The sequence below is a fragment of the Pseudomonas sp. LBUM1672 genome (genome assembly GCF_059695655.1).
In genome coordinates, this window is record NZ_CP166781.1 from 1,256,965 (window position 1) to 1,313,221 (window position 56,257).

Genomic DNA, 56,257 nt, shown 5'->3' on the forward strand with positions numbered 1-56,257 from the left:
GGGTAACTGGCGACCACATGGGCATGCTGGCCACTGTGATGAACGCCTTGGCGATGCGCGATGCGCTGGAACGTGCCAATATCTCGGCCATCGTGATGTCGGCCATTTCCATGGTGGGCGTGACCGATCATTACGATCGCCGCAAAGCCATGCGTCACCTGAACGCCAAGGAAGTGGTGATTTTCGCGGCCGGTACCGGTAATCCGTTCTTCACTACGGATTCGGCAGCCTGCTTGCGAGCGATCGAAATCGATGCCGATGTCGTGCTCAAGGCGACCAAGGTCGATGGCGTCTACACCGCTGACCCATTCAAAGACCCGCATGCCGAGAAGTTCGATCATCTGACTTACGATGAAGTGCTGGATCGCAAGCTGGGCGTGATGGATCTGACGGCCATTTGCCTTTGCCGCGACCACAAGATGCCGTTGCGTGTCTTTAACATGAACAAGCCCGGCGCCCTGCTGAACATCGTGCATGGCGGCGCTGAAGGGACCCTGATCGAGGAAGGCCAACAATGATCAATGAAATCAAGAAAGACGCTCAAGAGCGCATGAAGAAATCCGTGGAATCGCTGCTGCACAACTTCGGCCGTATTCGTACCGGCCAGGCGCACCCAAGCATTCTTGAAGGTGTGATGGTGCCGTATTACGGTTCCGACACCCCGATCAAGCAAGTGGCGAACATCACCGTCAAAGACGCCCGTACCCTGCAAGTTGTTGCCTTTGAGCGCAACATGCTCGGTGCCGTCGACAAAGCCATTGGTAGCGCGGGTCTGAACCTCAACCCGACCAACCTGGGTGAGTTGCTGCTGATCTCCATGCCGGCCCTGACTGAAGAAACCCGCAAGGGCTTCACCAAGCAGGCTCGCGATGTCGCTGAAGATGCCCGTGTTGCCGTGCGCAACATCCGTCGCGATGCCAACAGCTCGCTGAAGGATCTGGTCAAGGAAAAAGAAATCAGCGAAGACGAAGAGCGTCGCGCCACTGGCGAGATCGACGATTTGACCAAGAAGTACGTGGCTGAAATCGACTCGCATCTGGCACAGAAAGAAAAAGACCTGATGGCCGTATAAGGGTCGCGTTTTCATGGAAAAGACTAAGCAGACTGTGCCGTCCGCGGTGCCGCGCCATGTCGCGATCATCATGGATGGTAATAATCGCTGGGCGAAAAAGCGCTTTATGCCGGGTGTTGCCGGGCATAAAGCGGGCGTGGATGCGGTTCGCGCAGTGATTGAAGTGTGCGCCGAGGCCGGGGTCGAGGTATTGACCCTGTTCGCCTTCTCCAGTGAGAACTGGCAGCGCCCGGCCGATGAGGTCAGTGCCTTGATGGATCTGTTCTTCAAGGCGTTGCGTCGTGAGGCCAAGCGCCTCAATGACAACAACATCAGTCTGCGCATCATCGGTGATCGTTCGCGCTTTCATCCCGAGCTTCAGGTCGCCATGCGTGAAGCCGAGGCGATGACCGCCGGTGCCAACCGCTTTGTCTTGCAGATCGCCGCCAACTACGGCGGTCAGTGGGACATCGCGCAAGCCGCGCAGCGTCTGGCGCGTGAAGTTCAGGCCGGGCATCTGCGTCCGGAGGACATCACGCCGGAGCTGTTGCAGACCTGTCTGGCCACCGGTGACCTGCCGTTGCCGGACTTGTGTATCCGCACCGGTGGCGAACACCGCATCAGCAACTTCCTGCTCTGGCAACTGGCTTATGCCGAGTTGTACTTCTCCGACCTGTTCTGGCCGGACTTCAAACACGACGCCATGCGTAACGCGCTGGCCGATTTCGCTTCTCGCCAGCGTCGCTTCGGTAAAACGAGCGAGCAGGTCGAGGCTGGAGCCCGGGTTTAATGCTCAAACAACGAATCATCACCGCGCTGATCCTGCTGCCGATCGCTTTGTGCGGGTTTTTCCTGCTTGAAGGCACGGGCTTTGCGCTGTTCATCGGGCTGGTCGTGACCCTCGGCGCATGGGAGTGGGCTCGCCTGGCAGGCTTCAATGCCCAGCCGATGCGCGTTGCCTACGCGGTTGTGGTCGCATTGATGCTGTTTGTCATGCACATCCTGCCGGGGCTCGCGCCCTGGGTGTTGGGGGCTTCGGTGCTCTGGTGGGGCGTGGCGACCTATCTGGTGCTGACCTACCCGAGTTCCAGCGAACACTGGTCCAGCGCCGCCTGCAAGCTGGTGATCGGTTTGCTGATCCTGCTGCCGGCCTGGCAAGGTCTGGTCCAGATCAAGCAGCAACCCTTGGGTAACTGGCTGATCATGGCGGTGATGGTGCTGGTCTGGGGGGCCGATATTGGCGCGTACTTTTCCGGTCGTGCATTCGGCAAGCGCAAGCTGGCGCCAATGGTCAGTCCTGGCAAGAGCTGGGAAGGCGTGTACGGCGGCTTGCTGCTGAGCCTGGTGATTACGGCGATCGTTGGCTTTGTGCGCGACTGGAGTTTCGTGCAGATGCTGATGGGCCTGATCGGTGCGGCAGTGATCGTATTCATCTCGGTCGTGGGTGACCTCACTGAGAGCATGTTCAAGCGTCAATCCGGGATCAAGGACAGCAGTAATCTGCTGCCGGGGCACGGCGGTGTGCTGGATCGCATCGACAGCCTGACGGCCGCGATCCCCGTATTTGCCGTGCTGTTGTGGATGGCCGCACCGTGAGCCGCCCACAGCAGATTACCGTTCTGGGGGCGACCGGCTCGATCGGTCTGAGCACCCTGGACGTAATCGCTCGTCATCCCGAGCGCTATCAGGTGTTCGCGTTGAGTGGTTTCACGCGCCTGAGTGAGTTGCTGGCCTTGTGCGTGCGTCATACGCCACGGTTTGCCGTCGTGCCGGAGGTGGGCGCTGCCCGGACCTTGCAGGACGACTTGCGTGCTGCAGGCCTGTCGACCCGCGTATTGGTGGGGGAAGAGGGCCTGTGTCAGGTGGCTTCCGACCCTGAGGTCGATGCGGTCATGGCGGCCATCGTTGGTGCGGCGGGCTTGCGTCCGACCCTGGCGGCGGTCGAGGCGGGCAAGAAGATCCTGCTGGCCAACAAAGAAGCGTTGGTCATGTCGGGTGCGCTGTTCATGCAGGCGGTGCGCAAAAGCGGTTCGGTGCTGCTGCCGATCGACAGCGAACACAATGCGATTTTTCAGTGCATGCCACAGGATTTCGCTCGCGGGCTTGGCGCGGTCGGTGTGCGTCGGATTCTGCTGACAGCCTCTGGCGGTCCGTTCCGACAGACGCCGATGGCCGAGTTGGTGCATGTTTCCCCTGAGCAAGCGTGCGCGCATCCGAACTGGTCCATGGGTCGCAAGATTTCGGTCGATTCGGCCAGCATGATGAACAAAGGCCTCGAGTTGATTGAAGCCTGCTGGTTGTTCGACGCCAAGCCGTCCCAGGTCGAAGTGGTGATTCACCCGCAGAGCGTGATTCATTCGCTGGTCGACTATATCGATGGCTCGGTGCTCGCACAGTTAGGCAATCCGGACATGCGCACGCCGATCGCCAACGCCCTGGCCTGGCCGGAGCGTATCGATTCGGGTGTAGCGCCGCTGGATCTGTTTGCCATCGCGCGCCTGGACTTCCAGGCGCCCGATGAAGAACGCTTCCCTTGCCTGCGCCTTGCGCGTCAGGCCGCCGAAGCCGGCAATAGTGCACCGGCCATGCTCAATGCGGCGAATGAAGTGGCTGTCGCGGCGTTTCTCGACGAGCGGGTTCGCTACCCGGAAATCGCGAGTATCATCGAGGAAGTGCTAAACCTCGAGCCAGTCGTTGCGGTGGATGATCTCGAGGCGGTGTTTACGGCCGACGCGAAAGCGCGAGAACTGGCCGGGCAATGGTTGAGCCGTCACGGGCGGTAAGTGCTGCAATACGTTGGCCCATGCGGCACTGGATAGGATTGCGGAGAAAGTAGATGAGCGCGCTCTATATGATTGTCGGCACCCTGGTTGCATTGGGCGTGCTGGTCACCTTCCACGAATTCGGCCATTTCTGGGTCGCACGTCGCTGTGGGGTCAAAGTGCTGCGTTTCTCCGTGGGCTTCGGCATGCCGCTGCTGCGCTGGCACGACAAGAAAGGCACGGAGTTCGTAGTGGCCGCCATTCCGTTGGGCGGCTACGTGAAGATGCTCGACGAGCGCGAAGGCGAAGTGCCGGTTGATCAGGTCGATCAATCCTTCAATCGCAAATCTGTCCGTCAGCGTATTGCCATCGTGGCGGCTGGGCCGATCGCCAACTTTCTATTGGCCATGGTGTTTTTCTGGGTGTTGGCCATGCTCGGCAGCGAGCAGGTGCGCCCGGTCATCGGCGCGGTCGAATCCGGCAGCATTGCCGCCAAGGCCGGTCTGAGCGCAGGGCAGGAAATTATTGCCATCGATGGCGAGCCGACATCCGGCTGGGGCGCGGTGAATTTGCAGCTGGTCCGTCGTCTTGGCGAGAGCGGTTCTCTTCAGTTGTTGGTGCGTGAGCAGGGCTCCTCGGCGGATTCGCCTCGTGAGCTGATGCTGGATAAATGGCTCAAGGGCGCTGACGAGCCGGATCCGATTCGTTCGTTGGGTATTCGTCCATGGCGTCCGGCATTACCGCCGGTGTTGGCTGAACTTGATTCGAAAGGCCCGGCCCAGGCTGCCGGCCTGAAGACCGGTGATCGGCTGTTGGCGCTTGATGGCAAGTCACTTGATGACTGGCAGCAGGTGGTCGACACCGTTCGTATGCATCCAGATACCAAAATCATGCTGCGTGTTGAGCGCGATGGTGCTCAAATCGACGTCCCTGTGACCTTGGCTGCTCGCGGCGGGAGCAAGGCACCCACCGGTTATCTGGGCGCAGGGGTGAAAGCGGTCGATTGGCCGCCAGAGATGATTCGCGAAGTCAGTTATGGTCCTGTGGCCGCAATTGGCGAGGGTGCTCGACGCACCTGGACCATGAGCGTACTGACGCTCGATTCGCTCAAGAAAATGTTGTTCGGCGAGCTCTCGGTAAAAAACTTGAGTGGACCGATAACCATTGCTAAAGTGGCGGGCGCTTCTGCCCAGTCGGGTGTCGCTGATTTCCTGAATTTCCTTGCTTATCTGAGTATTAGCCTGGGGGTTCTGAATTTGTTGCCCATTCCTGTACTGGATGGGGGGCATTTGTTGTTTTATCTGATCGAGTGGGCGCGTGGTCGTCCCTTGTCAGATCGGGTGCAGGGTTGGGGGATACAGATCGGTATCAGTTTGGTGGTCGGGGTGATGTTGCTTGCTCTGGTCAATGATTTGGGCCGTCTGTAACACTTCGCTGAATTGCGAATCTGCCGCATTTTGCGGCAGTTTGTTTATTGCCAGTTGGAATAAGAAAGGACTTCATGAAACGTCTGCTGCTAACTGCGGTTCTCACCGTATTGATGATCGCCGAAGTTCACGCCGAGTCCTTCACTATCTCTGATATTCGCGTCAATGGCCTCCAGCGGGTCTCCGCGGGTAGCGTCTTTGGTGCTTTGCCGTTAAACGTCGGTGAACAGGCGGATGATCGTCGCCTGGTGGAATCCACTCGTGCGCTGTTCAAAACCGGGTTCTTTCAAGATATCCAGCTGGGCCGCGATGGCAACGTCCTTGTCATTACGGTAGTCGAGCGTCCGTCGGTCGCCAGTATCGAGATCGAAGGTAACAAGGCGATCTCTACTGAAGACCTGATGAAGGGCCTCAAACAATCCGGTCTGGCCGAAGGCGAGATCTTCCAGCGTGCCACCCTCGAAGGTGTCCGTAACGAACTGCAGCGTCAATATGTCGCCCAGGGTCGCTACTCGGCTACCGTTGACACCGAAGTGGTGCCGCAGCCGCGTAACCGTGTCGGCCTGAAGGTCAACATCAACGAAGGTACCGTTGCGGCTATCCAGCACATCAACGTGGTGGGTAACACGGTCTTCCCTGAGGAAGACCTGATCGACCTGTTTGAATTGAAGACCACCAACTGGTTGTCGTTCTTCAAGAACGATGACAAGTACGCTCGTGAAAAACTGTCCGGTGACCTGGAGCGTCTGCGCTCCTACTACCTGGACCGTGGCTATATCAACATGGATATCGCTTCGACCCAGGTGTCCATTACCCCGGACAAGAAACACGTCTACATCACCGTCAACGTCAACGAAGGCGAGAAATACACCGTTCGTGACGTCAAGCTGAGCGGCGACCTGAAGGTTCCTGAAGACCAGGTCAAGTCCCTGCTGCTGGTTCAGAAAGGTCAGGTGTTCTCGCGCAAGCTGATGACCACCACGTCCGAACTGATTACCCGTCGCCTGGGTAACGAGGGCTACACCTTCGCCAACGTCAACGGCGTGCCTCAGCCGAACGATGAAGATCACACCGTCGATATCACGTTCGCCGTCGATCCGGGCAAACGTGCTTACGTCAACCGCATCAACTTCCGTGGCAACACCAAGTCCGAAGACGAAGTGCTGCGCCGCGAAATGCGTCAGATGGAAGGCGGTTGGGCTTCGACCTACCTGATCGATCAATCCAAGACCCGTCTTGAGCGTTTGGGCTTCTTTAAAGAAGTGAACGTTGAAACCCCTGCTGTACCGGGTGTCGATGACCAGGTTGACGTGAACTACAGCGTTGAAGAACAGGCTTCCGGTTCGATCACTGCCAGCGTCGGCTTCGCCCAGAGCGCCGGTCTGATCCTCGGTGGTTCGATCACTCAGAACAACTTCCTGGGTACCGGTAACAAGGTCAGCGTCGGTTTGACCCGCAGTGAATACCAGAGCCGCTATAACTTCGGTTATGTCGACCCGTACTGGACTGCTGATGGCGTGAGCCTGGGTTACAACGCGTTCTATCGCACCACCGACTATAAAGACCTTGATGTCGACGTAGCCAGCTATGCCGTAGACAGCCTGGGTGCTGGCGTTAACGTCGGTTACCCGATCAGTGAGACTTCGCGTCTGACCTTTGGCTTGAGCGCGCAACAGGACAAGATCAAGACCGGTCAGTACACCGTTGACGAGATTTTCGACTTCGTTAACCGTGAAGGCGACAGCTACCTGAACTTCAAGGCGTCGGCCGGGTGGTCCGAGTCGACTTTGAACAAAGGTGTGCTGGCGACCCGTGGCCATTCCCAGAGTCTGACTCTGGAAACCACGACGCCGGGTAGCGACCTGTCGTTCTTTAAACTGGATTACCGTGGTCAGCTGTTCCAGCCAATCACCGAAAACTACACCGTTCGTCTTCACACCGAACTGGGCTACGGCGACGGCTACGGTTCCACCGATGGCTTGCCGTTCTATGAAAACTACTATGCTGGTGGTTTCAACTCGGTTCGTGGCTTCAAGGACAGTACCCTGGGGCCGCGCAGTACACCTAGCCGTGGTCAGGCTGAAACGGGTAACGCCGGTACACTCGCCGACCCGGACCAGGATCCGCTGCCGTTCGGTGGTAACGTTCTGATCCAGGGTGGTGTCGAGTTGCTGTTCCCGCTGCCATTCGTCAAGGATCAGCGTTCACTGCGTACTTCGGTATTCTGGGACGTGGGTAACGTATTCGATTCCAAGTGCGACAAAACGACGAACGCCAATGTCGGTTCGAGCTCTCAAACAGAGTGCAACGACATCAGCTTGAGCAACGTTGCGAGCTCTGTCGGTGTGGGTGTGACCTGGGTCACCGCACTGGGTCCCCTGAGCTTCGCGTTGGCCATGCCGATCAAGAAGCCGGATGACGCTGAGACTCAAGTGTTCCAATTCTCTCTCGGCCAGACGTTCTAAGCGTCTGCCTCAAAATAACGACAATGGATTTTGTAGGAGTACATCGTGCGTAAGTTGACTCAATTGGTTCTCCTGGCGACCGTACTGGTAGCAGGACCGGCTTTTGCCGACATGAAAATCGCCGTTCTGAACTATCAGATGGCCCTGCTGGAATCCGACGCGGCCAAGAAATACGCTGTGGATGCCGAGAAGAAGTTTGGTCCGCAACTGTCCAAGCTCAAGACGCTGGAAAGCAGCGCCAAAGGTATCCAGGACCGTCTGATGGCCGGCGGCGACAAGATGCAGCAAGGCGAGCGTGAACGTCTTGAGCTCGAGTTCAAGCAAAAGGCCCGCGACTTCCAGTTCCAATCCAAGGAACTGAACGAAGCCAAAGCCGTTGCCGACCGTGAAATGCTGAAGCAGCTCAAGCCGAAACTGGACAGCGCTGTGGAAGAAGTCATCAAGAAAGGTGCTTTTGACCTGGTCTTCGAGCGTGGCGCAGTGATTGATGTCAAACCTCAGTACGACATCACTCGCCAGGTTATCGAGCGCATGAATCAGCTGAAGTAATCCATGACAGCGACTATAAAGCTCGGCCAGTTGGCCGAGTTCCTCGGCGCCACACTACGTGGCGACCCGGAGAAAGAAATTACTGGGCTAGCCACTTTGCAAGAGGCTGGCCCAGCTCAGTTGAGCTTTCTCGCAAACCCCCAATACCGTAAATACCTGGTGGACTGCCGGGCCGCAGCCCTGTTGCTGAAGGCTGCAGACGCTGAAGGTTTTGCCGGCGATGCCTTGGTGGTGCCTGATCCGTACCTGGCCTACGCACGTATTTCCCATCTGTTCGATCCCAAGCCCAAGGCGCCTGCCGGTATTCACCCGACAGCGGTAGTGGCTGTGGACGCAGTGGTTGACCCGGCGGCGAGCATCGGTGCCTTTGCGGTGATCGAAAGCGGCGCGCGTATCGCTGCCGGTGTCACCGTGGGGGCGCATTGCTTCATCGGGGCTCGGTGCGAAATCGGCGAGGGCGGCTGGCTGGCCCCTCGGGTCACGCTGTACCACGACGTGCGCATCGGAAAACGGGTCGTGATTCAGTCCGGTGCCGTACTTGGCGGCGAAGGCTTCGGTTTTGCCAACGAGAAAGGTGTCTGGCAGAAAATTGCCCAGATCGGTGGTGTATTGGTCGGTGATGATGTGGAGATTGGCGTGAATACCGCTATCGACCGCGGCGCGCTGGCCGATACCGTATTGGGTAACGGCGTGAAGCTCGACAATCAGATTCAGATCGCCCACAACGTGCAGGTCGGCGATCACACCGCCATGGCCGCGTGCGTGGGAATCTCCGGCAGCACCAAAATCGGCAAGCATTGCATGCTCGCCGGTGGCGTAGGGCTGGTGGGGCATATCGAAATCTGCGACAACGTATTTATCACCGGGATGACCATGGTGACCCACTCGATTACCGAAAAGGGTTCCTATTCTTCCGGTACGGCGATGCAACCAGCAGCCGAATGGCGCAAAAGCGCGGCCCGTATCCGTCAGCTCGATGACATCGCGCGACGTTTGCGACAGCTGGAAAAGCGTGTAGGGGACGTGACCCCTGACGGTAATGCTTCATCAGATGGCTGATACCATTTCCATATCAAGTGTGCACAGCCGCTAGACTGCCTCCTTGATTTGCTAGAGGGGTGCGCGTCAGTCGCGCGCTCCCAATCTTTACATAGGCTTCCCCCCGAAATGATGGACATCAACGAGATTCGCGAATACCTGCCTCACCGTTACCCGTTCCTGCTGGTGGACCGGGTCGTGGATCTGGATGTGGAAGGCAAGCGCATTCGCGCCTACAAGAATGTCAGCATCAACGAACCGTTCTTCAATGGTCACTTCCCTGCGCATCCAATCATGCCGGGCGTACTGATCATCGAAGCGATGGCTCAGGCTGCCGGTATCCTTGGCTTCAAAATGCTCGACGTGAAGCCTGCCGACGGCACGCTCTACTACTTCGTCGGCTCCGACAAGCTGCGTTTCCGCCAGCCCGTCACTCCAGGCGACCAATTGATCCTCGAAGCCCGCTTCATCAGCTGCAAGCGTCAGATCTGGAAGTTCGAGTGCCAGGCTTCGGTCGATGGCAAGCCAGTTTGCTCCGCTGAAATCATCTGCGCGGAACGCAAACTATGAGTTTGATTGACCCTCGCGCAATCATCGATCCGACGGCCGTTCTGGCCGAAGGTGTCGAGGTCGGCCCATGGTCGATCGTCGGCGCAGGTGTGGAAATCGGCGAGGGGACAGTGATCGGGCCGCATGTGATTCTCAAGGGCCCGACCCGAATCGGTAAGCACAACCGCATCTACCAGTTTTCTTCGGTAGGTGAGGACACGCCCGATCTGAAATACAAAGGCGAAGAAACCCGTCTGGTCATCGGTGACCACAACATCATCCGTGAAGGCGTGACGATTCACCGCGGGACCATTCAGGACCGCTCGGAAACGACTCTGGGTGATCACAACCTGATCATGGCCTATGCCCACATCGGCCACGACAGCGTGATCGGCAATCATTGCATCCTGGTCAACAACACCGCGTTGGCTGGCCACGTGCATGTGGAAGACTGGGCGATCCTGTCCGGTTTTACCCTGGTCCACCAGTATTGCCACATCGGTGCCCACAGCTTTTCCGGCATGGGGACCGCCATTGGCAAGGACGTTCCAGCGTACGTCACGGTGTTCGGCAACCCCGCCGAAGCCCGCAGCATGAACTTCGAAGGCATGCGCCGTCGTGGTTTCAGCGAAGACGCGATCCACGCCCTGCGTCGTGCCTACAAGGTGGTTTACCGCCAGGGCCTGACGGTTGAGCAGGCGCTCGCCGAATTGGCCGAGCCCTCGGACCAGTTCCCGGAAGTCGCGGTGTTCCGTGATTCCATCCAGTCTTCGACCCGCGGCATCACACGTTAATCATGGCTAATCTGCGTATTGCGCTGGTGGCGGGTGAGGCTTCCGGTGACATTCTGGGTGCGGGCCTCATGCGCGCACTCAAGGCTCAGCATCCGGCGGTGGAGTTCATCGGTGTCGGTGGCCCGTTGATGCAGGCCGAAGGCCTGACTTCTTATTTTCCGATGGAACGTCTTTCGGTCATGGGCCTGGTGGAAGTGCTGGGTCGATTGCGCGAGCTGATGGCGCGTCGTAAAAAGCTGATCGCCGACCTGATCGCCGAAAAGCCGGACGCGTTCATCGGCATCGATGCTCCGGACTTCAACCTCAATATCGAACTCAAGCTGCGTCAGGCCGGTATCAAGACCGTGCATTACGTCAGCCCGTCGGTGTGGGCGTGGCGGCAGAAGCGGGTATTGAAGATTCGCGAAGGCTGCGACCTGATGCTGACGCTGTTTCCGTTCGAAGCGAAGTTCTATGAAGAGAAGGGCGTGCCGGTGCGGTTTGTCGGGCATTCCCTGGCGGATGCGATCCCGCTTGAAGCCGATCGCGCCGCCGCGCGGGCCGAACTCGGCTTGCCCGAAGGGCCGCTGGTTGCGTTGATGCCGGGCAGTCGTGGCGGCGAAGTCGGCCGTCTCGGTGCGTTGTTCCTCGATACCGCCCAACGCCTGCGGGCCTTGCGCCCAGGTGTGCGGTTCGTCATGCCTTGCGCCAGTCCGGAACGCCGCGTGCAGCTTGAAGAGTTGTTGGCTGGTCGCGATCTGCCGCTGACCCTGCTCGATGGCAAATCCCACCTGGCCCTTGCAGCCTGCGACGCCGTGTTGATTGCCTCCGGCACGGCGACCCTTGAGGCGCTGTTGTACAAGCGGCCGATGGTGGTCGCTTATCGCCTGGCGCCGCTGACGTTCTGGATTCTCAAACGCATGGTGAAAAGCCCTTACATCTCCCTGCCAAACTTGTTGGCCCAGCGCCTTTTGGTGCCCGAGTTGCTGCAGGACGATGCGACGGTCGAAGCCCTGGCCCAGACCTTGTCACCGTTGATCGAGGGCGGCGCCGAACAGACCCGCGGCTTCGATGAAATCCACCGGACCTTGCGTCTGGATGCCTCCAACCAGGCGGCGGATGCCGTGCTGAAACTGATCGGCCAAGTACAATGAGTAAGACAAGCATGCAGATGGGGCTGGATTTCACCTTGGTCGCTGAAGTGGAAGATTTGGTTGCCGGTGTCGACGAAGTCGGTCGCGGCCCGCTCTGCGGTGCCGTGGTCACGGCTGCGGTGATTCTCGATCCGAATCGGCCGATCCTCGGCCTGAACGACTCGAAGAAGCTCACTGAAGCCCGCCGCGAAAAACTCTACGACGAAATCTGCGAAAAAGCCCTGAGCTGGTGCATTGCCCGGGCCGAAGTCGAAGAGATCGACGAGCTGAACATCCTGCATGCCACCATGCTGGCCATGCAGCGCGCCATCGAAGGCCTGCACATTCAGCCGAAACTGGCGATGATCGACGGTAACCGCTGCCCGAAACTGTCCATGCGCGCCGAAGCGGTGGTGCAGGGCGACGGCAAGGTGCCGGCCATTGCTGCCGCATCGATTCTGGCCAAAGTCAGCCGCGATCGTGAAATGGCTGCTTTCGAATTGATTTACCCGGGTTACGGAATCGGCGGCCACAAAGGCTACCCGACACCCGTTCATCTGGAAGCCCTGGCCCGCCTGGGGCCGACCCCGATTCACCGCCGCTCATTTGCCCCGGTTCGCCTGGCTTACGAGGCGCGGGAAAACCTGATCGAGAGTTAGTCGCGAGGCTGATGTTTTTGCCAAGGCCCGGTACAATCCGGGCCTTGTTGTCTTCACGTTTCTAGTTTCTAGACAGGATCACTATGCCGGCTTCATTCGTTCATCTACGCCTGCACACTGAATATTCCCTGGTCGACGGTCTGGTGCGGATCAAACCGCTGGTCAAGACCCTGGTCGGCATGAACATGCCTGCCGTTGCGGTCACCGACCAGAACAACATGTGTTCTCTGGTCAAATTCTATAAAGCGGCCATGGGCGCAGGCATCAAGCCGATCTGCGGCGCCGACCTGTGGCTGTCGAACAAGGATCCGGACAACGCCCTGAGCCGGATCAGCCTGCTGGCGATGAACGCTGTCGGCTATCGCAACCTCACCGAACTGATTTCCCGCGGCTTCATCGACGGCCAGCGCAATGGCTCGGTCATCATTGAGCGCGAGTGGGTGGCCGAGGCCAGCGAAGGCCTGATCATGCTGTCGGCGGCGAAAGAAGGCGAGATTGGTCTGGCCATGCTCAGTGGCAATCCGGCGGAAGCGGAAAACCTCGCCCGCGAATGGATGGCCGTGTTCCCGGATCGTTTCTATCTGGAAATCCAGCGTACCAACCGCCCCAACGACGAAGAACAGTTGCACGGCGCCGTAGCCCTGGCCGAAAAAATCGGTGCGCCGCTGGTCGCGACCAACGACGTGCGCTTCATCAAGCAGGAAGACTTCGCCGCTCACGAAACCCGCGTCTGCATCGGTGAGGGCCGTGCCCTCGACGATCCGCGGCGTTCGAAGAATTACAGCGATCAGCAATACCTCAAAAGCGCCGAGGAAATGGCCGAGCTGTTCAGCGACATTCCCGAGGCGCTGGCGAACACCGTCGAGATCGCCAAGCGCTGCAACATCGAAGTGAAGCTGGGCACTCACTTCCTGCCCAACTTCCCGATCCCTGATGGCATGACCATCGACGAGTATTTCCGCAAGGTCTCGTTCGACGGTCTGGAAGAGCGCCTCAGCGTTCTGCTGCCCAAAGACACCACCGAAGATTACGAATCCAAGCGTCAGGTCTACGTCGACCGGCTGAATTTCGAGCTGGATATCATCATCCAGATGGGTTTCCCGGGTTATTTCCTGATCGTTATGGACTTTATCCAGTGGGCCAAGAGCAACGGCGTGCCGGTGGGGCCTGGCCGGGGATCGGGTGCCGGGTCGCTGGTGGCCTATGTACAGAAGATCACCGACCTCGATCCGCTGGAATATGACCTGCTGTTCGAACGTTTCCTTAACCCGGAACGGGTATCCATGCCCGACTTCGACGTCGACTTCTGCATGGACGGCCGTGACCGCGTGATCGATTACGTGGCGGAAAAATACGGTCGCAACGCGGTGAGCCAGATCATTACCTTCGGTTCCATGGCCGCCAAGGCTGTGGTCCGTGACGTGGCGCGAGTACAGGGCAAGTCCTACGGTCTGGCGGATCGTCTGTCGAAGATGATTCCGTTCGAAGTCGGCATGACCCTGGAAAAAGCTTACGAGCAGGAAGAAATCCTCCGCGACTTCATCAAGGTCGATGAGGAAGCCGCGGAAATCTGGGAAATGGCGCGCAAGCTTGAAGGCGTTGTGCGTAACGTCGGCAAGCACGCCGGGGGTGTGGTAATCGCCCCGACCAAGCTGACTGACTTCTCGCCAATCTATTGCGATGAGGCCGGCGACGGTCTGGTGACCCAGTTCGACAAAGACGACGTTGAAGCTGCCGGCCTGGTGAAGTTCGACTTCCTCGGTCTGCGGACCCTGACGGTCATCGACTGGGCACTGAAAACCATCAACCGCGACCGCGCCAAGGTCGATGAGCCGCCGCTGGATATCGCGTTCATCCCTCTGGATGACAAGCCGACGTACCAACTGCTGCAAAAGGCTGAAACCACCGCGGTGTTCCAGCTTGAGTCGCGCGGCATGAAAGAGCTGATCAAAAAGCTCAAGCCCGACTGCCTGGAAGACTTGATCGCACTGGTGGCCCTGTTCCGTCCGGGCCCTTTGCAATCGGGCATGGTGGACGACTTCATCAACCGTAAGCACGGCCGCGCCGAACTGGCGTACCCGCACTCGGACTACCAGTACGAAGGCCTCAAGCCCGTATTGGCACCGACTTACGGCATCATCCTGTATCAAGAACAGGTGATGCAGATTGCCCAGGTCATGGCCGGTTACACCCTCGGCGGTGCGGACATGCTGCGTCGGGCCATGGGTAAGAAAAAGCCTGAGGAAATGGCCAAGCAGCGCGGCGGTTTCATTGACGGTTGCAAGACCAACAATATCGACGCTGACCTTGCCGGTAACATTTTCGACCTGGTGGAAAAGTTCGCCGGTTACGGTTTCAACAAATCCCACTCCGCCGCGTATGGCCTGGTGTCGTACCAGACCGCGTGGCTGAAAACGCACTACCCGGCGCCGTTCATGGCCGCAGTACTGTCGGCGGATATGCACAACACCGACAAGGTCGTGACCTTGATCGAAGAAATTCGCACCATGAAGCTGCGTCTCGACGCGCCGGATGTGAATACTTCGGAGTTCAAATTCACGGTGAATGACGAAGGCCGGATTATTTACGGCCTCGGCGCGATCAAGGGTGTCGGCGAAGGGCCGGTGGAAGCGATCACCGAGGCGCGTCAGGACGGCCCGTTCAAGGACCTGTTCGATTTCTGCGCCCGTGTCGACCTCAAGCGAATCAACAAACGCACCCTGGACGGTTTGATCCGCAGCGGTGCTCTGGATCGTCTCGGGCCTTACTTCCATGACGAGCAGAAAGCCTATCAGGCCAATATCGACCGCAACCGCGCGGTCCTGCTGAACGCCATGGAAGGGGCGATCAAGGCCGCCGAACAAACCCTGCGTACCAAAGACAGCGGCCACGTCGACCTGTTTGGCGGTCTGTTCGTCGAAGAAGACGCCGATGTCTACGCCAATAACCGCAAGGCCAAGGAACTGACCCTCAAGGAACGCCTGAAAGGGGAGAAAGACACCCTGGGCCTGTACCTGACCGGTCACCCGATTGACGAATACGAAGGCGAGATCCGCCGCTTTGCCCGCCAGCGCATCATCGACCTGAAACCGGCTCGCGATACGCAGACCGTCGCGGGCATGATCATCGCCTTGCGGGTGATGAAGAACAAAAAGGGCGACAAGATGGGTTTCATCACCCTCGATGACCGCTCCGGTCGGATCGAGGCTTCGCTGTTTGCCGAGGCGTTCCATTCCGCGCAGTCGCTGTTGCAGACCGACGCGATGGTGGTGGTCGAAGGTGAAGTCAGCAACGACGACTTCTCCGGCGGCCTGCGGCTGCGGGTCAAGCGGGTGATGAGCATGGAAGATGCGCGCACCAACCTCGCCGAAAGCCTGCGCCTGAAACTGCAGACCAAGGATTTGAAGGGCGATCAGCTACGCTGGCTGGGTGAGTTGTTCAAGCGTCACCGCGGCGCGTGCCCGATCACCATGGAGTACACGAGCCCCGATGCAAAGGCCTTGCTGCAGTTTGGCGAGACCTGGCGAATCGATCCGGCGGATGCGTTGATTCAAGCCTTGCGTGACCAGTTCGGGCGAGACAACGTCTTCCTCCAATACCGTTGACGGTCAGGTTCCGCCGAAGGCCCTGATCTCGACCTGAATTTTTAATCTCGACCTGAACGCGCCTGTCCCTTAAGGTAGGGCGCGAATAGACAACCGGCCGGCCCAAGCTCTCTTGGACGTCGACCCAAGACGGACGCCTATGAACCCGAATTTTCTAGATTTCGAACAGCCGATCGCCGACCTGCAAGCCAAGATCGAAGAGTTGCGCTTGGTCGGTAACGACAATTCGCTGAATATCGGCGATGAGATCTCCCGCCTGCAGGACAAAAGCAGCACGCTGACCGAAGACATCTTCGGCAAGTTGACCAGCTGGCAGATCGCACGTCTCGCGCGTCACCCGAAACGTCCGTATACCCTGGACTACATCGAACACATCTTCACCGAGTTCGACGAGCTGCACGGCGACCGTCACTTCTCCGACGACGCTGCGATTGTCGGTGGCATTGCCCGTCTGGACGATCAGCCGGTGATGATCATCGGTCACCAGAAAGGCCGTGAAGTGCGCGAGAAGGTTCGCCGCAACTTCGGCATGCCGCGTCCGGAAGGCTACCGCAAGGCGTGCCGCCTGATGGAAATGGCCGAACGTTTCAAAATGCCGATCCTGACCTTCATCGACACCCCGGGCGCTTACCCTGGTATCGACGCTGAAGAGCGCAACCAGAGCGAAGCGATTGCCTGGAACCTGCGTGTCATGGCCCGCCTGAAAACTCCAATCATCGCCACCGTGATCGGTGAAGGTGGTTCCGGTGGTGCTCTGGCGATCGGCGTTTGCGATCAACTGAACATGCTGCAGTACTCGACTTACGCGGTGATCTCGCCGGAAGGTTGCGCTTCGATCCTGTGGAAAACCGCCGAGAAAGCACCGGACGCCGCAGAAGCCATGGGCATCACCGCCGAGCGCCTGAAAGGCCTGGGCATCGTCGACAAGGTGATCGGCGAGCCATTGGGTGGCGCACATCGCGATCCGGCGGCGGCTGCTGCTTCGATCCGTGCCGAGCTGAGCTCGCAACTGGCGATGCTGAAGAAGTTCGATAACGAAGCGCTGCTGGCCCGTCGTTACGAGCGTCTGATGAGCTACGGTCTCTGATCTGACCTCGGCTTGAATGTGGGAGCGGGCTTGCTCGCGAAGGCGGTGTGTCAGTCAACGATGATGTTGAATGTGATGGCCTCTTCGCGAGCAAGCCCGCTCCCACATTTGTTTTGTGTGGAGTGATCGATATGAGTCGGCCCATGATTGATCTACCGGCCAGGCTGCTCCTGAACCTGAAACCGTGGCGCAACGCTAAGGCCTGGCGCATCGCCTTCAGTGGCGGTCTCGACTCCACCGTCCTGCTGCACCTCCTCGTCCATCTCGCAAAAACCGAATCCCTGCCCGCGATCAGCGCCATTCATGTCCATCACGGCCTGCAGGCTGCGGCTGATGCGTGGCCACAACATTGTCAGTCGGTCTGTGACGCGTTGGGTGTGCCGCTACAGGTGGTTCGCGTTCAGGTTCAGCCCGGCGCCAGCCTTGAACGTGCCGCCCGGGATGCGCGCTATGGCGCCTTCGTTGAAGCCACTCAGGCCAATGAACTGCTGCTGACCGCGCAACACCGCGACGATCAGGCGGAAACCCTGCTGTTCCGGCTGTTGCGCGGGGCAGGGGTGAGAGGGTTGTCGGGCATGCCTCGCGAGCGGGTCCTAGGTCGCGGGCATCTTCTACGTCCGTTGCTCGATGTCACGCGCGCCGAACTAGAGGCTTACGCGGCCGAGCACCAGTTGAGCTGGATCGAGGACCCTTCGAACCAGGACCGTCAGTTCTCGCGCAACTACCTGCGCCATCAAGTGTTCCCGGTCCTGACCGAGCGCTGGCCGCAAGCCATGGCGACCATGGCCCGCAGCGCCGCGCATCTGAGCGAAGCGCAGGGGTTGCTCGATGAACTGGCACAAATCGATCTGGCCAGCGCCAGCACCGTCAGTGAGTTCGATTGGCTGGGTGTGCCGTCTCTGGAGCTGGCGCCGCTGGCAAAACTCTCTGCCGCGCGCCAGCGCAACGCACTGAGTCACTGGCTGACAGCACTGACACGGCTCCCGGACAGTGACCATTGGTCGGGTTGGGACGATTTGCGCGATGCCACTGCAGATGCACGTCCAGTCTGGCGGCTGGCCGATGGCGAATTGCATCGGGCGGGGGGGCGTATCTGGTGGCTCTCCGGTGCATGGCTGCGCAATCCGCCACACGCCGGCGCATGGGCTGATCCCTCGATAGCGCTGGTGTTACCGGAAAATGGCGTACTGACGTTCACTGGCCAAATCCCCGATGGCCCGCTGCAGATCCGCTATCGTGAGGGGGGAGAGGTCATGACTCTGCCTGATCGCGGCCACCGGGATCTCAAGCGTTTGCTCAACGAACGCGGTGTTCCAGGCTTCGTCCGTGGCAGATTGCCGCTGCTCTACCGAGACACGCAATTGCTGGCGGTGGCCAGCCTGCGGGGTCTCGATGGCTGTGAGCCGCAGGGCTGGCATTTGCATTGGGACCCACTGAGCGAAGATCAAGGTTTGAGCTGAAAGGGGCTTTCCGGTAGACTACGCTCCCTTCTTGATACAACTTCTGTGGATTCGCCTGAATTACAGAAGTTGCCGATTACCAAGCAGTCTTTGCTGGGCGATTCCAAAAAATGTGTAGCGAGCAACGTACCGGTGTTTCATCTGCCGGTCTGTCCCAACGCGGCGGTTTTTTTGAAAGGTGCACTGTGATTAATGCAGGTGATCGGGGGCTTCGGCCTTCCTTCGCTTTCCCCGGCGGCTCGGACCGCTTTAACGCAGACTTCTAGGGTTTTTCATGACGCGCTACATATTCGTCACGGGCGGTGTTGTTTCTTCATTGGGGAAAGGCATTGCCTCGGCTTCATTGGCGGCCATCCTGGAGGCGCGGGGACTTAAGGTCACCATGCTGAAGCTGGACCCGTACATCAACGTTGACCCGGGCACCATGAGCCCGTTCCAGCACGGTGAAGTGTTCGTCACCCACGACGGCGCCGAGACCGATCTGGACCTGGGCCACTACGAGCGGTTCATCCGCACGACCATGACCCAGAACAACAACTTCACCACCGGCCGTGTCTACGAACACGTCCTGCGCAAAGAGCGCCGTGGTGACTACCTGGGTGCAACCATCCAGGTGATCCCGCACATCACCGACGAAATCAAGCGCCGCATCATCAAGGGCGCCGGCGATGCCGACGTGGCCATGGTCGAGATCGGTGGCACCGTGGGTGACATCGAGTCGCAACCGTTCCTCGAAGCCATCCGTCAATTGCGTTTCGAAGTCGGCGCCAAGCGCGCGATGCTGATGCACCTGACACTGGTGCCGTACATCGCCACGGCCGGCGAAACCAAAACCAAGCCAACCCAGCATTCGGTCAAGGAACTGCGTTCCATCGGCCTGCAGCCAGACGTGCTGGTGTGCCGCTCTGATCACCCGATCGACATCTCGTCGCGTCGCAAGATCGCGCAATTCACCAACGTTGAAGAACGTGCGGTGATCGCGCTGGAAGACGCCGACACCATCTACAAGATCCCGGGCATCCTGCACTCCCAGGGCCTGGACGATTTCGTTGTCGAGCGCTTCGGCCTGCAATGCGGCAGCGCTGATCTGTCCGAATGGGAAGCCGTGGTTGACGCCAAGCTGAACCCGGAACACGAAGTCACCATCGCGATGGTCGGCAAGTACATGGAACTGCTGGACGCCTATAAGTCGCTGATCGAAGCGATGAGTCACGCCGGCATCAGCAACCGCACCAAGGTCAACCTGCGCTACATCGATTCCGAAGACATCGAAAACCAGGGCACTGCGCTGCTGGAAGGTGTCGACGCGATCCTCGTACCGGGCGGCTTCGGTCTGCGTGGCGTGGAAGGCAAGATCACCGCGGTTCAATACGCTCGCGAAAACAAGGTTCCGTACCTCGGCATCTGCCTGGGCATGCAAGTGGCCGTGATCGAGTTCGCTCGTAACGTGCTGGGCTGGAAAGACGCCAACTCCACCGAGTTCGATCGCGCCAGCGGTCACCCGGTCGTGGGTCTGATCACCGAGTGGGAAGATGCCACCGGCGCTGTCGAAACCCGTACCGAAGCGTCCGACCTGGGCGGCACTATGCGCCTCGGCGCTCAGGATTGCCTGCTTGAGCCGGGTTCCCTGGTGCACGATTGCTACGCCAAGGACGTGATCGTCGAGCGTCACCGTCATCGCTACGAAGTGAACAACAACCTGCTGCCGCAAATCATGGAAGCCGGCTTGAAAATCTCCGGTCGTTCCGGTGATGGCGCGCTGGTCGAAGTGGTTGAAGCCCCGGATCATCCATGGTTCGTCGCTTGCCAGTTCCATCCTGAGTTCACCTCGACACCGCGCGACGGTCACCCGTTGTTCAGCGGTTTCGTCAAAGCAGCTTTGGTTCAACACCAGAAGAAGGCGTAATTCCAATGGCGCAGAAGATCATCCGTGTAGGCGATATCGAGATTGCCAACGACAAGCCAATGGTGCTTTTCGGTGGCATGAACGTGCTGGAAAGCCGCGACATGGCGATGCAGGTCTGCGAAGAGTACGTAAAGGTTACCGAGAAACTCGGTATCCCTTACGTGTTCAAGGCCAGCTTCGACAAGGCCAACCGTTCCTCCGTGACCTCCTACCGTGGCCCCGGCCTGGAAGAGGGCATGCGGATTTTCCAGGACATCAAGCAAGCCTTCGGCGTGCCGATCATCACCGACGTCCACGAGCCTGAGCAGGCCGCGGTCGTCGCTGAAGTCTGCGACATCATCCAGTTGCCGGCCTTCCTGTCGCGCCAGACCGACCTCGTGGTCGCGATGGCCAAGACCGGCGCAGTGATCAACATCAAGAAAGCCCAGTTCCTCGCGCCTCAGGAAATGAAACACATCCTGAACAAGTGCGTGGAAGCGGGTAACGATCAGTTGATCCTCTGCGAACGCGGTTCGAGCTTCGGCTACAACAACCTGGTCGTCGACATGCTCGGCTTCGGCATCATGAAGCAGTTCGAATACCCGGTGTTCTTCGACGTGACCCACGCGCTGCAAATGCCCGGTGGTCGCTCCGATTCCGCCGGCGGCCGTCGCGCTCAGGTCCTCGATCTGGCCAAGGCCGGCATGAGCCAGTCGCTGGCCGGTCTGTTCCTCGAGGCCCATCCGGACCCGGACAACGCCAAATGCGACGGCCCTTGTGCCTTGCGCCTGGACAAACTGGAGCCATTCCTGGCCCAGCTCAAAGCCCTGGACGAACTGGTGAAGAGTTTTCCGACGGTAGAGACCGCGTAAACCTCATTTCTCCGGTAAAGTACCGCACGATTTGTTGCTCAGGCCCTCGGGCCTGAGCCTTATCGTCCGCAAGTCTGCCCGCTGCACACCACTTGCCGACGGTAAAAGATTTCCTCTAGCTGCGTCGTTTTCGTCAACTTTGGAGTGTTTACAACAATGGCAAAAATCGTCGACATCAAAGGTCGTGAAGTTCTCGACTCCCGTGGCAATCCCACCGTGGAAGCGGACGTGCTTCTCGATAACGGCATCATCGGCAGCGCTTGCGCGCCGTCCGGTGCTTCCACTGGCTCGCGTGAAGCGCTCGAGCTGCGTGATGGCGACAAGAGCCGTTACCTGGGCAAAGGCGTGCTTAAAGCCGTCGCCAACATCAACGGTCCGATCCGCGACCTGTTGAAAGGCGCAGACCCAAGCGACCAGAAAGCGCTGGATCACGCGATGATCAAGCTCGACGGTACTGAAAACAAAGGTTCCCTGGGCGCCAACGCGATCCTCGCCGTTTCCCTGGCCGCGGCCAAGGCAGCAGCACAGGATCAGGACCTGCCGCTGTACGCGCACATCGCCAACCTGAACGGCACCCCGGGTGTTTACTCGATGCCGGTTCCGATGATGAACATCATCAACGGTGGCGAGCACGCCGATAACAACGTCGACATCCAGGAATTCATGGTTCAGCCGGTTGGCGCCAAGTCTTTCTCGGAAGGCCTGCGCATGGGCACCGAGATTTTCCATCACCTCAAAGCCGTTCTGAAGGCCCGTGGCCTGAGCACTGCAGTGGGCGACGAAGGTGGTTTCGCACCGAACCTGGCTTCCAACGAAGACGCTTTGAAAGTGATCTCCGAAGCCGTGGCCAACGCCGGTTACAAACTGGGCACCGACGTGACCCTGGCACTGGACTGCGCGGCCAGCGAATTCTACGAAGACGGTAAATACAACCTGTCCGGCGAAGGCCAGGTGTTCACCGCTGAAGGTTTCGCTGATTACCTGAAAGGCCTGACCGAGCGTTATCCGATCATCTCGATCGAAGACGGCCTGGACGAGTCCGACTGGGCTGGCTGGAAAATCCTCACCGACAAGATCGGCGAGAAAGTCCAACTGGTCGGCGACGACCTGTTCGTGACCAACACCAAGATCCTGAAAGAAGGCATCGACAAAAAGATCGCCAACTCGATCCTGATCAAGTTCAACCAGATCGGCACCCTGACCGAAACCCTGGAAGCCATCCAGATGGCCAAGGCCGCTGGTTACACCGCTGTGATCTCGCACCGCTCCGGCGAAACCGAAGATTCGACCATTGCCGACCTGGCCGTGGGCACCTCGGCTGGCCAGATCAAGACCGGTTCCCTGTGCCGTTCGGACCGCGTATCCAAGTACAACCAACTGCTGCGTATCGAAGAGCAGTTGAATGGCAAAGCCAAGTACAACGGTCGCAGCGAATTCCGCGGCTGATTGCTACAGCGTAAAAAAGACACCGGATTGTGTCGGAAAAATCGCTACAGCGACGTTTTTGCCACTAATCTGATGCCTTAAGAGCACAAGCCTGGGTCTTCCAGGCTTCGTGCTATCAGAAGCTTCATAGTTTTGGCATGGCTGTCTTTTTCCACTGGATACCTGATATTCGATGCGCAGTCCCAATTGGTTGTTCCTCGTCTTGCTCTTGCTGCTGGCTGGCCTGCAATACCGCCTGTGGGTGGGTAATGGCAGTCTGGCGCAAGTGGCCGAGCTGACTCAGCAGATCGCGGATCAACACGCTGAGAACGAAGGATTGCTGGAGCGCAATCGGGTCATGGACGCTGAAGTCAGCGAGTTGAAAAAAGGCATGGAGACCGTTGAAGAGCGGGCTCGCCATGAGTTGGGTATGGTCAAGGACGGTGAAACCCTTTACCAGTTGGCCCAATGATCCAGTCGTTACCGGCCTTCTGGGCCGTGATTCCTGCCGCGGGCGTCGGTGCCCGTATGGCCGCGGACCGTCCCAAGCAATACCTGCAACTGGGCGGGCGCACTATTCTCGAACACAGCCTCGGCTGTTTCCTTGATCATCCTGCCCTGAAGGGGTTGGTGGTCAGTCTTGCTGTTGATGATCCTTATTGGCCAAACCTGGCGTGTGCTGCCGATCCGCGTATTCAGCGGGTTGACGGTGGCGACGAGCGTTCCGGTTCGGTGCTCAATGCCTTGCTGCATTTGCATGCGCAGGGTGCGGACGATGAAGATTGGGTGCTGGTGCACGATGCTGCGCGGCCCAACCTGAGCCGTGATGATCTGGACAAGCTGCTAAGCGAATTGGCGGATGATCCTGTCGGCGGACTGCTGGCAGTGCCGGCACGCGATACCTTGAAACGGGTCGACAAGCACGGTCGCGTGGTTGAAACCGTGGATCGCAGCGTGATCTGGCAGGCGTATACGCCGCAGATGTTTCGCCTTGGCGCGTTGCACCGGGCATTGGCGGACAGTCTGGTGGCGGATGCGTTGGTGACGGATGAAGCTTCGGCCATGGAGTGGGCGGGTCTGGCTCCTCGTTTGATCGAAGGTCGATCCGACAATCTCAAAGTCACACGCCCTGAAGACCTCGAATGGCTGCGACAGCGTTGGGCTAACCGCCACTGATTCGTTGGTGTTTGTCAGATTGCTTTCGCGAGCAAGCCCGCTCCCACACTTCACTGCATTCCTTCTGAAGGAACTTGGTTAAATGTGGGAGCGGGCTTGCTCGCGAAAGCGGTTGCTCAGACAACAAGTCCGGCACTGAAATGAACATTTAGCTCCGGTACTCCGGCCTTTGCGCCAAACCTTCCTTCAAATAATCCACCAGCTTGCGCACCTTCGGCGACAGATGCCGCTGCTGTGGATAAAGCGCCCAAACCGCCGTATTCGGCGGCTGATGCGCTTCCAGCAGTGAAATCAAAGCACCGCTGTTCAAATGTTCCAGCACGTAGTAATCCGGCAGCTGGCACAACCCAACCCCCTGCAGCGCCGCATCCAATACTGCTTGCCCACTGTTGCAGCGCCAGTTTCCCTGCACCCGTTGCGAAAATTCCCGCCCGTTCTGCTCCAGTTGCCACATGTCCGAACTGCCGATCAGGCAATTGTGCCGGCTGAGCTCCGACAAACTGTGTGGGCGGCCATACCGTTCCAGGTAGGACGGCGATGCGCACAGGTACATGCGCCGCGGTGCCAGGCGTGTGGCGACCAGTCGTGAATCCTGAAGACGACCGAGGCGGATCGCCAGGTCCAGCCCTTCGTGCACCAGATCGAGAGGGCGGTTGCTCAGTTCAATGTCGACGCGCAGTTGCGGATAGAGCGCCATGAAGCGCGTCACCAGTGGCACGATGAAGCGTTCGCCGTACGCCACCGCGCAGGTCATGCGCAGCATGCCCTTGGGTTCGCTGGTCAGGTCGCCGACTGCGCGCAAGGCTTCTTCGCGACCGTCCTGCAAACGCTGGCAATGCTGCAAAAAGGTTTGCCCGGCTTCGGTCAGCGTGACCCGACGGGTGCTTCGGTACAGCAGCCGCGTCTGAAGGCGTTCTTCGAGGCGTGCGATTTGTCGACTGACGTGAGAGGACGAAACCCCAAGCCGTTCCGCAGCCGCGGTGAACTGGCTGCACTCGGCCACGGCGACGAACTCGTCAATCCCTTCCCAGCGGTTTTCGGACATCAAGGATTATCCCTGTATGGCAATAATGTTTTGCTTTTGTCCGGATTATTCCTCGTAAGGCGCTGTATTACACTGCCTGTCTCGTTTTTATTCACTGGAGAATCCACATGATCAAGTCGCGCGCTGCCGTTGCCTTCGAGGCCAAGAAACCCCTCGAGATCGTCGAAGTCGATGTCGCCATGCCCAAGGCCGGTGAAGTTCTGTTGCGTGTGGTGGCCTCCGGTGTTTGTCATACCGATGCCTACACTCTGTCGGGCGCTGACCCGGAAGGCATCTTTCCGTCGATCCTCGGTCACGAAGGTGGCGCCGTGGTTGAAGCGATCGGCGAGGGCGTGACTTCCGTCGCCGTCGGCGATCATGTGATCCCGCTGTACACCCCGGAATGCCGCCAGTGCAAATTCTGCCTGTCGGGCAAAACCAACCTGTGCCAGGCGATTCGTGCCACGCAAGGCAAGGGCCTGATGCCAGATGGCACCTCGCGTTTTTCCTACAAAGGCCAGCCGATTTTCCACTACATGGGCACCTCGACGTTCTCCGAGTACACCGTGTTGCCGGAAATCTCGGTCGCCAAGATTGCGAAAGAAGCGCCGCTGGAAAAAGTCTGCCTGCTGGGCTGCGGTGTCACCACCGGCATCGGTGCGGTGCTCAATACCGCCAAGGTAAAACCGGGTGACACCGTGGCCATTTTCGGTCTCGGCGGCATCGGTCTGTCAGCTGTGATCGGCGCGGTCAAAGCCAAGGCAGGGCGGATCATTGCCATCGACATCAACCCGGCCAAATTCGAAATCGCCAAGCAACTCGGTGCAACCGACTGCGTGAACCCGAAAGACTTCGACCGTCCGATCCAGGAAGTTATCGTCGACATGACTGACGGCGGCGTCGACTTTTCCTTCGAGTGCATCGGCAATGTGCAATTGATGCGCGCCGCACTTGAGTGTTGCCACAAGGGTTGGGGGGAGTCGGTGATCATCGGCGTGGCCGGTGCCGGCCAGGAAATCTCTACCCGTCCATTCCAACTGGTCACCGGTCGCGTCTGGCGCGGTTCGGCGTTCGGTGGCGTGCGCGGTCGTACCGAGTTGCCAAGCTACGTCGAGATGGCCGAGACCGGCGAAATCCCGCTGGATACGTTCATCACCCACACCATGGGGCTGGAAGACATCAACAAGGCTTTCGACCTGATGCACGAAGGCAAAAGCATCCGTAGCGTCATCCATTTCTGAGGTCGGTCATGAGCCTGGAAAATATCTCCTGCCAGAAAAGCTTTGGCGGCTGGCACAAACGCTACAAGCACCGCTCCGATGTGCTCGGCTGCGACATGGTGTTCGCCGTGTACCTGCCGCCGCAAGCGGAGCAGGGCGGCAAGTTGCCGGTGCTGTATTGGTTGTCCGGCCTGACCTGCACCGACGAGAATTTCATGCACAAGGCCGGCGCGATGCGTATGGCCGCCGAGCTGGGGTTGATCATCGTCGCGCCGGACACCAGCCCTCGCGGCCCTGATGTGCCCGGCGACCCGGACGGTGCCTGGGACTTCGGTCTCGGCGCCGGGTTTTATCTGAATGCCACGCAGGAACCTTGGTCGCGGCACTATCGGATGCATGACTATGTCGTGCAGGAATTGCCGGCATTGGTCGAAGCCCATTTCCCCGCTTCGGACAAACGCGGCATCAGCGGTCACTCCATGGGTGGCCACGGTGCGCTGGTCTGCGCCTTGCGCAATCCGGGGCGATATCAATCGGTGTCGGCGTTCTCGCCGATCAACAATCCGATGGATTGCCCTTGGGGTCAGAAGGCCTTTTCCCGTTACCTGGGCGAAGACCGCTCGAAATGGCGTGAATGGGATGCTTGCGCGTTGATCGCCGAGGCCGACGAGAAGTTGCCACTGCTGGTCGATCAAGGTGATCGCGATGATTTCCTGGCCACCCAGCTCAAGCCTGAAGCCTTGCAACAGGCTGCCAAACTGGCCGGTCATCCGCTGACGTTGCGCCTGCAACCGGGCTACGACCACAGCTATTTCTTCATCGCCAGTTTCATCGACGACCACTTGCAACATCATGGGCGCGCCCTAGGCGCCTAATGCAGGTAGAATCACGCCCTGACAAAAATCGGGGCGTTTTTTTATGCGTATTGGCCACGGCTATGATGTGCACCGTTTCGCTGAAGGCGATTTCATTACTCTGGGCGGCGTGCGTATCGCACACGGCTTCGGGCTGCTCGCTCATTCCGACGGTGACGTCCTGCTGCACGCCTTGAGCGATGCCTTGCTCGGCGCTGCTGCGCTGGGTGATATCGGCAAGCACTTCCCGGACACCGACCCGACATACAAGGGCGCCGACAGCCGCGTGCTGTTGCGTCACGTCGTCGCACTGATCCACGCCAAGGGCTGGAAGGTCGGCAACGTCGATAACACCATCGTCGCCCAAGCGCCGAAAATGGCCCCGCATATCGAATCGATGCGCGCGCTGATTGCTGCGGATCTTCAAGTTGAGTTGGATCAAGTGAACGTGAAAGCTACCACCACCGAAAAGCTCGGCTTTGTCGGTCGCGAAGAAGGCATTGCCGTGCATTCCGTTGCCTTGTTGCTGCGCGCATGAACGAAGCGCAATTGCTCGGCCCGCGTGCCTACGGCGATGCCCTCGGCACGGCGGTTCTGAAAGCCACGGCGGAAGATTTCCAGGTCGATGAAGTGCTCAACATCCCCCTTAGCGGTGATGGCGAGCACCTGTGGATCTGGGTGGAAAAGCGCGGCCTGAATACTGAAGAAGCCGCACGGCGGATTGCCAAGGCCGCGGGTGTGCCATTGCGCACCGTCAGTTATGCGGGCCTCAAGGATCGCCAGGCGTTGACTCGCCAATGGTTCAGCGTGCAACTGCCGGGCAAGGCGGATCCTGATTTGTCGGCGGCGGAAAACGACACGCTGAAGATCCTCAAGACCGGTCGGCACAAGCGCAAACTGCAGCGCGGTGCCCACTCGGCAAATGGCTTCACCTTGCGCCTGACGCAATTCGCTGGCGACAAAGCTGCGATAGACGAGCGTCTACAACTGATCGCCAAGCATGGTATTCCCAATTATTTCGGCGCACAGCGTTTCGGCTTTGACGGCGGGAACGTGGTCGACGCCCGAGGTTGGGCCGCGCGCAAGGCATTGCCGGAGCAGCGCAACGTGCGTTCGCGGCTGCTCTCCACCGCCCGCAGTTTTCTGTTCAACCAAGTCCTGGCGGCACGTGTGGCGGATGGCACCTGGCAGCAAGCGCAGGTCGGCGATCTACTGGCCTTCACCGACAGCCGCAGCTTTTTCCCGGCAGGTGAAGCCGAATGCAGCGACCCCCGCCTGGCGATTCTCGACCTGCACCCGACCGGTCCTCAGTGGGGCGAAGGTGACTCGCCGGCGACCGGCGCTGTCCATGTACTGGAGCAGGCAATCGCCGCTCGCGAAGCGGATCTGCGCGATTGGTTGATTAACGCCGGAATGAGCCACGAACGTCGCATCCTGCGACTGCCCATTGGTGGGTTGACGTGGCATTATCCCGAGCCTGACATTCTGCAACTGGAATTCGTCCTCCCGGCCGGATGCTTTGCCACCGTATTGGTGCGCGAGCTTGTTGATCTGGTGCCGGTGGGGCAGACGGACAGCCCATGCGTATTCTGATTTCTAACGACGATGGGGTAACCGCACCCGGTCTCGCCGCGCTTTATGCTGCGCTGGCGGATTACACCGAGTGCGTGGTTATCGCCCCGGACCAGGACAAAAGCGGCGCCAGCAGTTCGCTGACGCTCGACCGTCCGTTGCACCCGCAAACTTTGGCCAACGGCTTTATCAGCCTGAACGGCACACCCACCGATTGCGTGCACCTGGGCCTTAACGGCTTGCTGGAGTGCCAACCGGACATGGTGGTTTCCGGCATCAACCTGGGCGCCAACCTGGGGGACGACGTGTTGTATTCCGGCACTGTCGCGGCAGCACTTGAGGGTCGTTTCCTCGAGCGTCCTTCGTTCGCCTTTTCGTTGGTCTCACGGCAAGTGGAGAACCTTCCCACAGCCGCTTACTTTGCGCGCAAACTGGTCGAGGCCCACGCCGACCTCGACTTGCCACCGCGCACGGTATTGAACGTGAACATTCCCAATCTGCCGCTGGATCACATCCGCGGTATTCAGCTGACCCGCCTCGGGCACCGCGCACGTGCGGCGGCGCCGATGAAAGTGGTCGACCCGCGTGGCAAATCCGGATACTGGATTGCCGCCGCCGGGGATGCCGAAGACGGCGGCCCGGGCACCGATTTCCATGCGGTGATGCAGGGCTATGTGTCGATTACCCCGCTGCAACTGGATCGCACCTTCAATGATGCCTTCAGAAGTCTCGATGGCTGGTTGGAGGGGTTGCGCTAATGGCTCGTGAACAAGACGATATTCTGCGCCGCGGCATCGGGATGACTTCGCAACGAACCCGCGAGCGCCTGATTCAACGCCTGTATGAGGAAGGGGTTTCCAACGCCAAGGTGCTGGAAGTCATCCGCCGTACACCGCGCCACCTGTTCGTCGACGAAGCGCTGGCTCATCGCGCCTACGAAGACACGGCGCTGCCGATTGGACACAACCAGACCATCTCCCAGCCTTATATGGTGGCGCGCATGAGCGAGTTGCTGCTGGAAGCAGGTCCCTTGGACAAGGTGATGGAAATCGGCACCGGCTCGGGCTACCAGACGGCGGTACTGTCGCAACTGGTTGAACGGGTGTTCTCCGTGGAGCGCATCAAGGTTTTGCAGGACCGGGCCAAGGAACGCCTGGTGGAGCTGAACCTGCGCAATGTGGTTTTCCGTTGGGGCGATGGCTGGGAAGGGTGGCCGGCACTGGCGCCATACAACGGCATTATCGTGACGGCAGTGGCCACTGATGTCCCTCAGGCGCTGCTCGATCAGTTGGCGCCAGGCGGACGATTGGTGATTCCTGTCGGCTCCGGTGAGGTGCAGCAACTGATGCTGATCATCCGCGAAGAACACGGTTTTTCACGTCGTGTTCTGGGGTCGGTGCGCTTCGTGCCGCTACTCAATGGGCCGCTGGCCTGAGCATTTGTTCAGGCGCGCTGAATTCTCTTCGATTGCCCGGGTCTTACAGCGGCATCGATGAGTTAAACGGGATTCATCGGCGGGCAGCAAACGTGTGCGCGAAGCGATTTCGCTTCATTAAAGGTAAAGCCTGTTTGGCCCGTTATACTTGCGACATTTCGTGCCGGAACACGGCAATCCACATTTTCAGCCACCACAAAGGGAGCGGCGGGTGAGTCTCACAGTCATTGCGCAGCGTATGGGTACAAAGAGCTTTCAGCGCCTGGTGACTGGCCTCGTTTTGAGCACCTTGCTGGTTGGTTGCTCCAGTTCCAAAACGAGCGATGTGCGTGTCGTCGATCGCAATAAAGGCGTCGCCCAGCGTCCGGCGGTGACCACGGGTCAGTACGTCGTTCGACCAAAAGATACGTTGTTCTCGATCGCTTTTCGCTACGGCTGGGACTACAAAGCCCTCGCCGCACGGAACAATATTCCTACGCCGTACACGATCCATCCGGGTCAGACAATTCGCTTCGATGGTCGCTCCGGTTCAACCCCGGCACCGATGGCCAGCGCTACCGATTCAGCGCCTTCGTCATCGCTGAAAACCACGGTAATCCGACGCCAACCGAATGGCGCAACTACCAGCACAGCAGTGGTTGCACCGTCCGTCGCCAACAAGCCGACCCCTGCTCCGATGCCTCCAGCCGGTCCGGCCCCGACCGGCTGGGGATGGCCATCTAATGGCATTCTGATAGGAAAGTTCTCCTCAAACGGTAGTTTGAATAAAGGAATTGATATCGCCGGGGATTTGGGACAGCCTGTTTTAGCTGCGTCTGATGGGACGGTGGTATACGCCGGGAGTGGCTTAAGGGGCTACGGCGAATTAGTCATCATCAAACACAGCGACACCTACGTCAGTGCCTACGGACATAACCGCAGGCTGTTGGTTCGGGAGGGGCAGCAGGTCAAGGTCGGACAGACAATTGCCGAAATGGGGTCAACGGGTACAGACCGGGTGAAGCTGCATTTTGAGATTCGCCGACAAGGTAAACCTGTAGATCCGCTGCAGTTCCTGCCACGTCGTTGATTTGTTACCAGCCTGTTCCGTCACGTAGAGGGAACAGGCTCCAGCGTTGCCAGGGATAAAGGCGCCGCTTGAGCTTGAGGTCGAACTCACCAAAGGACTATAACAATGGCTCTCAGTAAAGAAGTGCCGGAGTTTGACATCGACGATGAGGTTCTCCTTATGGAGACCGGCATCGGTATGGATTCGATGTCGAATGATGAAGGGGCTGCTCCACCTTCCGTTCGTGCCAAATCCAAACACTCCGCTACGTTGAAGCAACACAAGTATATCGATTACACGCGGGCACTCGATGCCACGCAGTTGTACCTCAATGAAATCGGCTTTTCCCCATTGCTCTCCCCGGAAGAAGAAGTTCATTTTGCGCGCTTGTCGCAAAGTGGCGATCCGGCCGGGCGCAAGCGCATGATTGAAAGCAACCTGCGGCTGGTGGTGAAAATCGCCCGACGTTATGTCAATCGTGGCCTGTCGCTGCTGGACCTGATCGAAGAGGGTAACCTCGGGCTGATCCGGGCAGTGGAGAAATTCGACCCTGAACGCGGCTTCCGCTTTTCGACTTACGCTACCTGGTGGATTCGTCAGACCATCGAGCGCGCAATCATGAATCAGACCCGGACCATCCGGTTGCCGATCCATGTGGTCAAAGAGCTCAACGTGTACCTGCGGGCTGCACGAGAGCTGACTCAAAAGCTCGATCACGAACCCTCACCTGAAGAAATCGCCAACCTGCTGGAAAAACCAGTGGCAGAGGTCAAGCGCATGCTCGGCTTGAACGAGCGGGTTTCTTCGGTCGACGTCTCGCTGGGTCCGGATTCGGATAAAACCCTGCTGGACACCCTTACGGATGACCGACCAACCGATCCATGTGAGCTGTTGCAGGATGACGACCTGTCCCAGAGCATCGATCAATGGCTTTCGGAGCTGACCGACAAGCAACGCGAAGTGGTGGTACGCCGCTTCGGCTTGCGCGGCCACGAGAGCAGCACGCTTGAAGATGTGGGCCTGGAAATTGGCCTGACCCGGGAGCGGGTCAGACAGATTCAGGTGGAAGGCCTGAAACGTCTTCGGGAGATTCTCGAGAAGAACGGCCTGTCGAGCGAGTCGCTGTTTCAGTAAGCGACGAGCTTGAGTGGCATTAGAAAACCCCGACTGGTTCGGGGTTTTTTATTATCTGGGAAATGAATGTCGATTGGCTCAGGTTTGTAGTCTCGCGCTGTAAGTCTTTGCTTACTCTTTCGTAAGTGTTCGTTATTTTTACAGTGTGGCAGTCCTCTTTCTTCTCCCTTTGCTAACTGTATATTTTTGATTTATATGATTATTTTTTAATATTTAAAGCGTGTGACAGGCAGTTTCGGCGATTTTGGGCGATTGCTCTCGGTGGGGAATTCTCTAGTATCTGAACTGTGTCAACGGACAGACACGCCCTTCAAGGATGAGGGGAAAGGACATCGCAGGGAGTGATTCATCAGGACGATGAAAAGGAACACAGGGAATAGGGAAAAAATGTGGGCGGGTCAAACCGCCCCTTTTTTTTGCCTGCAGAAAAGCAAAAAGGCCCGCTAAGGGCCTTTTCGAGAACGCGGGGATAATCAGCGTTCGAGGTGTTCGAGCTTGCCTTTGACGCCATCCCAAGTAGCAGAATCGGGCAATGGATCTTTGCGCTCAGTGATGTTTGGCCAGATTTCGGCCAGCTCAACGTTCAACTGAATGAAGTTTTCCATACCAGCCGGTACTTCATCTTCAGAGAAGATGGCCACGGCAGGGCATTCTGGTTCGCACAGTGCGCAGTCGATGCACTCATCCGGGTGAATCACCAGGAAATTCGGGCCTTCGTAAAAGCAGTCCACCGGACAGACTTCTACGCAGTCGGTGTACTTGCACTTGATGCAGTTGTCGGTGACGACGAAGGTCATTCTAATTTTCTCCTCAGGCGGCGGCAGCGGAGCCCCTTCACGTTGGGGTCGCCAGGTTTGGGAGCGATAGTCTGCAGGCCAGGCTATTAGCCCGCAGCATCCCAAACCGCGCGAGATTCTAACAGCTTGCAGGCAAGTGCGTTAGATCCGTGTCTTTAGTGTATAGAGCATTTCTAATGCACGACGCGGTGTCATGTCGTCCAGGTCCAGTTTGGCCAGTTCATCCAGCACCGGATGCGGCAGGCTGGCGAACATGTCGCTCTGCTGCGGCGCGGCCGGTTTGCCTTTAGCCGGTTTAGGCACTTCATGGGGCAGGGCGGTCGCTTCCAGTCGACCCAGGTGTTCGCGAGCACGCACGATCACTTCGCTCGGCACGCCGGCCAACTGTGCAACCGCCAAGCCGTAGCTCTGGCTGGCAGGTCCGGGCAGCACGTGGTGCAGGAACACGATGCGCTCGTTGTGCTCGGTGGCATTGAGGTGAACGTTGGCCACCAGCGGTTGCGCTTCCGGTAGCACCGTCAGCTCAAAATAGTGGGTGGCAAACAGCGTATACGCCCGCAGATGGGCCAGGCGTTCGGCGGCGGCCCAGGCCAGGGACAGGCCATCGAAGGTGCTGGTGCCGCGACCGACTTCGTCCATCAGCACCAGGCTGCGTTCGGTGGCGTTGTGCAGAATGTTCGCGGTTTCGCTCATTTCGACCATGAAGGTCGAGCGCCCGCCCGCCAAGTCATCGCTGGAACCGATCCGGGTGAAGATCCGGTCAACCAGCGACAATTCGCAACTGGCCGCCGGCACGAAACTGCCGATGTGCGCCAACAGTACGATCAATGCGGTCTGACGCATGTAGGTGGATTTACCGCCCATGTTCGGACCGGTGATCACCAGCATGCGCGTGTTGTCGTCGAGGCTCAGGTCGTTGGCCACAAACGGCGTGGTCAGCACTTGCTCGACCACCGGGTGGCGACCCTGGGTGATGCGCATGCATGGCTCGTCGACGAAGCGCGGGCAGTTCAGGTCGAGGTTCAGGGCGCGCTCGGCAAGGTTGCTCAGCACGTCCAGTTCAGCCAGGGCCGCGGCGGTATCTTGCAGCGGCGGCAATTGGGCGATCAGGTCTTCGAGCAACGCTTCGTACAGCATCTTCTCGCGGGCAAGGGCACGGCTCTTGGCCGACAGCGCCTTGTCCTCGAACGCTTTCAGTTCCGGCGTGATGAAACGCTCGGCACCTTTAAGCGTCTGGCGACGGATGTAGTCGGCCGGTGCCGACTCTGCCTGCTTGCTCGGCAACTCGATGAAGTAGCCGTGAATGCGGTTGTAACCGACCTTCAGGTGCGACAGACCGGTGCGCGCCTTCTCCCGTGCTTCCAGATCGATCAGGAACTGCCCGGCGTTTTCGCTCAGCGATTGAAGGTCGTCGAGTTCGCTGTCGTAGCCTGTCTTCAACACGCCGCCGTCACGGATCACCGCTGGCGGGTTGTCGATGATGGCTTTCTCCAGCAGCGCCGCGAGTTCCGGGTAGGTGCTGGTGGTCTTCGCCAGTTGAATGATGTGCGGCGCTTCAAGCTCAGTCATCGCCACTTGCAACTCAGGCAGTGCACCGAGGGCATCGCGCAGACGAGCGAGGTCGCGAGGACGGGCATTACGCAAACCGATTCGCGCCAGGATCCGCTCGATGTCACCGATTTCCTTGAGCTGCGGTTGCAGCTTTTCGAAACGGTAGCCGTCGAGCAGGCACGTGATCGAGGTCTGGCGTGCCAGCAAAACCTTCAGATCGCGCAACGGCCGGTTCAACCAGCGGGTCAGCAGACGACTACCCATCGCCGTCTGGCAACGATCGACCACCGATTGCAGCGTGTTGTCACGCCCACCGGCCAGGTTGGTGTCCAGTTCCAGGTTGCGACGGCTCGCGCCATCCAGCACCACGGTGTCGTCCAGGCGTTCATGCCGCAGGCTGCGCAAGTGCGGCAGGGCGGTGCGCTGGGTTTCCTTGGCGTAGCTGAGCAGGCAACCGGCGGCACCGATGGCCAGGGTCAGGTTCTCGCAGCCGAAACCTTTGAGGTCCTGTGTGGAGAACTGCTGGCAAAGGCTTTTCAGTGCCGAGTCGCGTTCGAAATCCCACGGCGCACGGCGACGAACCCCACGGCGTTTCTCTGCCGGCAAGTCCTTCGGCCAGTCATCCGGAATCATCAGCTCCACCGGATTGACCCGCTCCAGTTCCGCCAGCAGGTTCTCCCAGCCTTTGATTTCCAGCACGGTGAAGTTGCCGCTGGTGATGTCCAGCACGGCCAGACCAAACAGACGTTCGTCACCCAGCACCGCCGCGATCAGATTGTCCCGACGCTCATCCAGCAGCGCTTCATCGCTGACCGTACCCGGCGTGATGATCCGCACCACCTGACGATCTACCGGCCCTTTGCTGGTAGCCGGATCGCCGACCTGCTCACAAATCACCACCGACTCGCCGAGCTTGACCAGTTTCGCCAGGTAACCTTCCGCTGCGTGGTAAGGAATCCCACACATCGGAATCGCCTGACCAGCCGACTGCCCGCGGGCGGTCAGGGTGATGTCCAGCAACTTGGCGGCCTTCTTCGCGTCTTCATAGAAGATCTCGTAGAAGTCGCCCATGCGATAGAACATCAGCTGGTCGGGGTGCTGGTTCTTCAGGCGCCAGTATTGCTGCATCATTGGCGTGTGCGAGGACAGATCGGACAGTGCTTTATTCATCGGGTATCAGGCAAATTCGTTGAAAGGTGTAGGGCAAAGGAGGGGCATCGGCCCGGCTTTTCCGCGATGGGCGCAAGGTTAACATGAGCGCTCTGCCCGACGCAGGCATGAAAGCCTCGCGGCATCTGTTCTGCTGTTTATGCACGAATTATGCAAATCAGCATTTGCCTCCCGAAAAAAGATCAAGCACTATGCCAGTTATGCAAAAACGCAATGTTTCTTCCGTCTTAAGAGCGCTGCTCGATCAGCACGGGATCTCCCCCACGGAGCTTCACCGTCGCACCGGCGTGCCTCAATCCACTCTCTCGCGGATCCTCAGCGGGAAGATCGTCGATCCTTCGGATAAACACATCTCGAAGATCGCCGAGTACTTCGCCGTGAGCACCGATCAGTTGCGGGGGCGCGCGGATGTCGCTGCCATCGCCAATACCGGGCGCGATCAATTGCATTCCGAACTCAAGGACATAAGTCTGTGGGACGACGATACACCCGTCGATGATGACGAGGTGTCGGTTCCCTTTCTTCGCGAGGTTGAATTGGCTGCTGGATCAGGAAGATTCGTCATCGAAGAGAGCGAGCGCTCTAGCCTGCGCTTCGGCAAGCGCAGTTTGCGCCATAACGGTGTGCAGTTCGATCAGGCCAAATGCGTGACGGTGCGCGGCAACAGTATGTTGCCGGTGCTGCGCGATGGCGCCACCGTTGGCGTGAATGCGGGCAAGTGCGGGATTGGCGACATCGTTGATGGCGACCTGTATGCGATCAACCACAATGGCCAATTGCGGGTGAAACAGCTTTATCGCTTGCCTACAGGTATTCGCCTGCGCAGCTTCAATCGTGATGAGCACCCGGACGAGGACTACACCTTCCAGGAAGTCCAGGAAGAGCAAATCGTCATCCTGGGTCACGTCTTCTGGTGGGGCATGTACGCCCGTTAACCTCACCGCTCTGCATTAAAACCCGCCTCCGAGCGGGTTTTTTTTCGCCTGCCACAAACCGTCAGCGCCTTTGTCTGCGGGGCTTTCATGCGCCAGTGCATTCATAGCGCATAAATAAATGCATTTGTGCATTGACTGCATATGCATCCATGCATATTCTTTGTCTCAAGCCGCTCAACAAAGCGGTTCGAAACGAAGCTCTTTAGTTCCACCACAAAGGCAGCGATGAACCGGCCTCAACGGTTCAGAGGGTTGGCAACTGACCCGGGTGTGCAGCGTAAAGCACCAGAAGCAGTTATCCGGCGGGCAGGGACCGCGGTCGGAAAAACAATCTGAATGGACTCGTACCGCGCCAGTAGCGCCGAAAAGTCAGCAGGATCGCATTACTGAAAAGCCCGGAACGCTCCGGGCTTTTTGGAATGCCTACCTTCAACACCCCAAGAGACACCGTTTGAAAGAACCACACATCACTCATCAATCACCCCGGGAGGCGTGACATGACAAACGAGCAACAAGCGTTGCTGGACATGCCGATCTGGCTGGTCATCGTGCTCGCCCTGGTGGGCGGGGTGTCCGGCGAAATGTGGCGTGCCGACAAGGACGGTGCCCGCGGCTGGTCACTGCTGCGACGTCTGGCCTTGCGTTCCGGGGCCTGCGTGATCTGCGGGGTCTCGGCCATCATGCTGCTGTACGCCGCCGGCGTGTCGATCTGGGCCGCTTGCGCGTTTGGCTGCCTGACGGCGATGGCCGGGGCGGACGTCGCGATCGGTCTTTACGAACGCTGGGCGGCGAAGCGGATTGGCGTTTGCGAAGTGCCACCGCGCGACACAAGCCAGGATCACTGAAACCCAAGACCAATGGATTGGCGAACAGCGATGCCGACCGGCATCCGACCTGCAAGGACGCGGGTTTCCAATGGCCAGTACCTTTAAATCAAACCCGCCCTCAGCGGGTTTTTTAATGCCCGGTGAAAATCCATGAAGATCACTCCACTGGTTTCGCAACTGCGTGATCACTGCCCAACCCTCGCCAATCGCGTGGCCGCCGGCATCGACCTCACCACACTGCAAGCCAACAACCCACTGCAAACCCCTTGCGCCTACGTCGTACCGATCGCCGATGTTGCGAGCAAAAGCGTGGCACAAAACCTGAACCTGCAACCGATCCGCGACCGCTTCGAAGTGACCCTGGTGCTCGACACCACGGACGCTACAAAAGCGCTGGATCTGATGCACGACCTGCGGGCCGAACTGTGGCGCGCGCTGGTGGGTTTCAAGCCCGGCAGCGACTACGACGCCATCGCCTACGACGGCGGCGAACTGGTTTCCATCGACAGCAACCGTGCGCTGTATCGCCTGCGCTTTTTTACCGAGTTCCAGCTCGGCCGCAATCTGCCTGGTCAGCCTGCGGAAAGCTGGCACGAACGTGAACTGGACGGCTTGTCGTCCTTTACCGGGGTCACCGTACGGGTCGATGCAATCGATCCGGCGGACCCCAATCTGAAACGCCCGGGGCCCGACGGGCGCCTGGAACTGACTTTCTCTGGAGACGTAACCCCATGAGCAAACGCATCACCGTGCTGCCGGCCCCTGGCCGTGCCGTGCCCGACCCGGAAGCGGGCGATCTGTTGCCCCTCGAGGGCCGTGAAGTGCCGGACAACGCCTGGTGGCGTCGACGTCTGGCCGATGGCGATATCACTACCAAAGCCGTGAAAGCGGCAAAACCACAGGGAGCCCAATAATGGCGATCGGATTCAGCAACATCCCCGCGGACATTCGTGTTCCGCTGTTCTATGCCGAGATGGATAACTCGGCGGCCAATAGCGCATCGTCGGCCATGCGCCGTCTGATCGTCGCCCAGGTCAACGACAACATTGCGCCGTCCGACGTCGGCAAACTGGTGCTGGTGTCCAGCGTGGCACTGGCCAAAAGCATCGGCGGCCAAGGCTCCATGCTGGCCTCTATGTATGAGACGTTTCGCAAGACCGATCCGGTCGGCGAGATCTGGTGCCTGCCGCTGCACAACACTGTAGGCAGCATTGCCAACGGTGTGCTGACCCTGACTGGCGCGGCCACCCAAAGCGGTGTGCTCAACCTTTATGTGGGCGGTGTTCGCGTTCAAGCTGCCATCGTCAACGGCGCGACGGCGACTCAAGCGGCAGCGACGCTGGCGCTGAAAATCAACGCCGCTGCCGATCTGCCGGTCACCGCCGCTGCGGCTGAAGGCGTCGTGACCCTGATTGCCAAATGGACCGGCGACAGTGGCAACGACATCAGTCTGCAATTCAATCGCCTGGGCAAGAGCAATGGCGAAGAAACGCCGACCGGCTTGACCACGGTAATCACCTCCATGACCGGAGGCGCCGGTGTCCCGGATCAGGTTGGCGCCGTGGCAGCGCTGGGCGATGAGCCGTTCGAGTTCATCTGCATGCCGTGGTCGGACCTGTCGACCCTCAACACCTGGCAAGCCGTCATGGATGACAGCACCGGTCGTTGGTCCTGGGCCAAGCAATTGTTCGGTCACGTCTACAGCGCCAAGCGCGGCACCATCGGAACACTGGTTGCCGCTGGCCAGGCGCGTAACGATCAGCACATGACCATTCAGGCGCTGGAACCGGGCGTACCGCAACCGTTCTGGGTTCAGGCCGCTGCACTGGCTGCACGCACGTCGGTGTTCATCTCCGCCGATGCCAGTCGTCCGACTCAAAGCGGTAGTCTGCCAGGTCTCGATCCGGCTTCGGCGAGCGAACGTTTTACCCTGACCGAGCGTCAGTCGCTGCTGAACTACGGCATCGCCACCGCCTACTACGAAGGCGGCTACGTGCGCATTCAGCGTTCGATCACCACCTACCAGAAAAACGCCTACGGCCAGGCCGACAATTCCTACCTGGACAGCGAAACCATGCACCAGTCGGCGTTCATCGTGCGTCGCCTGCAAAGCGTGATCACCAGCAAGTACGGTCGCCACAAACTGGCGTCCGACGGCACCCGTTTCGGCGCCGGCCAGCCGATCGTGACCCCGAGCACTATTCGCGGTGAGCTGATCGCCCAGTACGCCAAGCTCGAACTGGAAGGCCACGTCGAAAACGCCGAGCTGTTCGCCCAGCACCTGATCGTCGAGCGCGATGTGCAGGACCCGAGCCGGGTCAACGTGTTGTTCCCGCCGGACTACATCAACGGCCTGCGCGTGTTCGCGCTGCTCAACCAATTCCGTCTGCAGTACGACGACGCAGCGTGATCGTCGCCGCTCTCTGACTGTAATGACTGTGTGAATTCAGCCCACCGCGCGTGGGCTTTTTATTTGAAGGGGGAAACACCATGGGTCAACTGATTGCGGGCACCTGCTACGTCAAAGTGGACGGCGCTCAACTGACTATCAACGGCGGCTGCGAAGCGCCACTGATGGCGGTGAAACGGGAAACCGTCGTACCCGGCTTCTACAAGGAAACCGACATCGCGCCGTCGTTCAAAGTCACGGCGCTGCACACTGCGGACTTCCCGCTCAAGCAACTGGTGGCCGGTTCCGACATGACCGTCACCTGCGAATTCAGCAACGGAAAAGTCTACGTGCTGGCCGGCGCCTACCTGGTTGAAGAGCCGGCCTCCAAGGGCGATGACGCCACCATCGAACTGAAATTCGAAGGCATCAAGGGGACTTGGCAATGAGTGGCGCCGTGAAGCTTCAGGTTGCGATCGAAGCTCACGGCGAGCCCTTGACCGAACTCAACCTGCGCCGTCCAACGGTGCAGGAAGTTCGAGCGATCAAGGCGCTGCCGTACAAGATCGACAAGAGCGAAGAGGTCAGTCTCGACATGGACGTCGCGGCCAAATACATCGCGATCTGCGCCGGCATCCCGCCGTCATCGGTCAACCAGTTGGACCTGGCTGACCTCAATGCGCTGAGCTGGGCCGTCGCGAGTTTTTTCATGAGTGCGGCGTCGGCGCCATCACCGACCTGATCGCAGTCGCCTATGACCTGGCCTGGTTCTGGAAGGTTGACCCCGAACAGATGATGGCCAGGCCACTGGATGTGCTTCGCGAATCGCTGGAGCACGCGCAACGGATCAATGCGATGCAGCAGGTGCAGTGATGGCGGATAAAGATGAGAAAGAAACGAAGTCGGTGCTCCTGACGGGCATCGATGAACTGTCACCCAAGCTCAAAAGCCTTCGTACAAAGGTTGAGGGCTTCAGACAAAATCTCGAACAGGCCGGCCTCGGCAAGCTCGATATCAGCGGTCTGTTCAAGGGCGGTAGTGTGATCACGCCGTTCGTGGAGGCCATCAAGGCGTCTGACGCGTTCAAGGGCAAATTGACTGAGGTCGGCGAGTCAGCCGAAGGCATTGATTTGCCGAAAGCGCCGGCAAGCGCGACGCAATCCATGAATGTGTTCAGTCGGTCGATGGAGCAGGTATCGGTCGCCGCCAACAGCGCTTTGCAGCCTGCTGTCGTTACTGTTACGGCAGGTCTGCAACCGTTGTTGAGCGGATTCGGCAGCCTGCTTGCAGATAGCCCGAAGCTGGTCGAGGGACTGGCGGCGAGCGCCATCGCGTTTTCGGCGATGCAAACCGCTGTGACTGGCGCGGCCCAGGTGTTCGATCTGATGAACATGGTGCTCAAGACCAATCCGGTCATGCTGATTGCCACGGGCATCGCTTTGGCAGCCGGTTTGATCATCGCCAACTGGAAGCCGATTTCGACGTTCTTCGCTGGCCTCTGGCAGAAGATTTCGCCGGTGGTGATACCCATGGTCGAGTTCTTCAAGACGATGTTCGCCTTCACGCCAATTGGGCAAATCATCAGCCATTGGAGGCCGATTACTACAGTCTTCGCGGCGATCTGGGAGGTCATCAAGGCCACGGTGTCGATTCTGTTCGTGGCATTGGAAAGGGCTTTCAGATGGAGCCCGATCGGGTTGGTGATTGCTAACTGGACACCCATCAGTGAGGTGCTTGTCGCGGTCTTTGGACGGATAAAGGAAGTCGTGGCTTCAGGGTTCGCCTTCGTTGAGGCGTGGTTCGCCTGGACACCGCAGGGCATGATCCTGAATAACTGGGGGCCAATTGCCGGGATGTTTGCAGCCATCTGGGACTTGCTGGTGGCGCTGGTCGTGCCTGTGAAAGAGGTGCTACGCGGCGTGTTCGACTACTTGCCGCTGGAGGCGATTGCCGAAATCTGGGGCAAGGTTCCTGAGTTCTTTGCCGGAGTTGTGGAAAACATTCGCAATGTGATGCTGATTTTGTCTGCCATTTTCAGCAGCCAGTTCGGTTGGTCGCCTCTGGACGAATTTACCCGGCAATGGGACCCGCTGACGAAAGGGATCAGCGAGTGGGTAGACAAGATTCAAGCCATCATGGCACCGGTCAAGGAAATGCTTGGCGGCAGCTTCGGTGGTTTTATCACCAAGGTCACCGGCAAGATCGAAGGCCTGACCGAAGCGCAAAACAAAACCAACGCTGAAGGCAAGGGCGAGCTGGCACCCGCGTTTTTTGGCGCCGATTCCAAGACGCCGCCCGGGGGCCTGTCGGTGCCCGGCAATCAGGCGCAGCACGCTTCGATACAACCCGGGTCCCTGACTCAGAACTCCAGCGCCCTGATCCAGCAAACCGCGACCAACAACCGCACGCAACTCGAAGGTGGCCTGACCGTACGCTTCGAAAATGCGCCGGCCGGCCTGCGCACCGATCAACCACAAACCAATCAACCGGCGCTGGCGCTCACTTCGCGCATCGGCTACCGCTCACTTTCCCTTGGAGGTTCCAATGAGCTGGCGTGACCGTTTGATGCCGGCGTCCTTTCGAGGTGTCGGATTCTGGGTTGACCAGGCGAAATCCCCGGTCGGCCAAAAAGGCCAGCTGCACGAGTATCCGCAGCGAGACCTGCCGTACTTCGAAGGCCTTGGCCAACAGGCGAAGGTCCACGATCTGACGGCGTTCATCGTCGGCCCCGATTGCCTGGAACAGCGTGACAAGTTGCTCAAGGCGCTGGAGCAGGGCAGTGGCGAACTGGTCCATCCGTGGCTTGGACGTCTTCAGGTCAAGGTCGGCGAATGCGACATGACTCATACCCGCCAGGACGGTGGGTTGGTGACGTTTGCCTTGAAGTTCTACCCGGATGTGCCGGTGCCGTTTCCGATCGCGGCGGTCAGTACGCAGAAACTGTTGCTGGCGTCCGCGGACACTTTCCTGGGCTCGGCGGTGGCGCGCTTCGAAGATGCCATGAGCCTGATACAGGCGGCGCGGATCGGCATTGCCGACCTGCGCAACAGCATCAAGGACATTTACGGGGTGATCCAGCAACAGCTGCAACCGTTGATCGACCAATACCGCCAGATCAGTGACCTGGTCAAAGCCGTGAAGGAATTGCCCAAGGAAGTGGCGGCGGAGTTCAAGGCTTTGCTCGGCGACATCAAGGAGCTCAAGGACTTTGCTCGTGAGGGATATCGTGGCGTGATTGCCAACGTCTCCCAGCAGGTCGAAGCAATCCGCAAAGCCGATGCGCCAAAACTGACCACCGGCAAAGACACCATGGCAGCGGCTCAGGCACTGACCAATCTGGTGCAGGATGCCCTGGTGGTGCAGGCCGCCAAATGGGTGGCCCTGTTGCCGATTGCAACGTTGCCGGTGAAGGTTTCTCCGCCACCGCTGGATCTGCAGGTGGAGCAGCCGGTCACCCGCCCGGAAGTGCCGGTGATTGATGATGTGCTAAGGACGCTCAAGGAAATTGAAGAGGCGATCAAACTGGTCGAGGACAAGGCCAATCCTGCGCACTATCAGGCCGCCGCTGATCTGCGTCAGAAGTTGAAAGCGCATCTCAAGGCCGTTGCATCGTCTGGCATCAGGCTGGTGAGCAAGTCATTTCAGGACAGTCTGCCGGCGCTGGTTGCGATCTACAGACAGGTGGCTGACGCCACTCGGGTCCTGGAAGTGACTCAGCGCAACGGTGTTGTCCACCCGGGTTTTCTCCCGCCGCGCGAACTCAAAATCTCCGGGGAGTAGCCATGAACGAGCAGAATAACAGTGTCACCCTGACCGTCGACAATCTGGAATACGGCGGATGGAAAAGCGTAGAAATCACGGCGGACCTGGAGCGTCAGTTTCGCACCTTCAAACTCGACATCACCTGGCAATGGCCGGGGCAGACCGAGGTGCGCCGGATTCAACCCGGCGCACCCTGCGAAGTGCACATCGGCAGTGATCTGGTGCTGACCGGTTATGTGTTCAAGGCACCGATCAGCTATGACGGGCAACGCATCAGCCTGAGCATCGAAGGCAGCTCAAAAACCCAGGACCTGGTGGATTGTGCTGCGACCAACAAACCCAACCAGTGGCACCAGCAATCGCTGCTGCGAATCGTGCAAGACCTGGTCTCGTCATACGGCGGTTATGTCGTCAGTGAAATCCCGGAAACGGCTCGGCGAGACAGCCACACCATTGTGCCCGGCGAGACGGTTTTCCAGTCCGTCGACCGGTTGCTGTCGTTGTTCCGAGTGTTTTCCACCGACGATGCGCAAGGCCGGGTCGTGCTCGCGCGGCCGGGCAGCGGTGGGCGTGCCAGTGAAGCGCTGGAGTTGGGCAAGAACATTCTCTCGGCCAATGCGCCGACGGACTACAGCCAGGTGTTCTCCGAATACCGGGTGATTGGTCAGCAGAAGGGCAACGACCAGAAAAGCGGGGCGGCGGTCAGCGAGGTCGAGGCGGTTTCCACCGACCTGGGCTTCAAGCGACGGCGGACCACCGTGATCAATGAAGGCATGCAGATCACGCCCGAACTGGCCCTGCAAAGGGCTAACTGGGAAAGCGCCACCCGCATCGGCAAAGCCCTGACCACGACCTATCAAGTGCAGGGTTGGCGGCAAGCGAATGGCGATTTGTGGCGACATAACACGCTGGTACGGGTCAAGGACCCGGTGCTGGAAGTGGATGGCGACATGCTGATTTCCAAGGTCACTTACTCGCTTTCGCAGCAGGGCTCGATCACAACCCTGCAAGTCGCGCCACCTCATACGTTCGACGCCAACCCCACGCCACCGAAGAAAACCTGAACTCGGCGCCGGATCTCCCGTGCGCCCTCATTCTGTGAATGATCGCGATCCAATGTGGGAGCGAGCCTGCTCGCGATTGCGCACTGATATTCACCGTTGATATCGACTGACAGACCGCTATCGAGAGCAGGCTCGCACCCACCTTTGATCGCGTTCGGGCCGATTATCCGAAGGAAACCCAATGAGTCTACTGACACGCCTCCTGGCGCGCGGCACTGTCGTGCTCGCCAACTCGGCCACCCAGCTTCAATCGCTGCAAATGCGCCTCACCGCCGGCGAAGTGAACGACGACATGGAGCACTTCGAACCCTACGGTTTCACCAGCAATCCGCTGGCCGGCGCCGAAGGTATCGCCACGTTTCTGGGCGGTGACCGCTCCCACGCCATCGTGCTGGTGGTCGCCGACCGTCGCTATCGCCTCAAGGCCCTGGCCCAGGGCGAAGTGGCGATCTACACCGACGAGGGCGACAAGATCCACTTCAAGCGCGGGCGGGTCATCGACATCGAAACCGCGACCCTGAACATCCGCGCCAGTACCGCCGTAAATATCGATACGCCGGTGATCAATCAGACGGGCAAGGTCGTCTCCACCGGCGATCAGATTGCCGGCGGTATCAGCCAGATCAAACACGTGCACGTCGGCGTGCAGGCGGGCAACGGCCAGACCGGTGTACCGGCAGGGGGGCAGTGATGTTCATCAGCCAGAACCTCCACGCCGCGCTGACCCGTTCAGTGCTGATCAGTCTGTTCACCTGGCGCCGCGCCGCCGATGACGATGCCCTCGATGACGAGGAGCGGTTCGGCTGGTGGGGCGACACCTTTCCTACAGTGGCGGACGACCGGATCGGCTCGCGGCTGTGGCTGCTGCGTCGGGTCAAGTTGACCCGCCAGACCCAGATGGACGCCGAGTTCTATGCCCGTGAAGCCTTGCAATGGCTGCTCGATGACGGCCATTGCAGCGCCATCGACATCATCAGCGAACGCCTCGACGCCCAGCGCCTGAACCTGCGCACGGTCCTGACCCTGGCCGACGGCGAGCGCCTGGACATCAACCCTGATAACAGTTGGCAGGTGATCTATGCCGTTTGAAACTCCTTCGCTGCCGATGCTGATCAAACGCGCCCAAAGCGACCTGGCCAGCGATTCGCTGCGCCAGTCCGATGCGCAAGTGCTGGCCCGAACCCTTGGCGGCGCGGCTTATGGTCTGTATGGCTACCTTGACTGGATCGCTGAGCAGATTCTGCCGGACAAGGCCGATGAGTCGACGCTGGAACGGATCGCCGCACTGCGGCTGAACCAGCCGCGTAAAGCCGCGCAACCGGCGACGGGTAGTGTCAGTTTTACCGCCAGCGCCGGTGCCGTGCTGGACGTCGACACGTTGCTGCAATCGAGCGACGGTCGCACATATAAAGTCACCGCTTCACGCACCACCAGCAATGGCCTCAACAGCACGACCATCGCAGCGCTTGATGCGGGCAGCCTGGGCAATGCCGACGCCGGCCAGACGCTGATTCCGGTGCAGCCGATTCTGGGCATTGTCGGCAGCAGCTTCACCGTTCAGGCGCCGGGATTGATCGGTGGTGTCGCGCAGGAAAGTCTGGAGTCCCTGCGGTCCAGGGTGATCAGTTCCTATCGCATCATCCCCCATGGTGGCTCGGCGCAAGATTACGAAACCTGGGCGCTGGAATTTCCCGGGGTGACCCGTGCCTGGTGTCGCGGCAGTTACCTGGGCCCTGGCACCGTTGGCCTGTTCATCATGCGCGATGACGATCCACAACCGTTGCCGACCCCCGCGCAACTGGCTGAAGTCCAGGCCTACATCGAACCGCTGCGCCCGGTTACCGCCGAGTTGCACGTGTTGCCACCGGTACAAAAGCCAGTCACCTATCAATTGAGTCTGACGCCCGATACCAGTGCTGTCCGCGCCGCGGTCGAGGCGCAACTGCGCGATCTGCACAACCGCGAAGCCGGGCTGGGCGACACGTTGCTGATCAGCCACATCCGTGAAGCGATCAGCAGCGCCACGGGTGAAAGCGATCACGTACTGGCCAGTCCCACGGCCAATGTACCGGCCGCGATCAACCAGTTACTGACCTTCGGAGGTTGCGTATGGCAGTGATCAGAACCGCCGCGCAATACCAGGCGCAGCTGCGCAGTTTGCTGCCGAGTGGCCCGGCCTGGGATCCCGAGCGAGTGCCGGAACTCGAAGAGGTCCTCAAGGGCGTCGCCCAGGAACTGGCTCGCCTCGACGCTCGCGCCGCCGACCTGCTTAACGAAATGGACCCGGCCGGCGTCAGCGAACTGGTGCCGGACTGGGAGCGGGTGATGAACCTGCCCGACCCGTGTCTTGGCGCCACGCCGCTGTTCGACGACCGTCGACTTGCCGTGCGCCGGCGACTGCTCGCGGTCGGCAGTCAGGCCGTCAGCTACTACATCGAAATCGCCCGCACCCAAGGCTACCCGAACGCCACCATCACCGAACATGAAGCCCCGCGGATGGGCCGCGCGCGATTCAGTGCGGCGCATTTCGGCACCTGGCAGGCGCAGTTCATGTGGACGCTCAACACCGGTGGGCGTTTGCTGCTGGGTCGACGTTTCGGTGCCAGTTACTGGGGCGAACGCTTCGGCATGAACCCGGGCTCTGCCCTGGAATGCCTGATCCACCGCAGTGCCCCGGCGCATACCAAGGTGCACATCAATTATGACTAAGGAGTAGTGGGATGGATTACCCGAGCAGTGTGCCCAGCGCCGGGTTGGTGAATGGGAAGTTTGTTGATGAAGACCCGTTGGCCGGGACGCCGGGGTCGTTGATTCCGGCGAGCTGGGGGAATGGGGTTACTGAAGAAATATTGGGTGTAATTGGTGCTGCAAATCTTACGGCCACGGAAGGCAACAACAAGCAGTTGTTGGAAGCGATCAAAAAATTGCTGAGTGACGCTTCGAAGCGCTCTGGAATCCTTTCCGGACTGCTGGTGAATGCGAGTTTCTCGATTACCGTTGCCTCACAGACTGGAACCTTCAAGGCTGATGAGTTGAGCGTTCAATCGGCACCGAGTGGTGTGGGCTATCGGTTGCAGAACTTCAGCAAGGTTATCAATCTCGCTACTACCGGTGTGGGAGGGATGGATGTAGGGCCGGCACCGGTTAATGGTTATGTTGCGCTTTACGCTATCTATAATTCCGTCACCGGTGAACAGAATATTCTTGCTGTAAACAGTACGTCTACGATTGCACCTGGTGTGTACGGCGGCGGCAAAATGCCGAATGGCTATGACGCCTCGGCGTTGATCAGCGTCTGGGCAACTGACGTATCAGGGAAGTTGAAAGTTGGTGCGCAGCGGGGGCGGAAAGTTTTCATACCGCTTTTTCAAGCCTTTAGGGGAACTGTTCTGCTGAATGCGTCACCCTTGTCAATTGCAGGGGTTGTTCCTCCGAATGCATTTGAGATCAATGGAGAAATGATATTGCTTAACAATACTGGCGTATTGTCGTTCTTCAATATGGTATTGAGCACTAATGGCGGATTAGGACAGCAGATCACTTCTATTAAGCTCGATTCAGGAGGGTCGCTAGGTAGCAACTACTCAATGCCTGTGATTGCACCTCAAACGATTACTATAACTTGCCAGAGTGATTCTACGGCTCCGGTTTTTGAAGTGTATGTCGGCAGTTATTCATTCAGCTGAGCAGGAGTGTGTTATGGATGTGATCAATGTTCAGTTCGACAGTGAAGAAAGAAAAGTTGTTGTTGCGGAGTTTTCTTCTGTGCAAGATACGAGCTTCTGGCCAAATCAGGGTGCCGTTTCAATAGATGATGAAAGGTATAAGGACTTCAAGGAAAAAACGAGAAGCAACATCAGCTCCGCCCCGTCCACTTCAACGCCCGCCCTCAAGCGGGCGTTTTCATTTCTGCGTTCTTAGTTTCGGCATTGTTATGACAATTCGAAACTCCATGGAGTAAATAATGGATTACCCAAATAGTGTTCCCAGCGCAGGGCTGGTGAATGGAAAGTTTGTCGACGAAAACCCCCTGGCCAGGACGCCGGGATCGTTGATTCCGGCGAGTTGGGGCAACTCGGTGACTGAAGAGATTTTGACAGTTATTAGAGCCGGAGCGTTAACACCATCGGAGGGTGATGACAGTCAGTTGAAGCAAGCTATCTCAAAATTGATATCCGATAAGGTGCCAGGATCTGCTTCCGAGTTGATCTCGGGTGTACTGAAGTTAGCGACTCAGGCTCAAGTCACTGCCGGTACTGATGACGCTACTGCGATAACGCCGAAGAAGCTGAAGTCGGGTTTTACACTGTATGTCAACTCGTACGGGAATATCGGGTATTTAGCGTTTCCGTCATGGTTGGGTGGTTTTGTGATCCAGTGGGGGGCGATTAACAGTCTTGCAATCGACGTGATAACCACATTGCCAGTGAGTTTCAATAGCCAGTTCATGTCAGTCGTTGTTTGTAATGGCTACACAGCGAGCTCTGGTTCGATTGGCTATGTGGCGGCGTCGCCTTATACCCAAGGGTCGTTTGTGTCCCGAGGCTCCAGTCCGTCGTTAGGCGGCAATTTTATTGCGTTGGGCAGGTAAACAATCATGAAGATTTATTGGAGCAGTTCAGCAAGAAGTTTCTTTGATTCACGAATCAATACGGTATTGCCACACGATGCCGTTGAAATCTCCAGCGAGCATCGCGACCAGTTGCTGGCAGGAGAGCAGCGAAACGGCCGGATCGTGGCAGACGTTGATGGCCGACCGATGCTTGAGGAGTCCCCTGATCGAGCATCTGAATTCGAAGCAGGCGTTGAACGGACATGGCGGGATGCACGACTCCTTGAGACAGATGCAATCGTCGCGCGTCATCGGGATCAGTTAGAGGCTGGCCTCGAAACCACACTGTCAACGGCAGGGTATGAGGCATTGCAGGCCTATCGACTTGCATTGCGAAACTGGCCGGCATCGCATGGCTTCCCTTCGATGGCCAACCGGCCAGTTTTGATGGCTGAAGAACAAGCGGTCCCTGTTAGAAAGAAGAGAGTCAGGAAGCCAGCCCGGTCAAAAGCATCATCCAGTGCTTGAATAGGGCTTTGAGTGAAGAGCCTTGGGTTGTGCAGTGGTGTAGCGTGCCGCTCGCTCAAGGCACTGACACAAAAACTGCTCTCACTTTTTTGAGCCAATCAACAGTAAGTCGAGGACGTGTCATGCCGCTAACTGAAGGGCAACTGCTGAAGATCTTGCCCAACGCCCGCACCCAAGCGGGCGTTTTCATTTCCGCTTTCAACAAAGCCATGCTTCGTTTCAGCATCAACACCCCGAAACGCGCCGCCGCCTTCCTTGCGCAAGTCGGTCATGAGTCGGGGCAATTGCAGTACGTGCGTGAACTCGGCAGCGAGCAATACTTGAGCAAGTACGACACCGGCACGTTGGCTATACGTCTGGGCAATACACCCGAGGCCGACGGCGACGGCCAGAAGTACCGCGGCCGAGGCTTGATACAGATCACCGGTCGCGACAATTACCGCCAATGCAGCCTCGGATTGTTCGGCGATGATCGTTTGTTGTTTTTGCCTGAACTGCTGGAAAAGCCTCAATGGGCCGCCGAGTCAGCCGCCTGGTTCTGGCAACAAAACGGCCTGAACGAACTGGCCGATCGCGACCAGTTCAACAGCATCACCCGCCGCATCAACGGCGGCCTGAACGGATTGCAGGATCGCTTGCAACTGTGGGCGCGGGCGAGGGCGGTGTTATGCCAGCCTTCGGTCTGATGCCTGTTTCTTACCGGGCAGCCGGCATTGTTGTGTTTCTGGCTGTGTTGGCCGGTGGCTCGGCGATGCTGGCCTGGCACTGTCAGGACTGGCGTTACGGCCGGCAGCTGGCGGAACAGGCCAGGCTGCACGCCGAAACACTGAATCAGCTGACGCTAACCGCCGCAACCCGGCAACAGGCCGAGCAGGAAAAGCGTCTGGCGCTGGAGCAGCGCCTGTCGGCCAGCGAACAAACCCATTACCGAGCGCTTAGCGATGCCCGACGTGATCAAGGTCGCCTGCGCGATCGTCTTGCCACTGCTGATGTGCGCTTGTCAGTCCTCCTCGATGCCAATGACGCTGCCTCAGGCTGTTCAATGTCCGCCACCTCCGGCGCCGGCGGCGTGGATCATGGAGCGGCGCGAGCCCGACTTGACCCGGCGCATGCTCAACGAATTATCGCCATCACCGATGCCGGCGACAGCGGACTGATTGCCCTGCAGGCCTGCCAGGCCTATGTCAGAGCCGTCGCACGCTAACATTTTGATCGATCCTGCGCCTTGCAAGCGCAATCTGCTCGTGTACGGTAGTGCTCATTCCGCTCGCTCAGGAGATGACCGTGAAAGAAATCACTCAACTGGCCGCTGAACTTGGCAGGCGCTTGCAGGTTCTCAACGCCCACGTCACTGCGGCCGAGTCCTGTACCGGCGGCGGGATCTCGGAAGCGATCACTCGCATTCCGGGGAGTTCGGCGTGGTTCGAGGCCGGTTATGTGACGTATTCCAACCGGCAGAAAACCGAGCAGTTGAACGTGCCTCCCGAATTGTTCCCAGCGGTAGGCGCGGTCAGTCGAGAGGTGGTCGAGGCGATGGTTCGCGGCGCTCAGGAAAAAAGCCAGGCGTATTTTGCCGTGGCGGTCAGCGGTGTGGCCGGCCCGGATGGCGGTTCACCGAACAAACCGGTCGGCACGGTCTGGCTGGCCTGGGGCGTCGGTGAGCAGGTGTTCAGCGAGGTGCAGCACTTCGCCGGTAACCGTGATGAGGTCCGCCGACAAACGGTTAAGGCCGCGCTAGAGGGGCTGCTGCGCCATGCCGCTGGAGAAATCTCAAATCAGGGGTAGGCGATCCTGAAACGCTGTGGAATAATACTGGCTACTTATACAGGTGTTGGCCGTCAGGCCTTATTGATTACGTGAGGACTTTAATGGACGACAACAAGAAGAAAGCCTTGGCTGCGGCCCTGGGTCAGATCGAACGTCAATTCGGCAAGGGTGCCGTAATGCGTATGGGCGATCAGGACCGTCAGGCGATCCCGGCTATCTCCACTGGCTCTCTGGGTCTGGACATCGCGCTCGGCATTGGCGGCCTGCCGAAAGGCCGTATCGTTGAAATCTACGGTCCTGAATCCTCCGGTAAAACCACGCTGACTTTGTCGGTGATCGCCCAGGCTCAAAAAGCCGGCGCGACCTGCGCATTCGTCGACGCTGAACACGCCCTCGACCCTGAATACGCCGGCAAACTGGGCGTCAACGTCGACGACCTGCTGGTTTCCCAGCCGGACACCGGCGAGCAGGCCCTGGAAATCACCGACATGCTGGTGCGTTCCAACGCGGTTGACGTGATCATCGTCGACTCCGTGGCTGCCCTGGTTCCGAAGGCTGAAATCGAAGGCGAAATGGGTGACATGCACGTGGGCCTGCAAGCCCGCTTGATGTCCCAAGCGCTGCGTAAAATCACCGGTAACATCAAGAACGCCAACTGCCTGGTGATCTTCATCAACCAGATCCGCATGAAAATCGGCGTGATGTTCGGCAGCCCGGAAACCACCACCGGTGGTAACGCGCTGAAGTTCTACGCTTCGGTTCGTCTGGACATCCGTCGTACTGGCGCGGTGAAAGAAGGTGATGAAGTCGTCGGTAGCGAAACCCGCGTCAAAGTCGTCAAGAACAAGGTGGCTTCGCCGTTCCGTCAGGCCGAGTTCCAGATTCTTTACGGCAAGGGCATCTACCTCAACGGCGAGATGATCGACTTGGGCGTGCTGCACGGTTTTGTTGAGAAGTCCGGTGCCTGGTATGCCTATGAAGGCACCAAGATCGGTCAGGGCAAGGCCAACTCGGCCAAGTTCCTGGCAGACAATCCGGAAATCGCCGCCAAGCTCGAGAAGCAACTGCGTGACAAGCTGCTGACCCCGGCGCCGGACGTCAAAGCATCGCCAGTCAAAGAGACGGCTGATGACCTGGCTGACGCTGATATCTGATTGATCCGATGACCGCCGTACTCGATACACTCGTCGCGGTGCGGCGAACCGCCATGGACCTGCTCGCGCGACGCGAGCATGGTCGAGTCGAGCTGACGCGTAAACTGCGTCAGCGCGGCGCTCTCCCTGAAATGATCGACACTGCACTCGACCGGCTGACGGAAGAGGGCCTGCTGTCCGAAGCCCGTTACCTCGAAAGCTTTGTTTCCTACCGTGCTCGCTCCGGATACGGCCCTTTGCGTATTCGCGAAGAACTGAGCCAGCGCGGCCTGCAACGTAACGACATCGAGCTCGCCTTGCGCGAGAGCGGTATCAACTGGCAGGAACAACTGGAAGAGACCTGGCGACGCAAATTTGCCGGGCATCTGCCGATAGACGTCCGGGAACGCGCCAAGCAAGGGCGTTTCCTGAGTTATCGGGGATACTCCATGGAAATGATCGGCCGCTTGTTCAGCGGTCGAGGAATGGATGATTAATAAAAACGGCCCGCTATTTCGATAGCGGGCCGTTTTTTTTTGCCTCGATTTTGCCTCACGTCACCTTGGACGGTTCTCGCGTGCGCTGTTGCGCCTGGGGTTTGGAATGGGCCCAGTTTTCCGGCAGGTTGATGTAGTCCACCAGCTCCCGCAGGCGCCCATGATCCCTGGCGTTGAAGTTGAAGGCCAGTCGTGCCAGATGACTGAACTGCGCGTCATCGTGTTCCTCACCGCTATAGGCATGCTGATGAAAGTGATCGCTCAGGCACAGGTCGGCGAACGTTACCTGCATGTGTTCGAGCGCCTGGTCGCTGAGCTTGTGGTTCATGCGGATCACGAACTGATGCTTGAGCCAGCGACTGGAGTGGAAGTTGCCGTAGAACTGATTGATCTGCTCCACCGCTTCTTCGGCGCTGTAGACCAGGCTCACAAGCTTCATGTCGGTGGGCAGGATGTAGCGATTTTCCTCCAGTTGATGGTGAATGAAGTCCAGCGCGCCTTGCCAGAACTTGCCGCCCGGCGCGTCCAGCAATACCACCGGTACCAGCGGGCTTTTACCGGTCTGAATCAACGTCAACACTTCGAGCGCTTCATCCAGGGTGCCGAAACCGCCCGGGCACAGGACCAGCGCATCGGCTTCTTTGACGAAGAACAACTTGCGGGTAAAGAAGAAATGGAAGGGCAGCAGGTTGCCTGTGCCCTGGACGGTGGGGTTGGCATGCTGCTCGAAGGGCAGGGTGATATTGAACCCCAGACTGTGTTCCAGGCCGGCACCTTCATGGGCCGCCGCCATGATGCCGCCACCGGCTCCGGTGATGACCATCAGGTCCGAGCGCGCCAGTGCGGCGCCGAGTTCCCGGGCCAGGCCATACAGCGGGTGTTCGATCGGCGTGCGCGCCGAGCCGAAAACCGTGACCTTGCGTCGTCCCCTGAACTGCTCGAGCACGCGGAATGCATGTTCCAGTTCGCGCAGGGCTTGAAGGGTGATCTTGGCATTCCAGCGGTTGTGATCTTCCTGGGCCATGCGCAGCACGGTCAGGATCATGTCGCGGTAAATCGGGATGTTCGGGCTGTTGGGTGAGACCAGGTTGAGTTGCTCTTCGACCTTGCTGATGAGGTCGTGGCCGCTTTCTTCGAAATGACGGCTCAGGAGGTCATTCGGTTGGTAAGGCATTCAACTTCTCCTTCTGCACAGAACCCTTGGCACCGACAAAACAGTCGCCAGCGCCGCGACACCTCATGTGTCGCTGTCAGCCCAAGCCCATGCCTGGGCGCTCCACCCGACTCGGTTCGAGTCGTCCATACAGGCTCTGTTTTTCCCTTGGATGAAAGAAACGTTCGCACAACAAGACACGCGACGGGCAGCCCCTTCCCTGCCCAGAAAAGTGATCGTGAACACTCTGAATCTAGACCGTTGCAGAGATTCTCGCTGGCTTGATCATTGCGCCGCAAAGTCTTTCCTGGCAACCGCTTATTGACGATTTGCAAGGTGAATTCGCCGTTCGTCTGAACGCGTGCCGCGTGCCCGGCGCTCTGATTTACTAAGTTACAGACGTGACACGACAACTTTGCGTCAAAGGCAGGACGCACAGTCCAAGCAGTTCAAGGAATTTTCGCTCAAACAGGGCGAGGTGCAGGGAGGCTGTAAACCATGGCCAGAATCATTCTGGAAATCGATACGCAGCTGTATCGATTACTGAAGTCATCCGCCGAGACCAATCATTTGAGTCTCGAAGAGGAGTGCTGCCGGCGTCTGGAGGGCGGCGAGCGGCGTTCGCGTTATTTGCAGGCGTTGGTGGCAGAACTGCGCGCCGAGGATGAACAGCGGCGCGCCAATTCCCGATGATTACTTCTTCTTGACCGGTGCTGCTTTCGGGCAATCCGATTCCTGATAGCTGGCGGAACCGACCGAGCGATTGGACTTCACTTCTGTGAAGTCGTAGCGCATGACCGCGCCCTTGGCCATCAGTTTGCGGAACGATGGGTTGTTGCATACCGAGGCACCCAGCTGGAAATACACGGCTTTTGGGTCGGCACGCATTTTGTTGGCGTGGCTGCTTTGTACGCTCAGATGATTGATCAGCGTGTTGCCTTCGACGGTGTAGCCCTGATCAAGAATGTCTTCGTTGATCGCCCGTGGAGTGCCTGCACTGCTTTGTGCGGCGACGTTTCGCAGTTCTCGGTTGAGATTCTGCTCACTCAAGGACGCAGCCTGAGCGCTGAAAGACGACGCCAGCAAAATGGCAGCGGTGGGAACGATAAGGCGCAGCATGAAACTCTCCTGGTTCAGTGACTGGTGGTTCGACCCGTCACATGACTGTGCGTTCAGTGGCGGCGAATTATAGGGGACGAGGCCTGGACGGTACAGGCTTGCGCCGGTTGCTCTGATAAACTGCCGCCACTTTCTGACTTGCCGAGTGATTTACGTGTCGATTTTCTTTCCCCTCCGGTGCTGCCTGCGATGAACCCAGTAACCCCGGTTTTTGCTGCAAACGCCGTCGCCCGCTTGCGCGACCAGCGAGAGGAGGAGGGCATCAAGCCGATTCAGGCCCGTGGCTGGAGGGCGCCGCGGTGCCGTGCTTGCCGCGTGATCGAGAGTCACTGTCTGTGCGCCTGGCGCCCGCAGGTCGAGGCCCGCTCGGGCGTGTGCCTGATCATGACCAATAAAGAAGTGTTCAAACCGAGCAACACCGGCTGGCTGATTGCCGACGTAGTGCGCGACAACCATGCCTTTATCTGGTCCCGCACGGAAACGGATCCGCAGTTGCTGGCGCTGTTGGCCGACCCTCAATGGCAGCCGTATCTGGTCTTTCCGGGTGAATACGTCGAGCCTGAGCGAGTGACGAACACCGTCGAAGCCGATAGCACCAAGCGGCCGTTGTTCATTCTGCTCGACGCGACCTGGACCGAGGCCCGGAAGATTTTCCGCAAGAGCCCGTATTTTGATCGTTTGCCGATTTTGAGCCTGCTGCCCGAAAAGCTTTCACGCTATCGACTGCGCCGGTCGACCCGCAGCGAACATTTGTGCACCGCCGAAGTGGCGGCGTTGTGTCTGGATCTAGCAGGCGATACCGCAGCGGCC

General features: G+C 58.9%; 59 protein-coding genes (2 of these 59 running past the window's edge). 54 read left to right on the top strand and 5 right to left on the bottom strand.

Translation table 11 applies throughout. The features are described 5' to 3' along the window. The 21 genes from pyrH to ispD form a co-directional block, all read left to right on the top strand. On the top strand, positions 1-518 hold the 3' portion of the coding sequence (gene pyrH / locus ACA053_RS05535; protein WP_003172271.1) for a UMP kinase. 226 nt of this gene lie to the left of the window's left edge; the window shows 518 of its 744 coding nt (coding positions 227-744); the start codon falls outside the window, past its left edge; the stop codon is at positions 516-518. Continuing rightward, positions 515-1,072 carry a ribosome recycling factor gene (frr, locus tag ACA053_RS05540; protein WP_109628207.1) on the top strand — a complete coding sequence of 186 codons (558 nt, stop codon included), beginning with the start codon at positions 515-517 and terminating at the stop codon, positions 1,070-1,072. The genes pyrH and frr overlap by 4 nt, the downstream gene beginning before the upstream one ends. Before the next feature lie 13 nt (positions 1,073-1,085). Beyond that, positions 1,086-1,841, top strand: coding sequence for a polyprenyl diphosphate synthase (gene uppS / locus ACA053_RS05545; protein ID WP_109628208.1), 756 nt, complete (start codon positions 1,086-1,088; stop codon positions 1,839-1,841). After that, the gene (locus tag ACA053_RS05550) at positions 1,841-2,647 is read left to right on the top strand and encodes a phosphatidate cytidylyltransferase (protein ID WP_109628209.1); all 807 of its coding nucleotides are present in this window, start codon (positions 1,841-1,843) and stop codon (positions 2,645-2,647) included. The genes uppS and ACA053_RS05550 overlap by 1 nt, the downstream gene beginning before the upstream one ends. Further along, positions 2,644-3,834, top strand: a complete 1,191-nt coding sequence (gene ispC / locus ACA053_RS05555) for a 1-deoxy-D-xylulose-5-phosphate reductoisomerase (protein WP_109628210.1) — start codon at positions 2,644-2,646, stop codon at positions 3,832-3,834. The genes ACA053_RS05550 and ispC overlap by 4 nt, the downstream gene beginning before the upstream one ends. A gap of 53 nt (positions 3,835-3,887) precedes the next feature. Further along, complete coding sequence (gene rseP / locus ACA053_RS05560) at positions 3,888-5,240, top strand: sigma E protease regulator RseP (RefSeq protein ID WP_109628211.1); 1,353 nt, start codon at positions 3,888-3,890, stop codon at positions 5,238-5,240. 74 nt (positions 5,241-5,314) lie between these two features. After that, positions 5,315-7,705 carry an outer membrane protein assembly factor BamA gene (gene bamA, locus ACA053_RS05565; protein WP_497315905.1) on the top strand — a complete coding sequence of 797 codons (2,391 nt, stop codon included), beginning with the start codon at positions 5,315-5,317 and terminating at the stop codon, positions 7,703-7,705. Between the two features lie 45 nt (positions 7,706-7,750). After that, positions 7,751-8,254: an OmpH/Skp family outer membrane protein gene (locus tag ACA053_RS05570; protein ID WP_010462812.1), complete on the top strand. Its 504-nt coding sequence runs from the start codon at positions 7,751-7,753 to the stop codon at positions 8,252-8,254. A gap of 3 nt (positions 8,255-8,257) precedes the next feature. Beyond that, a complete protein-coding gene (gene lpxD / locus ACA053_RS05575) occupies positions 8,258-9,313 on the top strand; it encodes a UDP-3-O-(3-hydroxymyristoyl)glucosamine N-acyltransferase (RefSeq protein WP_109628213.1) in 1,056 nt (351 codons plus the stop codon). A gap of 108 nt (positions 9,314-9,421) precedes the next feature. Then, positions 9,422-9,862 carry a 3-hydroxyacyl-ACP dehydratase FabZ gene (fabZ, locus tag ACA053_RS05580; RefSeq protein WP_008154051.1) on the top strand — a complete coding sequence of 147 codons (441 nt, stop codon included), beginning with the start codon at positions 9,422-9,424 and terminating at the stop codon, positions 9,860-9,862. Then, positions 9,859-10,635, top strand: coding sequence for an acyl-ACP--UDP-N-acetylglucosamine O-acyltransferase (gene lpxA, locus ACA053_RS05585; RefSeq protein WP_109628214.1), 777 nt, complete (start codon positions 9,859-9,861; stop codon positions 10,633-10,635). Before fabZ ends, lpxA begins: the two co-directional genes overlap by 4 nt. A 2-nt stretch (positions 10,636-10,637) precedes the next feature. Next, positions 10,638-11,768: a lipid-A-disaccharide synthase gene (gene lpxB / locus ACA053_RS05590; protein ID WP_497394701.1), complete on the top strand. Its 1,131-nt coding sequence runs from the start codon at positions 10,638-10,640 to the stop codon at positions 11,766-11,768. A gap of 11 nt (positions 11,769-11,779) precedes the next feature. Next, positions 11,780-12,406 (top strand): ribonuclease HII, encoded by a 627-nt coding sequence (gene rnhB / locus ACA053_RS05595; RefSeq protein WP_010462803.1) that lies wholly within the window; start codon positions 11,780-11,782, stop codon positions 12,404-12,406. An 83-nt stretch (positions 12,407-12,489) separates the two neighbouring features. After that, a complete protein-coding gene (gene dnaE / locus ACA053_RS05600; RefSeq protein ID WP_497394702.1) occupies positions 12,490-16,011 on the top strand; it encodes a DNA polymerase III subunit alpha in 3,522 nt (1,173 codons plus the stop codon). A gap of 139 nt (positions 16,012-16,150) precedes the next feature. Continuing rightward, positions 16,151-17,098 carry an acetyl-CoA carboxylase carboxyltransferase subunit alpha gene (locus tag ACA053_RS05605; protein ID WP_010462799.1) on the top strand — a complete coding sequence of 316 codons (948 nt, stop codon included), beginning with the start codon at positions 16,151-16,153 and terminating at the stop codon, positions 17,096-17,098. 131 nt (positions 17,099-17,229) lie between these two features. Beyond that, positions 17,230-18,558, top strand: a complete 1,329-nt coding sequence (tilS, locus tag ACA053_RS05610) for a tRNA lysidine(34) synthetase TilS (RefSeq protein WP_497394703.1) — start codon at positions 17,230-17,232, stop codon at positions 18,556-18,558. Positions 18,559-18,832: 274 nt separating this feature from the next. Beyond that, on the top strand, positions 18,833-20,464 hold the full coding sequence (gene pyrG, locus ACA053_RS05615; protein ID WP_109628218.1) for a CTP synthase: 1,632 nt from the start codon (positions 18,833-18,835) through the stop codon (positions 20,462-20,464). A 5-nt stretch (positions 20,465-20,469) separates the two neighbouring features. Then, a complete protein-coding gene (kdsA, locus tag ACA053_RS05620) occupies positions 20,470-21,315 on the top strand; it encodes a 3-deoxy-8-phosphooctulonate synthase (RefSeq protein WP_084322286.1) in 846 nt (281 codons plus the stop codon). Positions 21,316-21,471: 156 nt separating this feature from the next. Beyond that, complete coding sequence (gene eno / locus ACA053_RS05625) at positions 21,472-22,761, top strand: phosphopyruvate hydratase (protein ID WP_033059918.1); 1,290 nt, start codon at positions 21,472-21,474, stop codon at positions 22,759-22,761. A 172-nt stretch (positions 22,762-22,933) separates the two neighbouring features. Next, complete coding sequence (gene ftsB, locus ACA053_RS05630; RefSeq protein ID WP_008028992.1) at positions 22,934-23,212, top strand: cell division protein FtsB; 279 nt, start codon at positions 22,934-22,936, stop codon at positions 23,210-23,212. Next, positions 23,209-23,916 (top strand): 2-C-methyl-D-erythritol 4-phosphate cytidylyltransferase, encoded by a 708-nt coding sequence (ispD, locus tag ACA053_RS05635; protein ID WP_497315916.1) that lies wholly within the window; start codon positions 23,209-23,211, stop codon positions 23,914-23,916. The genes ftsB and ispD overlap by 4 nt, the downstream gene beginning before the upstream one ends. Positions 23,917-24,064: 148 nt before the next feature. Here the strand turns inward: ispD and ACA053_RS05640 are convergent, their stop codons facing one another. Beyond that, on the bottom strand, positions 24,065-24,961 hold the full coding sequence (locus ACA053_RS05640; protein WP_497315918.1) for a LysR substrate-binding domain-containing protein: 897 nt from the start codon (positions 24,959-24,961) through the stop codon (positions 24,065-24,067). Between the two features lie 107 nt (positions 24,962-25,068). Here ACA053_RS05640 and ACA053_RS05645 point away from each other — a divergent pair, with 107 nt between their 5' ends. From ACA053_RS05645 to rpoS, 8 genes are all read left to right on the top strand, one after another. Next, entirely contained in the window at positions 25,069-26,181 is a 1,113-nt protein-coding gene (locus tag ACA053_RS05645) for an S-(hydroxymethyl)glutathione dehydrogenase/class III alcohol dehydrogenase (RefSeq protein ID WP_497315920.1), read from the top strand. A gap of 8 nt (positions 26,182-26,189) precedes the next feature. Beyond that, on the top strand, positions 26,190-27,035 hold the full coding sequence (gene fghA / locus ACA053_RS05650) for an S-formylglutathione hydrolase (RefSeq protein ID WP_497315922.1): 846 nt from the start codon (positions 26,190-26,192) through the stop codon (positions 27,033-27,035). A 43-nt stretch (positions 27,036-27,078) separates the two neighbouring features. Further along, complete coding sequence (ispF, locus tag ACA053_RS05655; protein ID WP_008154023.1) at positions 27,079-27,552, top strand: 2-C-methyl-D-erythritol 2,4-cyclodiphosphate synthase; 474 nt, start codon at positions 27,079-27,081, stop codon at positions 27,550-27,552. Continuing rightward, positions 27,549-28,607, top strand: a complete 1,059-nt coding sequence (gene truD / locus ACA053_RS05660) for a tRNA pseudouridine(13) synthase TruD (RefSeq protein WP_109628223.1) — start codon at positions 27,549-27,551, stop codon at positions 28,605-28,607. Before ispF ends, truD begins: the two co-directional genes overlap by 4 nt. Next, positions 28,595-29,344 (top strand): 5'/3'-nucleotidase SurE, encoded by a 750-nt coding sequence (surE, locus tag ACA053_RS05665; protein ID WP_109628224.1) that lies wholly within the window; start codon positions 28,595-28,597, stop codon positions 29,342-29,344. Before truD ends, surE begins: the two co-directional genes overlap by 13 nt. A 41-nt stretch (positions 29,345-29,385) precedes the next feature. Further along, positions 29,386-30,021, top strand: a complete 636-nt coding sequence (locus tag ACA053_RS05670) for a protein-L-isoaspartate(D-aspartate) O-methyltransferase (protein ID WP_170948756.1) — start codon at positions 29,386-29,388, stop codon at positions 30,019-30,021. A 211-nt stretch (positions 30,022-30,232) separates the two neighbouring features. Further along, positions 30,233-31,090 (top strand): peptidoglycan DD-metalloendopeptidase family protein, encoded by an 858-nt coding sequence (locus tag ACA053_RS05675; RefSeq protein WP_497315925.1) that lies wholly within the window; start codon positions 30,233-30,235, stop codon positions 31,088-31,090. Positions 31,091-31,195: 105 nt separating this feature from the next. Beyond that, positions 31,196-32,203 (top strand): RNA polymerase sigma factor RpoS, encoded by a 1,008-nt coding sequence (gene rpoS / locus ACA053_RS05680; RefSeq protein WP_497315927.1) that lies wholly within the window; start codon positions 31,196-31,198, stop codon positions 32,201-32,203. Between the two features lie 473 nt (positions 32,204-32,676). Here the strand turns inward: rpoS and fdxA are convergent, their stop codons facing one another. Both fdxA and mutS read right to left on the bottom strand, forming a co-directional pair. Next, positions 32,677-33,000: a ferredoxin FdxA gene (fdxA, locus tag ACA053_RS05685; protein WP_497394704.1), complete on the bottom strand. Its 324-nt coding sequence runs from the start codon at positions 32,998-33,000 to the stop codon at positions 32,677-32,679. A 141-nt stretch (positions 33,001-33,141) separates the two neighbouring features. Then, positions 33,142-35,709, bottom strand: a complete 2,568-nt coding sequence (gene mutS / locus ACA053_RS05690) for a DNA mismatch repair protein MutS (protein WP_497396128.1) — start codon at positions 35,707-35,709, stop codon at positions 33,142-33,144. 212 nt (positions 35,710-35,921) lie between these two features. On the opposite strand from mutS, the gene ACA053_RS05695 reads away from it, so the two are divergent. The 23 genes from ACA053_RS05695 to recX all read left to right on the top strand — a co-directional run bounded on the left by ACA053_RS05695 (position 35,922) and on the right by recX (position 53,175). Further along, the gene (locus ACA053_RS05695) at positions 35,922-36,656 is read left to right on the top strand and encodes a LexA family transcriptional regulator (protein ID WP_497396130.1); all 735 of its coding nucleotides are present in this window, start codon (positions 35,922-35,924) and stop codon (positions 36,654-36,656) included. 497 nt (positions 36,657-37,153) lie between these two features. After that, positions 37,154-37,501, top strand: a complete 348-nt coding sequence (locus tag ACA053_RS05700) for a phage holin family protein (protein WP_109628229.1) — start codon at positions 37,154-37,156, stop codon at positions 37,499-37,501. A 132-nt stretch (positions 37,502-37,633) separates the two neighbouring features. Then, entirely contained in the window at positions 37,634-38,218 is a 585-nt protein-coding gene (locus tag ACA053_RS05705; RefSeq protein WP_497394705.1) for a phage tail terminator protein, read from the top strand. After that, complete coding sequence (locus ACA053_RS05710; RefSeq protein WP_010462758.1) at positions 38,215-38,397, top strand: DUF2635 domain-containing protein; 183 nt, start codon at positions 38,215-38,217, stop codon at positions 38,395-38,397. Before ACA053_RS05705 ends, ACA053_RS05710 begins: the two co-directional genes overlap by 4 nt. Continuing rightward, positions 38,397-39,893, top strand: a complete 1,497-nt coding sequence (locus ACA053_RS05715; protein ID WP_497394706.1) for a phage tail sheath subtilisin-like domain-containing protein — start codon at positions 38,397-38,399, stop codon at positions 39,891-39,893. Before ACA053_RS05710 ends, ACA053_RS05715 begins: the two co-directional genes overlap by 1 nt. A gap of 80 nt (positions 39,894-39,973) precedes the next feature. Beyond that, the gene (locus tag ACA053_RS05720) at positions 39,974-40,321 is read left to right on the top strand and encodes a phage tail tube protein (RefSeq protein WP_109628232.1); all 348 of its coding nucleotides are present in this window, start codon (positions 39,974-39,976) and stop codon (positions 40,319-40,321) included. Continuing rightward, positions 40,318-40,614: a phage tail assembly protein gene (locus tag ACA053_RS05725; RefSeq protein ID WP_172792335.1), complete on the top strand. Its 297-nt coding sequence runs from the start codon at positions 40,318-40,320 to the stop codon at positions 40,612-40,614. Before ACA053_RS05720 ends, ACA053_RS05725 begins: the two co-directional genes overlap by 4 nt. Before the next feature lie 130 nt (positions 40,615-40,744). Then, on the top strand, positions 40,745-42,430 hold the full coding sequence (locus ACA053_RS05730; protein WP_497394707.1) for a phage tail tape measure protein: 1,686 nt from the start codon (positions 40,745-40,747) through the stop codon (positions 42,428-42,430). Then, the gene (locus tag ACA053_RS05735; protein ID WP_109628235.1) at positions 42,417-43,652 is read left to right on the top strand and encodes a DNA circularization protein; all 1,236 of its coding nucleotides are present in this window, start codon (positions 42,417-42,419) and stop codon (positions 43,650-43,652) included. The genes ACA053_RS05730 and ACA053_RS05735 overlap by 14 nt, the downstream gene beginning before the upstream one ends. Before the next feature lie 2 nt (positions 43,653-43,654). Further along, entirely contained in the window at positions 43,655-44,698 is a 1,044-nt protein-coding gene (locus ACA053_RS05740) for a phage baseplate assembly protein (RefSeq protein WP_497394708.1), read from the top strand. Positions 44,699-44,879: 181 nt separating this feature from the next. Continuing rightward, positions 44,880-45,389 carry a phage baseplate assembly protein V gene (locus ACA053_RS05745; RefSeq protein WP_497394709.1) on the top strand — a complete coding sequence of 170 codons (510 nt, stop codon included), beginning with the start codon at positions 44,880-44,882 and terminating at the stop codon, positions 45,387-45,389. Then, a complete protein-coding gene (locus ACA053_RS05750; RefSeq protein WP_010462743.1) occupies positions 45,389-45,787 on the top strand; it encodes a phage GP46 family protein in 399 nt (132 codons plus the stop codon). Before ACA053_RS05745 ends, ACA053_RS05750 begins: the two co-directional genes overlap by 1 nt. After that, positions 45,777-46,817: a baseplate J/gp47 family protein gene (locus ACA053_RS05755; protein WP_497394710.1), complete on the top strand. Its 1,041-nt coding sequence runs from the start codon at positions 45,777-45,779 to the stop codon at positions 46,815-46,817. The genes ACA053_RS05750 and ACA053_RS05755 overlap by 11 nt, the downstream gene beginning before the upstream one ends. Beyond that, on the top strand, positions 46,808-47,407 hold the full coding sequence (locus ACA053_RS05760) for a YmfQ family protein (RefSeq protein WP_497394711.1): 600 nt from the start codon (positions 46,808-46,810) through the stop codon (positions 47,405-47,407). Before ACA053_RS05755 ends, ACA053_RS05760 begins: the two co-directional genes overlap by 10 nt. Before the next feature lie 11 nt (positions 47,408-47,418). Then, positions 47,419-48,384 (top strand): hypothetical protein, encoded by a 966-nt coding sequence (locus tag ACA053_RS05765; RefSeq protein ID WP_497394712.1) that lies wholly within the window; start codon positions 47,419-47,421, stop codon positions 48,382-48,384. Positions 48,385-48,397: 13 nt separating this feature from the next. Then, on the top strand, positions 48,398-48,619 hold the full coding sequence (locus ACA053_RS05770; RefSeq protein ID WP_109628241.1) for a hypothetical protein: 222 nt from the start codon (positions 48,398-48,400) through the stop codon (positions 48,617-48,619). A gap of 43 nt (positions 48,620-48,662) precedes the next feature. After that, positions 48,663-49,289 carry a gp53-like domain-containing protein gene (locus ACA053_RS05775; protein ID WP_497394713.1) on the top strand — a complete coding sequence of 209 codons (627 nt, stop codon included), beginning with the start codon at positions 48,663-48,665 and terminating at the stop codon, positions 49,287-49,289. A gap of 6 nt (positions 49,290-49,295) precedes the next feature. Continuing rightward, positions 49,296-49,778 carry a phage tail assembly chaperone gene (locus ACA053_RS05780; RefSeq protein WP_109628242.1) on the top strand — a complete coding sequence of 161 codons (483 nt, stop codon included), beginning with the start codon at positions 49,296-49,298 and terminating at the stop codon, positions 49,776-49,778. A gap of 122 nt (positions 49,779-49,900) precedes the next feature. Beyond that, positions 49,901-50,464 carry a glycoside hydrolase family 19 protein gene (locus tag ACA053_RS05785; protein WP_109628243.1) on the top strand — a complete coding sequence of 188 codons (564 nt, stop codon included), beginning with the start codon at positions 49,901-49,903 and terminating at the stop codon, positions 50,462-50,464. Beyond that, entirely contained in the window at positions 50,446-50,982 is a 537-nt protein-coding gene (locus ACA053_RS05790) for a lysis system spanin subunit (RefSeq protein WP_497394714.1), read from the top strand. The genes ACA053_RS05785 and ACA053_RS05790 overlap by 19 nt, the downstream gene beginning before the upstream one ends. 80 nt (positions 50,983-51,062) lie before the next feature. Further along, entirely contained in the window at positions 51,063-51,563 is a 501-nt protein-coding gene (locus ACA053_RS05795; RefSeq protein ID WP_497394715.1) for a CinA family protein, read from the top strand. Positions 51,564-51,646: 83 nt separating this feature from the next. Next, positions 51,647-52,699: a recombinase RecA gene (gene recA, locus ACA053_RS05800; protein WP_007907270.1), complete on the top strand. Its 1,053-nt coding sequence runs from the start codon at positions 51,647-51,649 to the stop codon at positions 52,697-52,699. Positions 52,700-52,707: 8 nt separating this feature from the next. Beyond that, on the top strand, positions 52,708-53,175 hold the full coding sequence (gene recX, locus ACA053_RS05805) for a recombination regulator RecX (protein WP_497315973.1): 468 nt from the start codon (positions 52,708-52,710) through the stop codon (positions 53,173-53,175). A gap of 55 nt (positions 53,176-53,230) precedes the next feature. Here recX and ACA053_RS05810 read toward each other — a convergent pair whose 3' ends face one another. Beyond that, the gene (locus tag ACA053_RS05810) at positions 53,231-54,349 is read right to left on the bottom strand and encodes an LOG family protein (RefSeq protein WP_497315975.1); all 1,119 of its coding nucleotides are present in this window, start codon (positions 54,347-54,349) and stop codon (positions 53,231-53,233) included. A gap of 477 nt (positions 54,350-54,826) precedes the next feature. On the opposite strand from ACA053_RS05810, the gene ACA053_RS05815 reads away from it, so the two are divergent. Then, entirely contained in the window at positions 54,827-55,021 is a 195-nt protein-coding gene (locus ACA053_RS05815) for a hypothetical protein (RefSeq protein ID WP_109628247.1), read from the top strand. Here the strand turns inward: ACA053_RS05815 and ACA053_RS05820 are convergent, their stop codons facing one another. After that, a complete protein-coding gene (locus ACA053_RS05820) occupies positions 55,022-55,447 on the bottom strand; it encodes a PA3611 family quorum-sensing-regulated virulence factor (RefSeq protein ID WP_109628248.1) in 426 nt (141 codons plus the stop codon). A gap of 189 nt (positions 55,448-55,636) precedes the next feature. On the opposite strand from ACA053_RS05820, the gene ACA053_RS05825 reads away from it, so the two are divergent. Then, positions 55,637-56,257: the 5' portion of a tRNA-uridine aminocarboxypropyltransferase gene (locus ACA053_RS05825; RefSeq protein ID WP_497394716.1), read on the top strand. 138 nt of this gene lie beyond the right edge of the window; only the first 621 of its 759 coding nucleotides appear in the window; its start codon is at positions 55,637-55,639; the stop codon falls past the right edge of the window.

What these genes read in the sequence shown, in the direction of transcription:
- ACA053_RS05710 (WP_010462758.1), top strand. Translation starts at nt 38,215, where the DNA reads ATGAGCAAACGCATCACCGTGCTGCCGGCCCCTGGCCGTGCCGTGCCC.
- ACA053_RS05695 (WP_497396130.1), top strand. Translation starts at nt 35,922, where the DNA reads ATGCAAAAACGCAATGTTTCTTCCGTCTTAAGAGCGCTGCTCGATCAG.
- truD (WP_109628223.1), top strand. Translation starts at nt 27,549, where the DNA reads ATGAACGAAGCGCAATTGCTCGGCCCGCGTGCCTACGGCGATGCCCTC.
- fghA (WP_497315922.1), top strand. Translation starts at nt 26,190, where the DNA reads ATGAGCCTGGAAAATATCTCCTGCCAGAAAAGCTTTGGCGGCTGGCAC.
- ACA053_RS05790 (WP_497394714.1), top strand. Translation starts at nt 50,446, where the DNA reads ATGCCAGCCTTCGGTCTGATGCCTGTTTCTTACCGGGCAGCCGGCATT.
- ACA053_RS05815 (WP_109628247.1), top strand. Translation starts at nt 54,827, where the DNA reads ATGGCCAGAATCATTCTGGAAATCGATACGCAGCTGTATCGATTACTG.
- ispD (WP_497315916.1), top strand. Translation starts at nt 23,209, where the DNA reads ATGATCCAGTCGTTACCGGCCTTCTGGGCCGTGATTCCTGCCGCGGGC.
- fdxA (WP_497394704.1), bottom strand. Translation starts at nt 33,000, where the DNA reads ATGACCTTCGTCGTCACCGACAACTGCATCAAGTGCAAGTACACCGAC.
- lpxD (WP_109628213.1), top strand. Translation starts at nt 8,258, where the DNA reads ATGACAGCGACTATAAAGCTCGGCCAGTTGGCCGAGTTCCTCGGCGCC.
- kdsA (WP_084322286.1), top strand. Translation starts at nt 20,470, where the DNA reads ATGGCGCAGAAGATCATCCGTGTAGGCGATATCGAGATTGCCAACGAC.
- ACA053_RS05785 (WP_109628243.1), top strand. Translation starts at nt 49,901, where the DNA reads ATGCCGCTAACTGAAGGGCAACTGCTGAAGATCTTGCCCAACGCCCGC.
- ACA053_RS05705 (WP_497394705.1), top strand. Translation starts at nt 37,634, where the DNA reads ATGAAGATCACTCCACTGGTTTCGCAACTGCGTGATCACTGCCCAACC.
- bamA (WP_497315905.1), top strand. Translation starts at nt 5,315, where the DNA reads ATGAAACGTCTGCTGCTAACTGCGGTTCTCACCGTATTGATGATCGCC.
- lpxA (WP_109628214.1), top strand. Translation starts at nt 9,859, where the DNA reads ATGAGTTTGATTGACCCTCGCGCAATCATCGATCCGACGGCCGTTCTG.
- tilS (WP_497394703.1), top strand. Translation starts at nt 17,230, where the DNA reads ATGAGTCGGCCCATGATTGATCTACCGGCCAGGCTGCTCCTGAACCTG.
- uppS (WP_109628208.1), top strand. Translation starts at nt 1,086, where the DNA reads ATGGAAAAGACTAAGCAGACTGTGCCGTCCGCGGTGCCGCGCCATGTC.
- dnaE (WP_497394702.1), top strand. Translation starts at nt 12,490, where the DNA reads ATGCCGGCTTCATTCGTTCATCTACGCCTGCACACTGAATATTCCCTG.
- ACA053_RS05760 (WP_497394711.1), top strand. Translation starts at nt 46,808, where the DNA reads ATGGCAGTGATCAGAACCGCCGCGCAATACCAGGCGCAGCTGCGCAGT.
- ACA053_RS05735 (WP_109628235.1), top strand. Translation starts at nt 42,417, where the DNA reads ATGAGCTGGCGTGACCGTTTGATGCCGGCGTCCTTTCGAGGTGTCGGA.
- ACA053_RS05740 (WP_497394708.1), top strand. Translation starts at nt 43,655, where the DNA reads ATGAACGAGCAGAATAACAGTGTCACCCTGACCGTCGACAATCTGGAA.
- ACA053_RS05765 (WP_497394712.1), top strand. Translation starts at nt 47,419, where the DNA reads ATGGATTACCCGAGCAGTGTGCCCAGCGCCGGGTTGGTGAATGGGAAG.
- pyrG (WP_109628218.1), top strand. Translation starts at nt 18,833, where the DNA reads ATGACGCGCTACATATTCGTCACGGGCGGTGTTGTTTCTTCATTGGGG.
- ACA053_RS05730 (WP_497394707.1), top strand. Translation starts at nt 40,745, where the DNA reads ATGGCGGATAAAGATGAGAAAGAAACGAAGTCGGTGCTCCTGACGGGC.
- ACA053_RS05605 (WP_010462799.1), top strand. Translation starts at nt 16,151, where the DNA reads ATGAACCCGAATTTTCTAGATTTCGAACAGCCGATCGCCGACCTGCAA.
- frr (WP_109628207.1), top strand. Translation starts at nt 515, where the DNA reads ATGATCAATGAAATCAAGAAAGACGCTCAAGAGCGCATGAAGAAATCC.
- ACA053_RS05745 (WP_497394709.1), top strand. Translation starts at nt 44,880, where the DNA reads ATGAGTCTACTGACACGCCTCCTGGCGCGCGGCACTGTCGTGCTCGCC.
- rseP (WP_109628211.1), top strand. Translation starts at nt 3,888, where the DNA reads ATGAGCGCGCTCTATATGATTGTCGGCACCCTGGTTGCATTGGGCGTG.
- ACA053_RS05720 (WP_109628232.1), top strand. Translation starts at nt 39,974, where the DNA reads ATGGGTCAACTGATTGCGGGCACCTGCTACGTCAAAGTGGACGGCGCT.
- ACA053_RS05640 (WP_497315918.1), bottom strand. Translation starts at nt 24,961, where the DNA reads ATGTCCGAAAACCGCTGGGAAGGGATTGACGAGTTCGTCGCCGTGGCC.
- ftsB (WP_008028992.1), top strand. Translation starts at nt 22,934, where the DNA reads ATGCGCAGTCCCAATTGGTTGTTCCTCGTCTTGCTCTTGCTGCTGGCT.
- ACA053_RS05725 (WP_172792335.1), top strand. Translation starts at nt 40,318, where the DNA reads ATGAGTGGCGCCGTGAAGCTTCAGGTTGCGATCGAAGCTCACGGCGAG.
- recA (WP_007907270.1), top strand. Translation starts at nt 51,647, where the DNA reads ATGGACGACAACAAGAAGAAAGCCTTGGCTGCGGCCCTGGGTCAGATC.
- ACA053_RS05645 (WP_497315920.1), top strand. Translation starts at nt 25,069, where the DNA reads ATGATCAAGTCGCGCGCTGCCGTTGCCTTCGAGGCCAAGAAACCCCTC.
- ACA053_RS05700 (WP_109628229.1), top strand. Translation starts at nt 37,154, where the DNA reads ATGACAAACGAGCAACAAGCGTTGCTGGACATGCCGATCTGGCTGGTC.
- ACA053_RS05810 (WP_497315975.1), bottom strand. Translation starts at nt 54,349, where the DNA reads ATGCCTTACCAACCGAATGACCTCCTGAGCCGTCATTTCGAAGAAAGC.
- recX (WP_497315973.1), top strand. Translation starts at nt 52,708, where the DNA reads ATGACCGCCGTACTCGATACACTCGTCGCGGTGCGGCGAACCGCCATG.
- ACA053_RS05770 (WP_109628241.1), top strand. Translation starts at nt 48,398, where the DNA reads ATGGATGTGATCAATGTTCAGTTCGACAGTGAAGAAAGAAAAGTTGTT.
- ACA053_RS05780 (WP_109628242.1), top strand. Translation starts at nt 49,296, where the DNA reads ATGAAGATTTATTGGAGCAGTTCAGCAAGAAGTTTCTTTGATTCACGA.
- ACA053_RS05715 (WP_497394706.1), top strand. Translation starts at nt 38,397, where the DNA reads ATGGCGATCGGATTCAGCAACATCCCCGCGGACATTCGTGTTCCGCTG.
- rpoS (WP_497315927.1), top strand. Translation starts at nt 31,196, where the DNA reads ATGGCTCTCAGTAAAGAAGTGCCGGAGTTTGACATCGACGATGAGGTT.
- fabZ (WP_008154051.1), top strand. Translation starts at nt 9,422, where the DNA reads ATGATGGACATCAACGAGATTCGCGAATACCTGCCTCACCGTTACCCG.
- ACA053_RS05750 (WP_010462743.1), top strand. Translation starts at nt 45,389, where the DNA reads ATGTTCATCAGCCAGAACCTCCACGCCGCGCTGACCCGTTCAGTGCTG.
- surE (WP_109628224.1), top strand. Translation starts at nt 28,595, where the DNA reads ATGCGTATTCTGATTTCTAACGACGATGGGGTAACCGCACCCGGTCTC.
- ACA053_RS05550 (WP_109628209.1), top strand. Translation starts at nt 1,841, where the DNA reads ATGCTCAAACAACGAATCATCACCGCGCTGATCCTGCTGCCGATCGCT.
- ACA053_RS05755 (WP_497394710.1), top strand. Translation starts at nt 45,777, where the DNA reads ATGCCGTTTGAAACTCCTTCGCTGCCGATGCTGATCAAACGCGCCCAA.
- eno (WP_033059918.1), top strand. Translation starts at nt 21,472, where the DNA reads ATGGCAAAAATCGTCGACATCAAAGGTCGTGAAGTTCTCGACTCCCGT.
- ACA053_RS05775 (WP_497394713.1), top strand. Translation starts at nt 48,663, where the DNA reads ATGGATTACCCAAATAGTGTTCCCAGCGCAGGGCTGGTGAATGGAAAG.
- ACA053_RS05820 (WP_109628248.1), bottom strand. Translation starts at nt 55,447, where the DNA reads ATGCTGCGCCTTATCGTTCCCACCGCTGCCATTTTGCTGGCGTCGTCT.
- rnhB (WP_010462803.1), top strand. Translation starts at nt 11,780, where the DNA reads ATGCAGATGGGGCTGGATTTCACCTTGGTCGCTGAAGTGGAAGATTTG.
- lpxB (WP_497394701.1), top strand. Translation starts at nt 10,638, where the DNA reads ATGGCTAATCTGCGTATTGCGCTGGTGGCGGGTGAGGCTTCCGGTGAC.
- ispF (WP_008154023.1), top strand. Translation starts at nt 27,079, where the DNA reads ATGCGTATTGGCCACGGCTATGATGTGCACCGTTTCGCTGAAGGCGAT.
- ACA053_RS05670 (WP_170948756.1), top strand. Translation starts at nt 29,386, where the DNA reads ATGACTTCGCAACGAACCCGCGAGCGCCTGATTCAACGCCTGTATGAG.